We start from the raw sequence: 55829 nt of genomic DNA, 5'->3' as shown, positions 1-55829 counted from the left end.
TTGCTAACCAAGGCGAAACCGCTAAAAGGCGGCGTTCGAACGACGGGGGGATTTCAATGACGGTTCGTTGGGGTTTGAACGTTTTGGTCGGCGCCGTCTTGTGCACGGCCGCACCGCTTGCCGCCGATACGCAGGCCGGCGTCGATGCTTGGGAAGCCGGCGATTACGAGGCGGCCGTGCGCGAATGGGAAGGCCCTGCGGCGATGGGCGATCCCGATGCGATGTTCAATCTCGGCCAAGCCTATCGTATGGGCCGAGGGGTCGAGACCGATACGGTCAAGGCGGAAGAGTTGTATGCGGCCGCTGCCGCCAAGGGCAATCTGCGGGCAGCGGACAATTACGGGATCCTCATGTATCTGCGCGGCGAGCGGAAGGCAGCGTTCGGCCTTTTGCAAGGGGCGGCATCGCGCAACGATCCGCGCGCCTATTATCTGCTCGGCACGGCCTATTTCAACGGCGACGGCACCGAGCGCGACTGGCCGCGCGCCTATGGCTACATGACGCTCGCGAGTCGCGCGGGCCTGCCGCAAGCGAGCGATGCGCTGACGAACATGGAAGAAAACCTGCCACCGGAAGACAAGGTTTCCGGCCTCAAGCTGGTCCCGGCGCTGGCACAGGGCGGCGATATGGCGACGACGAACGTGGCGAGCGCCGAATCACCCGCGGTTCGGCAAATGCCCGAGGGAGGGTTGTCCTCCGAATGGAAGGTCCAACTCGGCGCCTTCGCGGTAAATGGCAACGTCGAGCGGATGTGGCGCAAGGTATCGGGCAGGCCCGAACTGGCCGGAAAGACGCGGCTGGACGAGCCCGCCGGAAAGCTCACCGTGCTTTATGCGACCGGGTTCGCGAACCTTGCGGAAGCCCGGCGCGCCTGTCGTTCGCTGAAGCGCGGCAAGGTCGAGTGTCTCGTGACACGTTAGCAAATGCCGAAGGGGGAAAAATGACGACCTATACGGACGAGGCGGCCGCTGCCGTCGATCAGCCCGAACCGGTGGCGGTGGCCGGCAATCGCATCGGAAGCCTCGATTTCATTCGCGGCATTGCGGTGATGGGAATCCTCGCCGCCAATATCGTCGCCTTCGGTCAGCCGTTCCAGGCCTATATGTTTCCCGGCGCGTTCACTACACCGCATGGCGAAGCGGAAAACTGGATGTGGGTCGCGCAATTCGTGGCGATCGACGGGAAGATGCGCGGGCTGTTCTCCCTCCTGTTCGGGGCGGGGCTGTACCTGTTCATGGAGAAAGCGTGGGAGCGCGGGGCGGGGCGGGGCCTTCAGGCGCGGCGGCTTCTGTTCCTAGGGATTTTCGGCCTGATCCACTTCTTCCTGATCTGGCGCGGGGATATCCTGTTTCTTTATGCCTGCGCCGGACTTGCCGCCCTGCTGTTCATCCGGCTGAGCGCCAAGCGGCAGATGGTTTTGGGGGTCGTTGGCTATATCGGGGGCGCCATCCTGTACGGCATTTTCACGATCCCTTTGCAGTTCGTGGCCGACACGCCGCAGGACGATGCGCCTGCGGCGGTGGTCGAAATGCGCGAGGGGCTGGAGAAGGGCAAGCGGGTGGACCTCGCCGATGCGGCCGTGGAGGATCGACTGCACGAGACCGGCTCCTATGCCGACATCGTCTCCCACCGCGCAAGCGAACACTGGGATGATCTGGCCGCAACGCTGTTCCTGTTCGCCTTTGAGACGCTGCCGCTCATGCTGATCGGCATGGCGCTATACCGGTTCGGCCTGTTCGACGGGCGTATGGATCGGCGCAAGGTCTTGCTATGGGGATGGGCCGGACTGATCGTCGGTGGCGCGCTGACCCTGTGGATCGCGATTGCGACGAAGAATGCCGGGCTTACCTATTACGGAACATTGGCCGCGTTCTCCGGCTGGTCGCCCATTCCGCGGCTTCTGATGACGCTGGGTTTAGCCGCACTGCTCGCGCTGTGGGGTGCGCGGGCGAGCGGCTGGCTGGCGGAGCGCGTTTCGGCTGCGGGCCGCGCTGCGTTCACCAATTATCTCGGTACTTCGGTCGTGATGATGCTGGTGTTCGACGGCTGGGCCGGCGGCCTGTTCGGGGACCTGACGCGGGGACAGCTCTATCTCGTCGTGCTCGCGGCATGGGCGCTGATGCTCGCGTGGTCGAATTCGTGGCTGGCGCGCTATCGCTACGGGCCGCTCGAATGGCTGTGGCGCTGCCTTACCTATGGCAAGCGGTTCGCGCTGCGGCGCTAGGTCCGCTCGCGCCGCCGCTTCATGCGCTCGCGATTACGCAAGGCGGCGGTGCGGGTTTCGAACACGAAGGAAGTCAGACCGCCGATCAGAAAGATCATGGTGAGCATCCACATGCTCGCCACCAGCGTACCCAGCGGAAAGTAGACGAAGGCGCTGACGAACAGCAGCATGATCACGATGCTGATGGTCAAGGCCGCCGCTGTGCTGAGCATGACCGCGCGCTGCGCATGGACGCGGCGTTTCTCGAGCGCGGGCAGGTCCTGCGTCAATTCGCCGGCTTCGCCCGCCTCGTCGGCGATCAGGATGCGGTCGATCCGGTTGGCGACCCAGATCAAGCGATTGGTCATCACGTTCATCACCGCCCCGATCCCGGCCAGAAGGAAAGCCGGTGCAAGGCTCAGCTGCACGACATGCTGCACCCGCACGGTGGAGCTCGTGCGCTCGATCAGATCGAAGCCGAGGGAAGCGGAAAGAAGGAGTTCGAGCGGCGGCATCAGTCGGTCTTGTACGGGTTCTTCGGCGATTTCAGCACCACGCGGATCGGCACATGCTGGAAGCCGAGAGAAGCGCGGATGCCGTTGACGAGATAGCGTTCGTAGCTTTTTGGCAGCGCGTCGAGCTTGGTGCCGAACACCACGAAGCGCGGCGGGCGGGTGCTGGCCTGCGTAATATAGCGCAGCTTGATCCGGCGGCCCTTGGGCGCGGGCGGCGGATTGGCCATCAGGGCATCGTCGAACCAGCGGTTGAGCGCGGAGGTCGAGACGCGTTTCGACCATTCCTCGCGCAGGTCGAACGCGGCGCCGAGCATCTGGTCGAGCCCCTTGCCGGTCTTCGCGGATACGGCGAACAACGGCACGCCGCGAAGCTGCGCCAGCCCTTCGCCGAGCGCGGCCTTGATGCCGTTGAACAGGGACGAAGCTTCCTCTGCCACGTCCCACTTGTTGATCGCGATCATCAGCGCGCGCCCTTCTTCGAGGACGATATTGGCGATTTTCAAATCCTGCGATTCGAGGCCGCGCGTCGCATCGAGCAGGAGGACGACCACTTCCGCGAAATCGATCGCACGGCGCGCATCGGCGACAGAAAGCTTCTCCAGCTTTTCGACCACCAGCGCGCGTTTGCGCATCCCGGCGGTATCGACGAGATGGATGTCGCGCCGCTCGCCTGATCTAGGATCGGTCCATGTCCAATCGACGGCGATCGAATCGCGCGTAATGCCGGCTTCGGGGCCGGTGAGGAGGCGATCTTCGCCGAGGAGCCGGTTTATGAGGGTGGATTTGCCCGCATTGGGTCGTCCGACGATGGCGAGCTTGAGCGGACCGCGCGAAGCTTCGTCTTCTTCCTCGCTATCTTCGACAGGCGTGTCGAGACGGTCGCCGCCCTCGGCCTTTTCGCCGATAATCGGCCATAAGCCGCCGAACAGATCCGCAATCCCTTCGCCGTGCTCCGCCGAAATGCCGAGCGGTTCGCCGAAGCCCAGACTGTAGCTTTCGAAGATGCCCGCTTCGCCCGCCTTGCCTTCCGCCTTGTTGGCGACGAGCACCACCGGCACCGGCTGCGTATGAAGCCAGCGCCCGATCTCCTCGTCCATCGGCGTGAGGCCCGCACGCGCGTCGATGACGAACATCGCCGCATCCGCGCCTTCCAGGCTCACCTCGGTCTGCTGCCGCATCCGGCCGGGGAGGGTTTCGGCGTCCTCGTCCTCCCATCCGGCGGTGTCGACCACGGTGAACTCGAGACCCGCGATCTCCGCATCGCCGAGCCGCCGGTCGCGCGTGACGCCGGGCTGATCGTCGACCAGCGCGAGCTTCTTGCCCACCAGCCTGTTGAACAGCGTGGACTTGCCCACATTCGGGCGGCCGATGATGATGACCTTGGGTTTTTCGGGAGCGCTCATAGCAACAGCGCAAGTGGCCCGTCCTTCGGGCCTTGGCAAGGATTAGCGGTCAGTCCGCCTTCGCGACTGGCGCGTCCTCGCCCAGATCCTCGTACCATGCCTCGACCGGACCATTGAGTTTGAGCGTGAGCGGATTGCCTTTTCGGTCGACCGATTTGCCCGCCTGAACGCGCACCCAGCCTTCGTCGATGTCGTATTCCTCGATATCGGTGCGCTGCCGGTCCTTGAACCGGATGCCGACGCCACGCTTCAGGACTTCGACGTCGAAATGCGCGCTCTTCGGGTTGACCGAGAGATGGCGGGGCGGGGTGTCGGGCTTGGTATCGTCGCTCATGGCCGCGCGCGATAATGCGGGCGCGGCCAAGCGGCAAGATCAAACGGTTCGATCAATCCGGAGGAGGGTGCGTCTCGGGAATGCCGCGATCCGGATTGTCGGTATCGGGTTGCGGCGGTTCGAATCCCGGCGGGTCTTGCACCGGGGTTTCGGCGGGTGAGGGATCGGACGGCATTTCCTGCGGTGCGCCGGGTTCGATCGTATCGGGGGTGGGGTCGGGTTGGGTCGCCATGTCGTGATCCTTTCAATCTGGCGGCAGCATGGTCGCTGCATCCAGCGCCTGCTCGCCCTCGCCATCCTCGCCGCCTTCCACCGAGGCGCGCATGGCCTTCTCCGACTCGATATCGATCTCGTCGGGTTCGGTCTTGTCGGCAAGCACGTCGCCTTCGCGCTCGCCTTCGGCTTCCATTTCCGCCGCGGTCTTGGGTTTGACCTTGGGATCGATGGTCGGCGGGGTGGCGGGGGGTACCTTTGGGGTCTCGTAATCAGTCATGGTATACGCGATCCTTTCGTGATGAGAACGACCGGTGAACCGGCCGCGTTCCCCGATTGCGGCGCAGCGCTTGCCCTTTTCAGCGCATAAGACTAGAGGCACGCGCCTACACGCGCGGCGCATCCCGCCGATGCGCAACTTCGTTCGGGCATGCGGGCGTGGCGGAATTGGTAGACGCGCTGGTTTTAGGTACCAGTATCGAAAGATGTGGGGGTTCGAGTCCCTTCGCCCGCACCAATCTCCGCCCCGGCGCAGGCCTTCGTGCCATTTGAAACAACCGACCTGTCCAAGAGAAGCCATTCATGCAGATCAAAGAAACGACCAATGACGGTTTGAAGCGCGCCTATGCGATCACCATCCCCGCCGACGAAATCGAGGGGCGGGTGACCAAGGAGATCAAGAAGATCGCGCCGCAGGTCCGCATGCCCGGCTTCCGCCCCGGCAAGGTGCCCGCCAATCTGGTGCGCAAGATGCACGGCGAGCAGATCCACGCGCAGGCGGTGAACGACGTGATCCGCGAATCGGTCGACAAGACGATCGCCGACAACGAGCTGCGCCCCGCGATGCAGCCGAAGGTCGAAATGGGCGACGGCTATGAAGAGGGCAAGGACGCGACCCTCACCATGGAACTCGAGGTGCTGCCGCAGGTCGAGGCACCCGATACCGACGGGCTGAAGATCGAACGCCTGACCGTTCCGGTGGACGAGGCGCAGGTGGACGAGACGCTCGAGCGCATCGCCGGCCAGAACAAGAGCTACAAGGATGCCGCCAAGACCCGCAAGGCGAAGGACGGCGACCAGCTGATCATCGATTTCGTTGGCCGCGTCGACGGAGAGGAATTTGAGGGCGGCAAGGCCGAAGGCGCGCCGCTGGTGCTCGGCTCCGGCCAGTTCATCCCCGGCTTCGAAGAGCAGCTGACCGGCGTGAAAACGGGCGAGGAAAAGACGATTACCGTCACCTTCCCGGAAAACTACCAGGCCGCGCATCTTGCCGGCAAGGACGCCGAATTCGACGTGACCGTGCAGCAGGTCAAGGTCGAGGACGAAACCAAGGTGGACGACGAGTTCGCCAAGAACATGGGCCTCGAAAACCTCGACAAGCTGAAGGAATTGATCCGCGGCCAGCTGGAACAGGAAACCGCCGGGCTCACCCGCACGCAGATGAAGCGCGCGCTGCTCGACCAGCTGGCCGCCGGCCACGATTTCGCCGTGCCGCAAGGCATGGTGGATGCCGAGTTCGACCAGATCTGGGCCCAGCTCCAGCAGGAAGCGGCACGTTCCGACGATGCCGACGCCATGTTGAAGGAGATGGAAGACGAGAAGGACGATTACCGGCGCATCGCCGAGCGCCGCGTGCGCCTCGGCCTGCTGCTGTCGGAAATCGGCCAGAAGAACAACGTCCAGGTCACCTCGCAGGAAATGAGCATGCTCATCCAGCAGGCGGCGCAGCAATATCGCGACGAGGACCGGCAGAAGTTCATCCAGTACATCCAGCAGGAACCGATGGCTGCCGCGCAGCTTCGCGCCCCGCTGTATGAAGACAAGGTGGTCGACTTCCTGTTCGACAAGGCCGAAATCACCGACCGCGAAGTGACGCGCGAGGAACTCGAAGCCGCGATCGAAGCGGACGAGGACGCCGAGCAGAAGCCGGCGGAAAAGAAGAAGGCCGCCCCGAAGAAGAAGGCGCCGGCCAAAAAGGCCGCCGCCAAGTCCGACGATGCGGACGGCGACGCCGCCGAGAAGAAGCCTGCCGCCAAGAAGGCGCCGGCGAAGAAGGCTGCAGACGAGGACGACAAGAAACCGGCAGCCAAAAAAGCCCCTGCCAAGAAGCCGGCGGCGAAGAAGGCCGATGCCGACGACAAGGCGCCCGCCAAGAAACCTGCCGCAAAGAAGGCTCCGGCCAAGAAGAAGGCTGCCCCGAAGAAGTCGGACGGCTGATCGGGCTCACGGCAAAGCGACATAGAAAGGGCGGCCGGGATCATCCCGCCGCCCTTTTTCTATGCGCGAAACGGTTTAGCGCGCTTTCACCGTGTCGGCTTCGTCGACTTCAACTGTTTCGGTGTCTTCCTCTTCCTCTTCGTCCTTCCCTGGTATTTCAGCATTCTCGCCGAGATGAACATGGAAGCCGCGCCGTTCGACGGCGGCGATGAAGGGCCCGGCGACGATGCCGTGCACGATGATCGAGGCGAGAATGGTGAAACTGGCGACCGCCCATAATTCAGGCATCTGCAGGAAGTTGCCGTTGTTCTGGCCGTAAGACAGGTAATAGATCGAGCCCATTCCGCGCACGCCCAGAAACGCGATTGCCAGCTTGCCGGGGAAACGCAGCTTGGAAAGGCTTTCCGATAAGAGCCCGGCCAACGGACGGATCAGGAAGATAAGGGCAAGGCCCACCAGCACGTCGTTCCAATCGAGAGCATCGAGCACGCCGCTCGCCAGCATGGCGCCGAAGCCGAACAGGACGGCGACCAGCACAATCTGCTCGATCTGGTCGATGAAATGATGGCTGATCTTGTGATAGCGGCTGCGGTTCTCGCTTTGGCGGGCGGTCACCGCGCCGACGAATACGGCAAGGAAGCCGTAACCCTCGATCACTTCGGCCAGACCGTAGGCCAGCAGCAAGGTGCCGAGCACGATGAGGCCCTCGCTGGTCGAATATTCCGGGCGGCTCGGTTCGTCTTCGCTGTCTTCGTCGATCTCCGTGAGCGGCGCATCGGCCTCGCGCTCGAACACGTACCACGCACCGATGCGCCCCACCGCCCATCCGACCGCGATGCCGATGGCGATACGATAGACGAAATCGAATGCGAACCATTCGAGGGTCCAGCCCCCCAAAGCCGTCATGCCGACCGCGGCTATGGCGAGATAGGTAAAGGGGAAGGCGAGTCCATCGTTCAGCCCCGCCTCGACCGTGAGGCTGAAGCGCACGTCATGGCGCTTGTTCTGTCCGGGCGGGCCGACCTGCACGCTGCGGGCAAGAACCGGGTCCGTCGGTGCCATTGCGGCGCCCAGCAAGATGGCGCTGGCAGGGGCGAGGCCGAGCGCCCACCAGCCGAGGAACGCGACTGCCGCGATGGTGATCGGCATGGCGATCGCCAGCAAGGGCCAGATCTGTCGCCAGTTCTTCCAGCTCACGGGCCGGTCGATCGCGATCCCCGCCGCCATGAGCGACGCGATCACGATGAACTCGGTTACATATTCGAGGGTCAGCGCATCGAACCCGTCGGAAGCGGGATTGAACGAAGGCAGGTCCAGCGGGAGCGACCACACCGCATACCCGATCGCGACATAAAGGATCGGAAGGGAGAGCCAGAACCGCGCGAGGAGTCGTTCGAGCGAGACGGCAAGCATCAGTCCCGCGCCGAACAGCACGAACATCAGAATACGCGGGTCGAGGTCCAGCATCGCCCGTCAGTCCGGCTGCGCGGAGGCAGGGGTCCAGCGCTCGAAGCTTGGTACAGGCAGGGCTGCACTGCGCGCGTTCTCGTAAGCTTGGCCAACTTTCAGCACCGCGAAATCGTCGAACCTCGCGCCGAAGAAACTGATCCCCACCGGCAGACCTTCCACGGCGCCCATCGGCACGGTCAGGTGCGGGTAGCCGGCAATTGCGGCGGGCGAGCCGAAGCCGATCGAGCCATTGTAGTTGTCGCCATTGACGAGATCGCTGGTCCATGACGGCCCGCGCGTGGGCGCGACGAGAAAGGCGACGTCATTGTCCGCCAGCAACATGTCGAGCGTTTCCTCGCCCGCGATCCGCACGGCGTTGGCGCGGGCGGTTTCATAGGCGTCGCGGTCGGTCGTCGCCTCCGCCTGCTCGAACAGGTCCTGATCGAACCAGCGCATTTCCGTGTCCGCATTCGCTTCGTTGAACGCGATGAGGTCGGCGAGGCTGCGCGGCATGGTCTCGCCGGGAAGGCTGGCGAGATACTTCCCCATCTCTTCGCGCAATTCGAACATCAGGACGGCGAAGCTGTCGGCATACATCTGCTCGTTCGGCTCGAACTCGATATCGACCAGCACGGCGCCCGCCTTTTCGAGGTCGGCAAGGGCGGTCTCGAACACGGCGCGCACATCGTCGCGGTCCCCGATCTGGTTGCGCATCACGCCGATCCGGACACCTTGAAGCGAGAAATCGGCGAGGCCGGTGTGATAGTCCGCGCGGCGGTCAATACCCACGGTCGCGCGGTCCGCGGCATCCTCTCCCGCCATCGCGCTCAACAACATGGCGGCGTCCGCCACGCTGCGCGTCATGGGGCCCGCGGTGTCCTGCGTGCTGGAAATCGGCACGACATGCGTGCGGCTGACAAGGCCGACGCTAGGTTTGAAGCCGACCACGCCGTTGATACTGGCGGGGCAGGTGATCGAGCCATTGGTCTCGGTCCCGATTGCACCCCAGGCGAAGCCCGCCGCAACCGCCGCGCCGCTGCCCGAGGACGAACCGCAGCTGTTCCGGTCGATGGCGAAGGGATTGCGGGTCAGCCCGCCGACCGCGCTCCAGCCGCTGGTCGAATTGTCGTCACGGATATTGGCCCATTCGGACAGGTTGGTCTTGCCGAGCACCACGCCGCCTGCCGCACGAAGATTGGCGATCAGCGGCGCATCGCGGCCGGTGCGATTATCGGCGAGGGCAAGACTGCCGGCCGTGGTCGGCCATTCGCGCGTTTCAATATTATCCTTCACCAGCACCGTGCGCCCGGCGAGCAGGCTGTCCGGCGAAACCGCCGCGGCTTTCGCGGCTGCCCCGGCATCGTAGGCGATCACGGCATTGAGCATCGGGCCTGCATCGTCGAGCTCCGCAATCCGCTGAACCCGCTCGGCCGCATCGTCGGGCGAAGCCTCCTGCGCGGTTAGGGGGGAGGCCAGGACAAGGAGCGCGGTGGCGCTGAGCAAACGAAAAAGCATGCCGCCGGTTTGGCAGATCGCCCCGAACTTGCAAGCGGGCCTAGAAGTCGCCTGTGATCGTGACGCGAAAAGTCGGGCCGATCCGGCGGTCGGTCTGCTCTACGAACAGGATTTCGCCATCGGGCCGCGAACCGTCGAACACCGTCCGCTCGAACCGGTTGCGCGCGCCGAGAATATTCCCCACGGCGCCGCGCACGGTCAGGCCGAACACATCCTTGTTCTCCACGAACAGGTCGAGGAAGGTCGGGCCTTCCCAATCCCGCCCGAATTCGTAGCGGCGGGAATAGCCTGCCGGATTGAACGTAAAGAGCGATGCGCCGTAGGCCCAGTCGCTGCGCGGGATGTCCTGCCTGAAATCGCCCTCGAGCTGGTCGATCAGGTCGTAGGAGAATGGCCGCGTCCCGCCGACGAAGGGGTCGGTCACGGTCATCCAGCGCTTTATCCCTGTGAAATCGAGCCGCGCACCGCGCCAGCCCACGGGATCGAAGTTGATCGTGCCGGACAGTTCGAGGTGGGTACGCTCCGCGCTGCCGATATTGCCGCGCGCTTCGCCGCCATCGGGCAGCGGAAACCAGTCGATGAAATCCTCGAACCAGCCTTGCCGTGCCTGGAAACGCAGCGAGCCCCATGCGCCGAGCGTCTTGTTCGCTTCGAGCTCGATGTCCCAGCTTTGATAAGGGACCAACGCATTGTTGCCGCCGTTCTGGTTGTCGTTACCGAGTGAAACGCTGGCGAGGAAATCGCCGAAGGACAGCTGGCTCACCCGGCGGGCAAGCGTCAGCGAGACGTCCAGATCTGCGCGTGGCTTCCATGTCATCGCGAGCGAGCCCTTAGGCCGCGTGAAACTGCGCGAATTGGCGGCGGAACCTGACTGTGTGAGCGTCGAGAATTCCGCCGCGCCGATCGCCTGGAGTGACAGGGTGTTCGACAGTTTTTTCGACACGCTGAGCGAGGTTTCGTAGCGGTCTTCCTTCACCCCGCCCGTGCCGGCCGGGAAATCGATTTCCTCGAACTCGCCGCCAGAACCCAGCAGGAACAGCGACGAGACCCGGTCGAGCCGGTTGTACGCCGCCTCGCCCGACAGCTGCCAGTCCGCCTTCCACATCGCCCAGCCGTATTCGGCGCGCGCGATCCGTTCGCCGATACCGTTGGTTTGCAGGAAGCGCGAGCCGACGGGCGGGGCCTCGCTGCCGAAGGAATCGATCAGGTCGTTGGAGAAGTTGTCGCGTTCGAAGCGTTCCAGTCCGATCAGCTTAAGCTTGCCTGGCCCCAGCGGGAATTCGAAATCCCCGCCGATCTCGTATTCCGGTCCGTCTTCGCGCGAGACGTTGTCGCGAACGCGCACCGGACCGAGGAGGGGGCGCCCGGTTTCCGGATCGGTGCGATAGTAGAAGTCCTCGCCATAGCTCAGGTTGAGATTGGCGATCGTGCGCGGTCCGAAGGTGTAGGTGAAATTTGTGGCCAGCTTGGGATTGTCGAACGCACCCGAGAAGCTTGTGTACTGTTCCTCGATGACGGCGCCGTCCGCCCCGTAGAGGATGGTCGGCCCGTCGGCGCCGAACCGCTCGTTATTGTTGGACAGGGCGACCTTGTAATCAAGCTTGCCGCTCTTGCCGGATAGCGAAATCTCGCCGCCATAGAGCTGCGGTTCGGTGTTGTAGGCGCGAAAGCCGGCGACATAGCGGAACTGGCCCGATGCGCCTGAACTTTCGACGATGACGTTGGCAACGAGGCCGGTCAAACCGGGAATGTCCAGCGTATTGCCGTCGACGAGTTCGATGCGCACGACATCGCTTGAGGGTATACGGGCGAGCTGGTCGCGCACGCCGTCGGACTTGCTGGAAAACCGCTGTCCGTTGACGATGACGTTCTGGTTCGCCTGACCGAGCCCGCGCTGTCCGTTATCGTCGCCGCCGGTGATCGCGAAGCCCGGAATACGCGCCACCATGTCGAGCGCGTTGCGCGGCGCGAAGCGTTCGAAGAAGGCGGGTTCGTAGATGCGACGAGTGTCCGAAGCGTCCTGTTGCTGGACGGGCGGCAAATCGGCTTCCTCCGGACTGTCTTGCGCCAGCGCCGCCGCCGGATGCGAACAGGCGATGAGCGCCATCAGCGCCGTGCCCCGCTTCGATATCGCCCGCATCGTCTCGTCCCTGTTCGTTGTGTATTGCTTGCATAATGCACCTGTCCGCCGCCGCGGGAACGTGCCGTTCGACCAACGGCATGGAAATCCGACAAACGCCACGGGGCCTGCAAAACGAATGCGCCGCGGCGATTGCCCCCTTGAACTGGCGCGCGCCTATCGCGAAATAGGCGCCGATCCATTCGACGAGAGGACTTTCATGATCAACCCGTTCGCTTCCGACGCTTCCACGCAGGACCCGTACATCCGCGATCCGTTCACCGGCGCGCTGGTGCCGACCGTGGTGGAACAATCCAGCCGGGGCGAGCGCGCGTTCGATATCTTCAGCCGCCTGCTGCGCGAACGCATCGTGTTCGTGACGGGGCAGGTGGAAGACACGATGGCTTCGCTGATCGTGGCGCAGCTGTTGTTCCTCGAAAGCGAGAACCCGTCGAAGCCTATCAGCATGTATATCAATTCGCCCGGCGGCGTGGTGACGGCTGGCATGGCGATTCACGATACCATGCAGTACATCAAGCCGCGCGTTTCCACCGTTTGCATCGGGCAGGCTGCTTCGATGGGCAGCTTCCTCTTGGCGGCGGGCGAACCCGGCATGCGCATCGCGCTGCCGAATGCGCGTATCATGGTCCACCAGCCTTCGGGCGGCGCGCGCGGCATGGCGTCCGATATCGAGATCCAGGCGCGCGAGATCCTGCGCATCCGCAAGCGGATGAACGATCTCTATGTGCAATATACCGGCCAGAGCCTTTCCGACATCGAGAAGGCGATGGACCGCGACACCTTCCTCGAAGCCGACGAAGCGATGAAGTTCGGCATCGTCGACAAGGTGTTCGAAGCGCGTCCCGATACCGAGGGCGACGACAAGCCGACCCCCGAGGCCGACAAGGGATCGGGCGGCGCGCCGGAATAGGCGTTCGCCCGAACCACCGTACAATACCGTCGTAGGGATTGAGCAACCTTGCCGCTTCAGCTTGTGGCAAGGGGATTGCTCTACCTATGATGTTGAACCATTCCCCCCGCGCCGTATGCTTGGCGAATCTATGAAGCGGCTGGGACTGGCAGGGCAAAGCAGGATATGACGAAATTGACCGGAACCGATAGCAAGTCCACGCTGTATTGCAGCTTCTGCGGCAAGTCGCAGCACGAGGTTCGCAAACTGATCGCCGGGCCGACGGTGTTCATCTGCGACGAATGCGTCGAGCTGTGCAACGATATCATCCGCGAAGAGACCAAGGCAGGTATTGCCGGGCGCAAGGAAGGCGACGTTCCGCCGCCGTCCGAAATCTTCCGGACGCTGAACGATTACGTGATCGGGCAGGACCGCGCCAAGCGCGTGCTCTCGGTCGCGGTGCATAATCATTACAAGCGCCTCAAGCATGCCGGGAAATCCGGCGACGTCGAACTGGCGAAATCGAACATCCTGCTCGTCGGCCCCACGGGCTGCGGCAAGACGCTGCTGGCGCAGACACTGGCGCGCACTTTCGACGTGCCGTTCACCATGGCCGATGCCACCACGCTGACCGAAGCGGGTTATGTGGGCGAGGATGTTGAGAACATCATCCTCAAGCTGCTCCAAGCGTCGGACTACAACGTCGAAAAGGCGCAGCACGGCATCGTCTATATCGACGAGATCGACAAGATTACCCGTAAGGCGGAAAACCCCTCGATCACGCGCGACGTGAGCGGCGAGGGCGTGCAGCAGGCACTGCTCAAGCTGATGGAAGGCACCACCGCCTCCGTTCCGCCTCAGGGCGGGCGCAAGCATCCGCAGCAGGAATTCCTGCAGGTCGACACGACGAACATCCTGTTCATTTGCGGCGGTGCGTTTGCAGGTCTCGAAAAGATCATCGCGGACCGTTTGCAGAAGCGCAGCATCGGCTTCGGCGCGCATGTCGCCGATCCGGACAAGCGCCGTGTGGGTGAATTGCTCGAAAAGGGCGAGCCGGAAGATTTGCTGAAGTTCGGGCTGATCCCCGAATTCGTTGGCCGTCTGCCGGTCATCGCCACCCTGCGCGATCTCGATATCGACGCGCTGGTGACGATCCTGACCGAGCCGAAGAACGCGCTGATCAAGCAGTACGCCAAGCTGTTCGAACTGGAAGACGTCGAACTGACCTTCAATAACGAGGCCCTGTGCACGATCGCGGAAAAGGCCATCGAACGAAAGACCGGTGCGCGCGGATTGCGTTCGATCGTCGAGGGCATCCTGCTCGATACTATGTTCGACCTGCCCGATCTCGACGGCGTGACCGAAATTGTGATCGACAAGGACGTTGTCGAAGGCCGCAAGGAGCCGATCCAGGTTCACGGCAAGAAGGACGAGAAGGAAGAGGCGGCCTGACGAAGACCCACTTCCTCTTCGTTTGCGGCAAGAACCGCTGGCGAAGTCCGACAGCAGAAACGCTTTTCGCCGGCCGGGAGGATATCGATGTCCTTTCGGCCGGAACTGCGTCGGACGCCGACGTTCCGCTGGACTCCGAAATGATCGACTGGGCGGACCGGATTTTCACGATGGAAGCGCGGCACAGGCGCGTGATCCGCCAGCGCTTCCGCGAGCGGATCGACGGGAAACCGATCGTGAACCTCGCGATACCGGACCGTTATCGTTACATGGACCCGGCGCTGGTCGCGCTTATCGCGAAGAAGATGGCCCCGCATCTGGCGTGACTGCCTTGCCGCCCGCCTCGAGAAGCCGCGTAACCGTGACGGCGCGATAGCCGCGCTTTGCCAATCCTTCCAGGATAAGCGGCAAAGCATCCCGCGCATTCCGGTTGTGCGAATTCATCGCATGGATGAGTACGATGGAGCCCGGACGTATCTCGCGCAGTATGTTCGCGGCGTAGTCCTCGGCGCTATCTTTCGAACCGTCGGGTTCCGCGACATCATACATCACTGTGTGCAGCCCGGCTTCCGACACGGCACGGGAAAGCCCGATCAACCGAATGCCATAAGGCGGGCGAAAATAGCGGGGCGTCACACCCAGCGAGCGCAAAGCCGCATTCGTGCGCTCGACCTCTTCACGATAGAACGCCTGCGGGCGGCCGACATTGGGCACATGGCTATAACTGTGATTGCCGATTTCGTGCCCGGCGGAAACCAGCTGGCGTACGGCTTCCGGGTTCCGCTCGATGGCGTTTCCGATCAGGAAGAACGTCGCTTTCGCATCGTGCCGTGCCAAAGCCTGCATGACCGCATCGACGCCGCGATCCGTCGGACCGTCGTCGAATGTCAGCGCGACGAGCCTTTCATCCGTTTGCACCCGGCAGGTCACCTCGCCGACAAGCTGGAAGCACTTCGCGCGCGACAATTGGAACAGCCCTATCGCCGCCACGCCGGCTATCAAGAACGCGATCGCCGCGATCTTCGCCGAACGGCCGAACCTCAGCATCCTGCCGCGCAGTCTCCGCGCGCTAGCTCTATTTGCACCGTGACGTGGCCGATCCGGTGATGGTGCTTCAGTTCCTCCGCGATATCGCCCAAAAAGGCGTCGCCTGGATGGCCACCAGGCATGACGAGATGGGCGGTCAGTGCCGTCTCGGTCGTGCTCATCGGCCAGATATGCAGGTCGTGCACCGCCGCCACGCCCGGCAATCCGGCGAGAAAGCCGCGCACCTTCGCTTCCGAAATACCCTTCGGCACGGCGAGCATGCTCATCGCTACGCTGTCTTTCAACAGGCCCCACGTACCCCATGCGATGACCGCCACGATGACGAGGCTGACCGCAGGGTCGATCCATGCGGCACCCGTCCAGATGATCAGCAGGCCCGCCACCACCACGCCGAGGCTTACCAGCGCGTCCGCCGCCATGTGCAGGAACGCGCCGCGTATGTTGATATCGTGCTGCCCGCGCATGAACATCGCCGCGGTGCCGGCATTGATGAGGATGCCGATGCCCGCAACGATTGCCATCGTCTCGCCCTGCACCGCCGCAGGCTGCGCCATCCGGTGCAGCGTTTCATAAAGGATCGCGCCGATTGCGACGAGCAGCAGCCCCGCATTGGCGAGTGCGGCGAGGATGGTCGAGCTTTTGAGGCCGTAGGTAAAGCGGCCGCTTGCAGGCCGTTTCGCCGCCACGCTGGCACCCCAAGCCAGCAGCAGCGCCAGCACGTCGGACAAATTGTGCCCCGCATCGGCGATCAGGGCCATCGAGCCGGAGATCCAGCCATAGGCCGCCTCGATCGCGACGAATGCGGTGTTGAGGATGATGCCGATCAGGAAGGCGCGGCCGAAATCCGCCGGTGCATGGGCATGGCCCCCGCCGCCGTGATCGTGCGAATGCCCGTTAGCTGTATGAGTATGCCCTGCGCCCATGAGGCTCAGTCGTAGACGCAGGTGTCCAGTCCGTCACGCCCCACCACGCCGATACGTGCCGAAATGGTATTGCCGTAGCGGGCCAGCCAGCCGCCCGGGTTCTTGACCGAGCGTTCCTTCGGCAAGGGGAGGGCCGCCGCCATCCGCGCCGCCTGAAGTCGCGACAGCGAGCCTGCGGAGATATTGAAATAGCGCCGCGCCCCCGCTTCGACACCATAGGTGCCGATGCCGGTTTCCGCGACGTTGAGATAGACTTCCATAATCCGCCGCTTGCCCCAGATCTGCTCGATCAGGAAGGTAAACCACGCCTCCAACCCCTTGCGGAAATAGCCGCCGCCTTGCCACAGAAACACGTTCTTAGCGGTTTGTTGACTGATCGTGGAGCCGCCGCGAATGCGCCCGCCCTCGGCATTGCGGCGTATGGCGTTCTCGATCGCCTCGCGGTCGAACCCGTCATGGGTGCAGAACTTCCCGTCCTCGGCAGCAATAACCGCGGCGACCATGCTACGGTCGATATTCGAGAGCGACGTCCAGTCCTTGGTAATGCCGTTCTCGTCCATCAGCATGGTCGCGGTGACCGGGACGGGCACGAACTTGAACAGGACCACCAGCAGCAGACTGAGCACAATGAAGCCGCCTACAAGGTACAGGAGGAAGCGAGTGAGCCAGCGCATCGCAATCGGATAAGGCGCACCGCCGCCGCGTGCAACCGGGTGCGGGCTGTGGATACATCCCCGCACCCGCCTCGTTCTCGAAGCAAACCGAAAGGACATGCGATGAAAAACACCGGCAATACCATTCTCGTCACCGGCGGCAGTTCCGGCATCGGCCGCGAATATGCGAAACGATGGCACGATGCAGGCAACACCGTAATCGTGGCGGCGCGCTCAGAAGACGGCTTGCGCGAAACGGCGGAAGGCCGCGAAAACCTGCACTGGCTCGAACTCGACGTGGCAGACGAAGCGAGCATCGATCAATTCGCGCAGACCGTGCGCGAGCGGTTCCCCGACGTGAACGTGTTGGTCAACAATGCCGGCATCATGCCGTTCGAAAACATATCCGGCAGTCGCGACCTGTCCGATGCGGAGAAGGTGGTCGCGATCAACCTGCTGGGTCCGATCCGGCTGACGAATGCGTTGATCGATCATCTGAAATCGAAGGACGATGCCGCAATCGTCAATGTCAGCTCAGGTCTGGCCTTTGTGCCCCTGCCGAAAGCACCGACCTATTCCGCGACCAAGGCGGCGCTCCATTCCTACACGATGACGCTTCGCAAGGTGCTCGAAGGCAAGGTCGAGGTAATCGAGATCGTCCCGCCGGGCGTGCAGACCGATCTTACCCCCGGACAGGCGAACAACGACCAATACATGCCGCTGGACGATTTCATCGACGAGTCGTTCGGCCTCCTCCAGCAGACGCCGACGCCTCGGGAAGTGTGCGTCGAGCAGGTGAAGGCGTTCCGGCACGCAGAGGAAAACGGCAAGACCGCGGAGTTGATCGACATGCTGGCCGATCGATAGCTGGCTGATGCGAAAAAGGCCGCGCATCGTTTGTGATGCGCGGCCTTCGATTTGTTATCCTCGGAGAAGCTTATGCAGCGCCCGCCAGCAGCTTTTCGCTGGCGATCGCCTTCATCGCTTTCTGCACCTTCTCGAATGCACGCACCTCGATCTGGCGGATGCGTTCGCGGCTGACATCGTAGACCTGGCTGAGTTCTTCCAGCGTCTGCGGGTTGTCGGTCAGGCGGCGCTCGGTGAAGATATGCTTTTCGCGGTCGTTGAGGTTGTCCATCGCCTCGATCAGCATGTCGTGGCGGACTTCCTTTTCCTGCGCGTCGGCAACGGTTTCGTCCTGCAGCGGGCGATCGTCGGTCAGCCAGTCCTGCCACTGGCCGCTGCCGTCTTCGCCATTGCGCATCGGCACGTTGAGTGATCCGTCACCGCCCATCAGCATCCGGCGGTTCATGTTGACCACCTCCTGCTCGGGCACGCCGAGATCGGTTGCGATCTTCTTCACATCGTCGGGATGGAGATCGGTGTCCTCGTAGGCATCGAGGTTCTTCTTCATGCGGCGCAGATTGAAGAACAGCTTCTTCTGCGCGGCGGTGGTGCCCATCTTCACGAGGCTCCACGAACGCAGGATGTATTCCTGGATGCTCGCCTTGATCCACCACATTGCATAGGTTGCCAGGCGGAAGCCGCGATCGGCCTCGAACTTCTTGACGCCCTGCATCAGGCCGACATTGCCTTCGGAAATAAGGTCGCTGACGGGCAGGCCATATCCGCGATAGCCCATCGCGATCTTGGACACGAGCCGCAGGTGCGAGGTGACGAGCTGCGCCGCAGCTTCGGAATCCTCGTGTTCCTCGTACCGCTTCGCGAGCATGTATTCCTGCTCGGGTGTGAGAATCGGAAACTTCTTGATTTCGGAGAGATAGCGGTTGAGGCTCTGCTCACCGCCGAGCGTCGGAACGCTCAAGGATTTGGAATTGCTCACGTTACCCTAACCTTTCTGTCGTCGACCGCGGTTGCCGGACCCCTGCTGGGCATCCGGTCTTCGGGCCACTGCATCTATATACACGGAAGCGACCGAAATTTGCACTGCGTTTCGTCGATTTCAACGAGCGATTTCGTCGATCAGTTCCCGCATATCGGAGGGCATTTCAGCCCGGAAATCCAAGCTTTCACCGCTGATAGGATGGCTGAATCCGAGCCGCGTCGCATGCAGAGCCTGACGCGCGAAACCGAGGTGCTCAAGAACCGGTTTCAGCGCTTTCGGCGTGCGTCCGTAGACTGGATCTCCGAGTAGCGGATTGCCGATTGACTGGCAGTGAACACGCACCTGATGCGTGCGCCCCGTTTCGAGCCGGCATTCGATCAGCGCCGCGTGGGCGAAGGTGCGGTCCGTACGGTAATGCGTGACCGCATGCTTACCGCGTTTCGCGCCGGGGGGCAGCACCGCCATCTTCTTGCGATCTTTGTCCGAGCGGCCGATGCGGCCCCCGATCATGCCGTCGCGCGGATTGGGATGCCCTGCACAAATAGCCTGATAGCGGCGGATGATCGAATGGTCGGCGAACTGGCGGGCGAGCCCCTCATGCGCCGCGTCGGACTTGGCGACGACCAGCAGGCCGGAGGTGTCCTTGTCGATCCGGTGGACGATGCCGGGCCGCTCGACACCGTTGATGCCGGAAAGCTGCCCCCGGCAGTGGTGGAGCAGGGCGTTGACCAGCGTCCCGTCGCGATTTCCCGCGGCCGGATGCACAACCATGCCGGCGGGCTTGTTTACGACGATCAGGTCCGCATCCTCGAACACGATATCGAGCGGAATGGCCTGCGCTTCGGTTTCGAGCGGTTCGGGGGCGGGGAGGGCTATGCGATAGGGGGTGCCGGCCTCGACCTTCGCGGAGGGCGAGGTGGCAAGCTTTCCGGCGATCTCGACATGGCCCTGCGCGATCAGCGTCTTGATACGTTCGCGCGACAGATCGGTGCCTTGGGCGAGCGCCTTGTCGAGGCGGTCCGAGGTTTCGGTTCGGCCTTCGAGGATCGTGTCGTCTCCTACCACTATATGCCTCGCGCCTGTCGAAGTGCTCTGCTTATCGTCTCAAAGAGATTATCTGTCGGCTCCGTGGTTAACCGGACGTCGCGACGAAGCATCATGTAAGTCCAGAACGGCATGCCCAGCCTAAAAAGGAAAAGCAGCCCTTCGACAAGTTAAAGGCGAACGGATAACCTTGGGGTGTGCTGGCGATTACAGAAAAAATCCTGAGCGCTATGCTCCACGAAGCAAACCGCGTTCATCCCAACGAATGCTGCGGCATCCTTGTGGGCGAGCCCGGCCGCATCACCGGCGCCATACCGGCCGGTAACGTTCATCCCTTGCCCCAAACGCAGTTCGAGATCGACCCACAAGCGCTGATCGACGCGCACCGGGCCGCGCGCGGCGGCGGGCCGCAGGTCGTGGGATATTACCATTCCCACCCCAACGGCCTCGCCCGGCCATCCGCCACCGACGCACAGCGCGCGGCGGACGATAGGGCGGTGTGGGCCATAATCGCGGCGGGGCGGGTCACGTTCTGGCGGGCGGGGGCTGGCGCATTCAGCGCGCTTCCCTATGAGGTCGCCCCTCGCTAGAAGCCCGCTTACGCACCAATCCAACGGACCACCGATGAACGACAAAAATTCGATCGACCTTGCCGCCATGCTGTGTTCGCGCCTGTGCCACGATATGCTGAGCCCGGTGGGCGCCCTCAGCAACGGGCTGGAACTGCTGGCGCTGGAAACCGACGACGAAATGCGCGAGAACGTGATGGGCCTCCTCGAACAGAGCGCGCGCACCAGCACCAGCAAGCTCAAATTCTTCCGCCTCGCCTTCGGTGCGGCGGGCGGGTTCGGCGACCGGGTGGATATGGCCGAACCCAAGTCGCTGATCGAAGCGCTCCTGGTCGACAAGGGCAACATCACGGTCAACTGGGCGCTCGATGTCGCCAATCTCGGCAAGCCGGCGGTGAAGGTGCTGCTGAACTTCGCACAGATTGCGATCGATGCTCTGGTGCGCGGCGGGACGCTCGATGTCGGCGCCGAAATCCGCGACGGGAATTGCGAAATCGTGGTGCGCGCAGCCGGCCCCAAGATCGGGTTCGACGATACGATCGGCAAGGCGCTCGACGGCAGCCTCGATCCGGCCGAGCTTTCGAGCCGGACGGCGGCGGCGCACATGATCGCGCTGCTCGCCGAACAGCATGGCGGCGGCCTCCAATTCGCCCGCGACGAAGGAACGCTGGTGCTCGGCGCGTTCATGCCCGAAAGCGAAGGGCTGATCGGTTGAGCGATTTCGGCACGCCCGGCGAGCGGCTTCCCTTAAGCAAGGACGAGCTGGTCGACCGCGAGGTCCTCTCGCCCAATCACGACGAACGCACCCTGCCGATCTCGATGGTCGTCATCCATTACACCGAAATGGAGGACAAGGGCTTCGCGATCGAACGGTTGTGCGATCCGGACGCCAAGGTCTCCGCGCATTACCTGATCGGCGAGCAGGGCGAGGTCGTCCGGCTGGTTCCGGAAGAAAAACGTGCCTGGCATGCGGGCGTCTCGTACTGGCGCGGCCATCGCGATGTGAATTCCGCCAGCGTCGGCATCGAGCTCGACCATCCGGGCCATAAATACGGCTATCGCGACTTCAACGAGGCGCAGTTCGAGGCGCTGGTGCCGTTGGTCTCGCGGATCGTGAAGCGCTACGATATCCCGCGCGCCAACGTGGTCGGCCATTCGGACGTCGCGCCGGGTCGCAAGATCGATCCGGGCGAACTGTTCCCGTGGGGCCGCCTCGCCGAATACGGCCTGTGCCTGCCGCGTCCGGAAAAGCTGGAGCGCGGCGATCCGTTCGACAACGACGCCTCGTTCTACCTCGCGCTCGAACGGTTCGGCTACGACATTTCGGACGGCCATAAGGCGGTCGAAGCCTTCCAGCGCCGCTGGCGGCCCGAAACGATCAACGGCACGATCGACGGCGAAGTGCGCGCGATCCTGTTCCAGCTCTTGCTGGACCGGGACCGGGGCCGGACGCGGTAGGCCGTATAGGATGCGCTTAGCGGCCTGACCAATTCGGGCTATTCGCCGATCACCATCTTCGACACCGGCGGCGTAATGCGCCGCAAGACCAGCCGGACGGCGTCGCTGGAGGTCAACTACAGCTGATCTAGCCTATGAAATTATCCGAAGACGCCGCCGGTCCGGAGTGGATCGGCGGGGTTTTTGTATTGGGATACGCTATTTGATCCAAGGGACGCCGGTCTAATGCGATGTCCGCTAACGACCCCATAGCGGGTATCAGGTGCTTCCCTCCTTCGCGCCGAAAGCGGACGAATGGGTTACGGTTGACAGTTGGCTTCGCTATTAGCCCGAAATGAAAATTGCGGTCCTTTCAGATATTCACGGCAACATATCAGCGCTCGATGCAGTGATCGCTCACGCGAACCGCCAGTCGGTGGATCAAATCGTCAATCTTGGAGACATTTGCTCGGGTGCTCTTTGGCCGGAGAAAACGGCTGATCGTCTCATGAAATTGGATTTTCCAACCATACGCGGAAACCACGAGAGGCAGGTCTTGAACGGGACACCCGACCAGATGGGTTTGTCGGACAGGCACGCCAGATTGACACTGCGCGAAGACCAGTTGGCTTGGTTTGCAGCCTTACCTGAAACGCTGCGCCTCTCGGATGACGTGCTGTTGGTTCATGGGACGCCAGACAGCGATCTGATCTATTTTCTAGAAACGGTGACCGAGCAGGGGGTCCGTCCGGCCACGTTAGACGAAGTGGCAGAGAGAGCAGGTACGACCGATGCTTCGCTCATTCTGTGCGGTCATACCCATGTTCCAAGAGCTGTCAGACTTACTGACGGACGCTTGATCGTGAACCCGGGGAGCGTCGGCTTGCCAGCCTATGACGACGACCATCCATTCCCTCACGTTATTCAGAACGGAGCGCCGCACGCCCGGTACGCGATCGTTACCAAGGAGAATGGTGAGTGGGAAGCGAGTTTTCACATGGTCGCCTATGATTGGGAAAAGGCAGCGCGGGAAGCGGAGGCTCACAAGCGCCTTGATTGGGCGAAAGCACTGCGCACGGGAATGGTTTGACTAGCAGCGTCTGGTTCCGATTGAACGGGAGTAGAAACTGGACAGTCCACTTTGCACCCCATTTTCTGCCATTCGAGCGCAGCGCGTTCCATCGCTCGGTTTCCTACCCCCTGCCGATCATGCATTCCGGCTTGCGTGTTCCATGCATCCACTCGCCCTCTCCCGTTGAACTTCAAGCGCCCGCAACCCGCCTGCCATTTTGTCCGCCTGAACCGTGTTCCATGTGTTCCATCGGGTTGGACACCCGCAGTCGAAACCCTCGAACGGTCCAACATTCCATTGGCGGGTTCCGGCTTGGCGAATGGCCGCAAGTCGCCTATCCAAGACAATGCCAGGGGGCCGGGCAGCCGCGTGCTTTTGCGCGAGGAAAGTCCGGGCTCCACGAAACGAGGGTGGCGGGTAACGCCCGCCCGGCGCAAGTCGAGGGAAAGTGCCACAGAGAGCATACCGCCGATGGCTCCAGTCCTTTTGGGACAGGAGATCAGGCAAGGGTGAAAGGGTGCGGTAAGAGCGCACCGGGGCTTCGGTAACGCGGCCCGCATGGCAAACCCCACCCGGAGCAAGGCCGAATAGGGACGGCGCGCCGGAAACGGCAGGGGCGTTTCGCCTCCGATCGTCCGGGTTGGCTGCTCGAGCTGCGGAGCAATCCGCGGCCCAGACGAATGGCTGCCGCCGCGGCGCTGATGTGTTCATATCGGCCGCGGAACAGAACCCGGCTTACAGGCCCCCTGGCATTTCGGGTCTTTCGACCAACGACACTGGACTTCGGACAGGCGAAGGCGGAAGACGGCATGGTTTATCGAGAGAGGACTCCATGATCCGCACAAGCTTCTACGCCTCCACCGCCATCCTTCTGGCCTCCGCCCTGTCGTCCGCCCCCGCCAGGGCCGACGAAGGCATGTGGACCTTCGACAATTTTCCCGCCGAACGTATGCAGGAAACCTACGGCTGGGCGCCCGATCAGGCATGGCTCGACAAGGTACAGGCCGCCGCGGTGCGACTCACCGGTGGCTGTTCCGCCAGTTTCGTTTCGGGCGACGGCCTGATCCTCACCAACCATCACTGCGTCGCGAGCTGCCTGTTCGACAATTCCGATGCCGGGGCGGACTATCTCGATGCAGGCTTCGTCGCCGCCAACCGGAGCGACGAATTGACCTGCCCCGGTCAGCAGGCCGAAGTGGTGACGCAAATCTCGGATGTGACGGATCAGGTGAAGGCCTCGTTCGGCACGCTCACCGGCGAAGCGCTGACCAAGGCGCGCGATGCCCGGATTGCGGAGATCGAGACGGAAAGCTGCCCCGATACCGAAAAGTATCGCTGTCAGGTCGTCACCCTGTTCGGCGGCGGGCAGTACAAGCTTTACACCTATCGCAAATATTCCGACGTCCGTCTCGCCTGGGCACCGGAAGACCGGGCGGCGACGTTCGGTGGCGATCCCGACAATTTCAATTTCCCGCGCTATTCGCTCGATGCGAGCTTCCTGCGCGCCTACGAGAACGGCGAACCGGTCGATACGCCGAACCACCTGCAATGGAACCCACGCGCGCCGGAAGAGGGCGAAGTGACTTTCGTGGTCGGTAATCCGGGCTCGACCAGCCGGCTCTACACGCAGAGCCAGCTTGCCTTCGAGCGCGAGGTACGGCTCCCGATCACGCTGGCGACGACGTCGGAGCTGCGCGGACGCCTGATCCGCGCGATGGACGAGAGCCCGGAAAAGGCGCGCGAAGGGCTCGATACGCTGAACGGGATCGAGAACAGCCTGAAGGTCTATATCGGCCGCACCAAGGCGCTGAACGATCCGCAATTCACGGCCACGCTGGCCGAACAGGAAGCCGAGCTGCGCCGCCGCAGCGCGGGCAATAGCGCGATCGGCGATCCGTGGACGGAGGTGGAAGGCGCGGTCGATGCCTATCGTACGCTGTATCTGCCCGCCCGCTTCACTTCGCCCTCGGGCTCGCTTTACGGCTATGCTCGTGCCTTGGTGTTCGCAGCGCAGGAGCGCGAAAAGCCGAATGCGCAGCGTCTGCCGGGCTATACCGACAGCGCCCTGCCGCTGACGCGCAAGCGCCTGCTCGACGAGCGGCCGGTCTATCCGTGGCTCGACGAGATGACGATGGAATGGAGCCTGTCGAAAGCGCGTGAATATCTCGGCGTGGACGATCCCGATACGCGCCTGTTGCTTGGGCAGGAAAGCCCGGAACAGCTGGCCGAGCGGCTGGTCGAAGGTACGCGGCTCGCCGATGCCGCCTATCGCACGCAGTTGTGGGAAGGCGGCATGGCGGCAATCGAGGCGTCGGACGACCCGATGATCCAGTATGCGCTCAAACTGGCCGAACGGCAGCGCGAACTGGATGCGGCGATCGATGAGGCTTATTCCGGGCCGCTCACCGCCGCCGGCGCGAAGCTCGCCGATGCGCGGTTCGCCGCCTACGGCGACAGTCTCTATCCCGATGCGACCTTCACCCTGCGCATCAGCTACGGCCAAGTGAAGGGCTGGGAAGAGCGCGGCAACCAGGTGCCGATCAGCACCACGATGGGCGGCACGTTCGAGCGGGCGACCGGCAATGCGCCGTTCGACGTCGCACCGGCCTTTGCCGAAAACCGCGCCGATATCAACATGGCGACGACCTACGATTTCGTGACGACGAACGATATCATCGGCGGCAATTCGGGATCGCCGGTGATTGATCGGGCGGGCACCGTGATCGGCGCCGCGTTCGACGGCAACATTCACTCGCTCGGCGGGAATTACGGATACGATCCGAACCTCAACCGCACCGTCGCCGTATCGACCGATGCGGTGCAGGAAGCGCTGAAGACGATCTATCCCGCTCCTGCGCTCGTCGCCGAACTGTCGGCCAAGTAAGCGTATTCGGGCCGCGCGGCATAGGATTGCCGCGCGGCCTGTTTCGGAAGGTTAGGGGCGGCCTACGCTGTCATAAGTGAAGCCCATCGCGCGCATGTCGTCGGCGCGGTAGATGTTGCGAAGGTCGACCAGCACAGGCGTCTTCAGCAAGGTCTTTACGCGGTTGAGATCGAGCGCGCGGAAAGCGTCCCATTCGGTCACGATCGCGACCGCGTCGGCATTCTCGATCGCTTCGTAAGGGTCTGCCGCCATCGTGACCTCCGGCATCATCGGCTTGGCAATTTCCATGCCTTCGGGATCGTAAGCGACCACCTCGACGCCGCAATCGGTCAGGGTCTGCGCCACGGCGATAGCAGGCGAATCGCGCATGTCGTCGGTATCGGGCTTGAACGTCAGGCCGAGCAAAGCGACCTTCTTGCCGCGTGCCTCATCGTGTCCACCCAAGGCTTCCAGCACCTTGCGGCCCATCGCGCGCTTACGGCCCTCATTGACCTTAACCACCGCCTCGATGATGCGCGTCGGACTGTCGTAATCCTCGGCCGTCTTGAGCAGCGCCAGCGTGTCTTTCGGGAAGCAGGAGCCGCCATAGCCCGGCCCGGCGTGGAGGAACTTCGGACCGATACGATTATCCATTCCGATGCCGCGCGACACGTCCTGCACGTTTGCGCCAACCTTCTCGCACAGATCGGCGATCTCGTTAATGAAGGTAATCTTAGTCGCGAGGAACGCATTGGCCGCGTATTTAATGAGTTCGCTGGTTCGGCGATTGACGAAGAGGATCGGCGATTCGTTGAGGAAGAGCGGACGGTAGACTTCGCGCATCACGTCGCGGCCGAACTCGTCCTCGGCACCGATCACGATTCGGTCGGGCCGCTTGAAGTCCCCGATCGCGGCGCCCTCGCGCAGGAATTCGGGATTGGAAACGACCGAAACCTTATGGCTGGTGCCGCTTTCCGACAGGATGCGCTGCACCTCGTCGCCGGTGCCGACAGGCACGGTGGACTTGGTGACGACGACCGCATCGTTGGCGAGGTTCTGCCCGACCTCTTCTGCTACCGCATAGACGAAGGAGAGGTCCGCATGCCCATCGCCGCGCCGGCTTGGAGTGCCGACGGCGATGAAGATCGCATCGGCATCGGCGATGCCTTCCTTGAGGCTGGTGGTGAAGGTGAGGCGGCCCGCCTTCACGTTCGAATCGACCAGTTCGGCAAGGCCGGGCTCGTAAATCGGCATCACGCCATCGTGCAGCCGGTCGATCTTGGACTGATCCTTGTCGATGCAGCACACGTCGTGGCCGAAATCGGCAAAGCACGCGCCCGACACGAGCCCGACATAGCCCGAGCCTACCATTGCGATTTTCATACGATATCGCCCTTTTCGATTTCGATTGTGCCATCGTCCTGTGCGACGGCCTGAATGCGGCGACGCCCTTCGCCTTCCAGAACGAGAGCTGTCAAGCGCCCGGTACGGAACGCGCCGGTATCTATCCCGATTCGGTGCGGTGTCGTCTCGATGTCTTGAAAGATGGTGTGCCCGTGCACGACCACATGGCTGAAGGGTTCTTCATGCCGGAGAAACCGCTCGCGGATCCACAGCATGTCGGCACGTTTCTGGTCCTCCAGGCTATGGGCCGGGTTGAGGCCGGCATGAACGAAGACATAGTCGCCCGCTGCCACATACTCCTCGAATGCGGCGAGAAAGTCGCGGTCTTCCTGTGGGACTTGCTGCCGGATCTCGGCCTGTAATTCTTCCAGGCGCATCCGTGTGTAGTCGGCCTCAGACACACCGTAACTCAGGATCGTCTCGCGGCCACCATGCTTCAGGAAATGGCGCAGCGTTTCGATGTTATCGAAACTCTCGAGAAACATTTCCTCGTGGTTGCCTGCAAGGTAGCGCACCGTCCGCTGCGATCCCCACTCTCGGGCGTGAGCGACAACAGTTGCGCTGTCCGGTCCCCGATCGATCAGGTCGCCAAGCAAGACCACACTCGTATTGGTTGGGGTGTTCGCGCGATCGTCGTCTTCTATGGCTCGGGTCAATGCTGCGAACAGATCCGCGCGGCCATGGACGTCACCTACGATATACCAGCGCTCGCCGTCCGGTACGGCCGCCACCCGCTTTTCGGTGGCGTTGCGGGTCAGGATGCGGCGCAGGGTCTGGAACATAGGGGCTGTGATACATGCTCGAATGTTGGAGTAGGTATCGCCCGATCTATCAGCAAGCGCTGAGCACACGGTGAATGCTTCGCAGTTGCACAATAGCCACGCTTCATGCTGCAATAGCGAAAAGCTTTCGCACGAACATTGCGCACTCGTCCGGATTAAGGCAACTTCCTGTCGAATTTCGCAGTGAGACCTCGAGTAAAAATAACGAGGCCGGTGAAATACGCAGGCGGAACGAAGCAACGCAACGAACCAAGGGAGTTCGATTATGCTTACGTTCTTTCGCGGAGCGACTTCGCTCTGTCTCGCGGCTTCGGCCATCGCAATCGCCACGCCGGGCTTCGCCCAGACGAACAACGATCCGATTGTCGATGAAACCGATCCGGTTGAAGCGGGTGAAATCACCATTTCGGGTAGCGTCGCCCTCGTCTCGGATTACCGCTTCCGCGGTGTTTCGCAGACTGATGAAGAGTTGGCGGTGCAGGGCGGTGTATCCGTTGGCCACAGTTCCGGTGCCTATGTCGGCGCCTGGGCATCGAACCTTGCGGGGTGGGGCACCTTCGGGGGCTCGAACACCGAACTCGATATCTACGGGGGATACGCCGTCGAACTCGATGCGGCTACGATCGACGTCGGGGTCACATGGTACATGTATCCGGGCGGCGCGGACACGACCGATTTCTTCGAACCTTATGTGAAGCTTTCGACGACCTACGGTCCGGTCGAAGCGCTGGTCGGCGTGGCTTACGCTCCCAAGCAGGAGGCGCTCGGAAAAGTCTTCCTGACCGGCGCGGATGCAGCCGCCGGCGTGCCGAACGATCCGGGCGACAAGGAAGACAACCTGTATCTCTGGGCCGATCTCAGCGCCGGCGTCCCCGATACCGGACTGACGGTTAAGGGGCATCTCGGCTATTCGGATGGCAATTCGGGTCTCGGACCCAATGGCACCAGCATTGCGCCGACCGGCACCTATTTCGATTGGCTGATCGGAGCGGATTATGCGGTAGGGCCGCTGACGCTTGGCGTCGCTTATGTCGATACCGACATCTCGCGTTCGGAATCGGCGTACCTTCTGCCGAATTTCCAGAACACGAAGGACGGTTCATCGATCGCATCCAGCCAAGTTGTGTTTTCACTTTCAGCAGGCTTCTGATCATCCTTGAGCGGTGCCGCCATTGTTGGCGGCACTTCCTCTTCATGAGTATGTAATATTCACGGGTGGCGTCGGGCGGCCACGCTCCTATCTTGGCTGCCACGCAGCAAGAGTTCGCAGATTGCCATGACCCGATTTCTACATACCATGATCCGCGTGGCCGACATCGGCGCCACAATTCGCTTTTTCGAACTGATCGGCCTCGAGGAAGTCCGCCGGAAGGAAAGCGAAAAGGGGCGTTTCACGCTCGTCTTCCTCGCAGCGCCGGGGCAGGAAGGGATAGCCGAGGTCGAACTGACCTATAACTGGCCGCCAGAAGACGGAAGCGAGCCCGAAACCTATGAGGGCGGACGCAATTTCGGCCATCTCGCCTATCGCGTGGACGACGTTTACGCGACTTGCCAGCGACTGATGGACGCCGGGCATACCATCAATCGACCGCCGCGCGACGGGCACATGGCGTTCGTACGCTCGCCCGACGGTATCTCCGTCGAAATCCTCCAGGACGGCTATCTCGAACCTGCGGAACCCTGGGCCAGCATGCCCAATACCGGCAGCTGGTAACCCGGAACCGGCGATCTCACGCCGTATAGGGGGAGCGAACGTCGTCCGGGTGGTCGGTAGTCAGGCGAAGAATAACGAAGCCAACAACGGCGGAGACAACCGACCCCATCAGAATGCCGATCTTCGCTTCCTCGATCAGCAAGTCGATGCCCGCGAAGGCCAGCCCGCTGATGAACAGCGACATCGTGAAGCCGATCCCGCATAGAATCGAAACGCCCCAGATTTCCGGCCATGATGCGCCTTCGGGCTTGTTCGCGAAGCCGACCTTGTTCGCCGCCCAGATGGCGGAGAGGATACCGATCTGCTTGCCGAAGAACAGACCCGCGGCAATCGCCAGCGGGAGCGGTGCGAACACGCCTGCCCAACCGAGATCGCCGATTTCCACGCCTGCATTGGCGAAACCGAAGATCGGTACGATGAGGTAGGCACTCCATGGTGCAAGACCGTGTTCGAGATGTTCGAGCATCGTATCATCGTCTTTCCCGCGCATGGGGATCGTCAAAGCCGCGACCACGCCGGCGATTGTGGCGTGTACGCCCGAATTCAGCACGAAAAACCATAGGACGAGCGCGAGCAGGATGAAGGGCCAGTACGCGGAAACCCGCATCCGGTTGAGGGCGAACATCGCGCCTACCGTGGCGATGGCGGCGGCCAGCCAGATCATTTTGATATTCGCGGTGTAAAACAGCGCGATCACCAGGACTGCGCCGATATCGTCCACAATTGCCACCGTCAGCAGAAAGAGCCGCAGCGAAGCGGGGACGCGATTGCCGAGCAGGCCGAGGACGCCCATGGCAAAAGCGATATCGGTCGCGGCCGGGATTGCCCAGCCGCGCGTCAGTTCGGCTGCGCCTTCGCCGTTCACGACGCCCAAGAAGACCAGCGCCGGAACGCCCATGCCGGCCATAGCAGCCAGCACCGGCATCTTGCGCTGATCGACGGTCGATAGCTGCCCCTCGACCCATTCGCGCTTCACTTCGAGGCCGACGACGAAGAAGAATATCGCCATCAGCCCGTCGTTTATCCAGAGATGCAGCGTGTTCAGCTTGAACAGGTTCGCATTGAACAGGTAGCCGTGAAAGAGGTGGTGATAATCCTCTCCGAAGGGGGAATTGGCCGCCAGCATCGCCGCGATGGCGACGAAGATAAGCAGAATACCGGCCGAAGCGTCGCTTACGAACAACGCGCGCACAGGCGCGAACACGAGACGGAGAGTGGAGGGCTTTTCGGACATAATTGCGCGCTCTGTCGAGCAATATTCACCCTCTTTCAAGACTGGTGTGACAGGGGAGGGATTGAAGGGGGCGATATTTGTACGAATCAGGCTTTACGGCAGAGCAATGGATGGCGCTCGCGCAGCATGAATTGCTGTTGTTTGCGGCGGCGTTTTTCGCTCTCGGCCTGCTCGACGAACTCGCAGTCGACATGCTGTATCTCTGGCTGAAGGTCACTGGGCGGGCTCGCACGGGCACCGTACCCGCCGAGATGGAGGTCGCGACGGACCTGTCCGGACCCGCCGCCGTGTTCATCCCCGCCTGGCAGGAAGACGCCGTGATCGGGCTGACGCTTGCCCACGCGGTCTCGTCATGGCGGCACGATGATCTGGCGATCTTTGTCGGCTGCTACCGCAACGATCCCGCTACTCTCGCGAAAGTGGAAGAATGCGCCGCAAAAGACGGCCGGATCGTACCCGTGATCGTCGATGCCGATGGTCCCACGAGCAAGGCGCATTGCCTGAACGTCCTGTGGAGCGCGCTTCGCGAGCGTGAGACCGCGACGGGTCGCCCAGCCCATATGGTCGTGCTGCACGATGCCGAGGACATGGTTGATCCGGCGGAGCTTACGGTCCTCGACAGGGCGGTTCGTGACGCCGATTTCGTCCAATTGCCGGTATTGGCCCTCCCGCTGGCATCGGCTCGTTGGATCGGCGGCCATTATTCCGACGAGTTCGCCGAATCGCATGCCAAGACAATGGTGGTGCGCAATGCGATCGGCGCGAGCGTGCCCGGGGCGGGGGTCGGGTCTGCCATCGGCCGCGCGGCGCTCGAAAGGCTCGCCGATACAAATGGCGGCGCTCCGTTCGCAGAAGATTCGCTGACAGAAGATTACGAACTTGGCCAGCGGATAGCCGCCCAGGGCGGCACCGGCCGGTTCCTCAGAGTTCGCACCGAGAGCGGCAGGCTGGTCGCGACGCGCGCCTACTTTCCCGAACGGCTCGATGCGGCCGTGCGGCAAAAGACGCGATGGACCCACGGGATCGCCCTGCAAGGCTGGGACCGGCTCGGCTGGCAAGGTAGGCTCGTATCGCGCTGGATGATGCTGCGCGATCGCAAGGGGCCGCTAGCTGCTGCGTTGCTCGCGCTCGGCTACGTCTTGGTCGGAACGACGATCATCGCGCAGACACTGGCGTATTTCGATGTGCTTCCGCCTTTGCAACTGACGCCTGTCCTCAAGTTCCTGCTTCTGGCAAACCTCGCCGGGCTGCTCTGGCGCTGTATTTTGCGCGGAGTTTTCACGGCGAACGAATATGGTTGGCGCGAGGGTTTTCGGGCGATCCCCCGCGTTGTTTTGACCAATATGATCGCGATCATAAGCGGTTGGCGTGCGATGCGGGCCTATATGGCCGCGCTCGGCGGCGCGCCTATAGTCTGGGAGAAAACCGAGCACGCAGCCCATCCAACGCAAGATGCGAAGCTTTCGGTTCGATGAGGCCGAAACTGCAATCCGCCCGTCGCGGCCAGCCGCTCACCTTTCTAGCCCTGATCGTGACGGTCTGGGTCGCCGGACGCCTGCTCCTGTGGGAAAGCCCATGGCCGCTCGAGTTTGCGCAGGATGCCTTGTTAGCTCCCGCAGTGGCTGCGAAAAGCGCGAGCGATAGCGTAACAGCCGTACCCGCTGTGGTGCGCATCGCGGAGACGCCTTTGAGGTATCCTGGTCTACCCGCCCGTTATCGATCTCGCAAAACAGGATCAACGACCACGGATCGCGCCGTCGAAGCGCCGATCCGCCGTTCACCAATTCCCTCATTCACGAACCTCGCACCCACGGGCCCGGCAGCTGCGCCCTATCCTGTGAGCGTTGGTAGCGACATCGAACGACGGGCCGCCAAGCGACCCGAGCTAAGGTTTTCGCGCTGGCGGGCCGATGCGTGGCTTTTCTTTCGCGAAGGAAGCAATGCTGTCGCATCCGCAACGCCGCGGCCGTCCTATGGAGCGAGCCAGGCCAGCGTTATCTTGTCCTATCGACTGGCACCGTCCTCGCGCTTCGAGCCCGACATCTATGTGCGCGTTTCAAAAGCGCTCATGGAGGGCGGCGAAATCGAAGCGGCAACCGGTATCAAGGTGAAACCGATCGCCGCCCTGCCGCTGCGAGTTCATGCCGAAGCCCGCGTGACCCGGTTCGCGGACCAAACCGAAATCCGTCCGAGCATCTATGCGACGGCGGGAATCGACGAACAGGACGTCGTCGCCGGCGTCGCGGTACGCGCCTATGCGCAGGCCGGATATGTCGGCGGGCGTTTTTCGACCGGCTTTGCCGACGGCATGGCCGTGGCGGACCGGGAAATCGCGGAGTTCGACATGGCGAAGGTGCGCGTGGGAGCAGGCGCATGGGCCGGAGTTCAGAAGGGCGCGAGCCGTGTCGACGTGGGGCCAAGCGCCAGCGTCGCGATCGACGTCGCTGGGGCTGACATCCGGTTATCAGCCGATTACCGCGTTCGCGTGGCGGGCGACGCAATACCGAACGATGGCCTCGCAATTACCGTGACGACCGGTTTTTAACGCCAAGCCACTTCATTCGTCGACCGGCTTTGGATAGGGCTGCGCGATGGACGTCTACCTGCCTATCGCCAATCTCTCGGTGAACGGTCTTTTCATCGTGACGCTAGGCGCACTCACGGGCGTCCTGTCGGGCTTGTTCGGGGTCGGCGGCGGCTTCCTGACGACGCCGCTTCTGATCTTCTACGGCATCCCGCCCACTGTCGCCGCCGCCTCCGCCTCCACGCAGGTGACGGGCGCTAGCGTTTCGGGCGTGTTTGCGCATGGGAAGCGCGGCGGGGTGGATTACCGGATGGGCGCAGTCCTCGTTGCGGGCGGCATCGTGGGCGCGGGTCTCGGTTCTCTCCTTTTCCGTTTCTTCCGCGCGATCGGACAGATCGATGTGGTGATCAACGCCCTCTATGTCGTGCTGCTTGGTTCGATCGGCATCCTGATGGCGAAAGAAGGGTGGCAGACCCTGCGCGGGTCCAAGACCACCGAGGCGGCGCGGCGGCGCCACCACCCGATGGTCGCGGCGCTACCCTTCCGCTATCGTTTCTACCGCTCCGGCCTCTACATCTCCCCGCTCGCGCCGTTGCTCGTTGGCGTCGTGGTCGGTATCTTGACCATGCTGATGGGCGTGGGCGGCGGCTTCATCCTCGTGCCCGCCATGCTCTACATCCTGGGCATGAGCGCCAACGTCGTCGTCGGCACCAGCCTGTTCAACATCCTGTTCGTCACCATCGCAACCACGATGATGCATTCGCTGACCACGCGGGCTGTCGATATCGTGCTGGTCGGCCTTTTGTTGCTCGGGTCTGTTTCCGGCGCTCAGATCGGCTCGCAATGGGCGGTGAAGGCGAAGCCCGAATATCTGCGCCTAATCCTCGCGGCGATCGTGCTGGTGATCGCTTTCCGCATGGTCCTCGGCCTGTTCTACCAGCCCGACGAAATATACACGCTCGCACCGCTGTGAGGGCGCTGCTTGTCCTGCTCGCTGCCTTCGCCCTGATGGGCCAGCGCGATCCCGTGCTGGTCCCGGAAATCTCCCAGCACGAGGTTCAGGTGAGGCAGGGCTTCACCGGAACCGAACTGCTGCTCTACGGCGCGGTCCTCGATCCGGACGGGCAGGCCGCGAGAGACTATGCGATCGTCGTCGTCCTGAAAGGACCGAGCGAGCCGATCCGCTTGCGCGAGAAAGAGCGCTTCGCAGGTGTCTGGATCAATGCGGAAAGCAGTGATTTCCGATCCGTGCCAAGTTTTTTCGCGGTTGCCGCATCCGAGCCGGTCGAGAACATCGTCGATGAGCGGACCGCCGCGATCTTCGAGTTCGGGACCGACTATATCCAGCTTTCGCCAACGGGCGCGATCGATTCAGACGCCTTATCGCGCTTTGCCGCCGGGCTCGTCGATCTCAAGGAGCGGCAGGGCCTGTACAAGCAGGACTTTCAGGGCGTCACGATTTCCGAGGGCGTGCTGTATCAGGCGCGTATCTCGTTGCCGTCCAATGTGACGACCGGAATGTACACGGCCGAAACCTTCGCGGTTTCGCGCGGCCGGGTCGTGGCTTCGGCCACGACCGAGGTCGACGTTCGCAAGGTTGGCTTCGAGCGTTTCGTCGAAAGCAGCTCGCAGGAATACGGGCTCGCCTATGGGCTCGTGGCCGTAATCCTGTCGGTCGGTATGGGCTGGGGCGCAGGGCGGTTATTTGCACGGCTCTAGCAGCCTGGCGCTCCATCGTTACCCGATCTTAACTGTGTGAGGGCATCACCCTGGTCAGGGCGCGCGCATTAGCGCCGCGTAGACACAGGGCACTCCCGATGAACGACATGCGTAGCGGCAGCTTCCGTACCTTCGATCCGGCGCAGGAACTGGGCGCGGAACCGCCGCAGCCGCGCAGCAATACGCTTCGCGATCGTATTCGCCGGGCGGAAGGCCAGCCGGTCCAGTCGCGTTCCGGCTACGTGCATCGGCCGCAGGAGCAGGCTGAGCCGGAGCCGGTGGCAAAATTCCCGGCAGCCGAGCCGCAAGCCGCTCAGCGTCCTTCCGAACCTCGGCTGGGCCAAGCGCCGCCGCGCCCGTCCGATCTCGCTCCGAAGCCCGAGCCGGTCGAGGACGAAGAGCCGGTCTACGATAGCGACGAGGTCAGCGAGAACGTCTCGCTGCCCATCGGTGTGGTGCTTGAAATCGCAGGGTCGGGATCGATGATCGCGATCGACCTCCAGCGGCTTTCCGAATGCGCGGAGGACGAGGATCCTTCGGTGGCGATGGCGGGACAGGTCGGCAGCCAGATCAAGATCCGCGTCGGCAACTCGTGGCTCGTCGCCAGTGTCCGCAACCAGAGACAGGATCGCAAGGCCGGGTCCATCCTCGCCAATATCGACTTCCTGGGCGAGGGCGTGGAAGAAAAGCTTACCGGCAGGCTGCACGGCTTCCGCCGCGGCGTTACCCGCTATCCCGTGCCGGGCGCGATGGTCTATCCCGCAAGCACGCAGGACCTGCGGCAGATCTATGCCAGCGACGGGCGCAGCGCGGTGACGATCGGCCGGGTCTATCCGACCAAGGACATTCGCGCCGGCTTGTATGTCGATGCCATGCTCGGCAAGCACTTCGCCCTGCTCGGTTCGACCGGTACGGGCAAGTCGACCAGCGCGGCCTTGATCTTGCACCGCATTTGCGAAGCGGCGCCGGAAGGTCACATCGTGATGATCGACCCGCATGGCGAATATTCGGCTGCCTTCACGCAGACGGGTGTGATCCTCGACGTCTCGAATCTGCAGATGCCCTACTGGCTGATGAATTTCGAGGAGCATTGCGAAGTCCTGCTAACCAGCAATGGGAACGAGCGGCAGATCGATGCGGATATCCTCGCCAAATGCCTGCTGAAGGCGCGGCAAAAGAGCCGTCTCGCAGAGGGTATGGGCAAGATCACCGTAGACTCGCCGATCCCCTATCTCCTGTCGGACCTCTCGAACGCACTCAAGGACGCGATGGGCACGCTGGACAAGGCGACGACGTCCGCACCCTATATGCGCATTTCCAGCAAGCTTGAGGAACTGAAGACCGATCCGCGCTACCAGTTCATGTTTTCGGGTATGCTGGTGGGCGATACGATGAAGGAATTCATCGCCAAGGTCTTCCGCATGCCTGCCAACGGCAAGCCGATTTCGATCATCGACGTGTCTGGCGTGCCGTCCGACATCACCTCGACCGTAGTGGCCGTGCTCAGCCGGTTGGTGTTCGATTTCGCGATCTGGGGACGCGAGGAAAAGACCAATCCGATCCTCCTGGTCTGCGAAGAGGCGCACCGCTATGTGCCGAGCGAGAAGAACGCCGACGGGAATTCGGTCGGCACGATCCTCTCGCGCATCGCCAAGGAGGGCCGTAAATACGGGATCAGCCTCGGCCTTATCACGCAGCGTCCGTCGGACCTTGCCGAAGGCGTGCTGTCGCAGTGCGGCACGATCATCTCGATGCGCCTAAACAACGACCGCGACCAGGAATTCGTGCGTGCGGCCATGCCCGAAGGCGCGCGCGGTTTCCTCGATGCGATCCCGGCGCTGCGCAACCGCGAATGCATCATCTGCGGCGAGGGTGTCGCGATCCCGATCCGGGTGAGCTTCGACAATCTCGAAGAGATCAAGCGGCCCGCTTCGGAAGATCCGAGCTTCGTCGAATTGTGGAGCCAGTCCGGCGGCGAAGAGGACCTCGTCGAGCGCACCGTCACCCGCTGGCGCTCGCAGGGATAGTTTTCTCAAGCAAAAGCGAGACGCAGCCACGGATGTAGCTGCGTAAGACACATCATGTCCCGCGCGTGTCGCCGAACAGGTGGATGTGGAGGCGGTCGCTTAGCCGGAGTCCATGTTCGACGCAGAGCGGGGCAAGCCATTTTTCGCGGGCGCGCAGCGTGTCGCTGTCCGTGCCTTCGGGCATGAGGAAAATGCGCTCGTGCTGGATGGAATGGCGGGCAGCAAGCGCCAGAACCTCTTCGATGTCCGAGGGCTGGGCGATCACGAACTTGAACCACGCGCGAGTGTCGTTCGCATAGGCGTCCAGCCGTTCGGGCAGGAGGGCGAGGTTCGCCACATTGCCGCTATGGGCAAGCTTCGGGCTGACATTGAACTGGGCAATGCGTGCATCGAGCGCAGGCAAGGCTTTGGTCGTGCCGTTGGTCTCGACCTCGACGGCAACGTGAGGTAGCGCGTCCAGCATCCGGGCGAGGGCGGGGGCCTGCAACAGCGGTTCGCCCCCGGTTACGACGAGACGCGTTTGGCCGAGCGCGGCGATCCGTTCCGCGACGTCCGTTTCGTTTAGCGAGAGCTGGTTGGCCTTGCGCGCGAAAGTCTTTCCATCCCGATGCGGACGCTGGTCGCCTTCGAAATGCCAGGTGTAGGCCGTGTCGCACCACACGCAGGCAAGATTGCAGCGCGACAGGCGCAGGAATGCCACCGGCATCCCGGCGCTCGGCCCCTCGCCTTGGACCGATGCGAAGATTTCCGGGCCGCCGGTATCGTCTGTCGCTAGAATGAGGGCCACTTCGTCCCAGTCTATCCAAGTCTCGCCAAAGCCGCTCGGAGCCGGTCGATCTCGCTTGCATGGAACGCCGCATCGGCTTTCGCCTTCTCCACCGCTTCGGGCGCTGCGCGTTCGACGAAGTTGGGGTTGCCGAGCCGCTTGTCGAGGCTGCCGAACTCCTTTTCGCTCGCCTCCAGCGCCTTTGCCAGCCGCGCCTTTTCGGCTTCGATGTCGACGATCCCTTCGAGCGGGATGACGATGGCATCGCTACCTGCGCCGACCTGCATTGCCGGCCCGGCGGGGGCCTCACCGATATGCACCGGGGTGAGCCGCGCGAGTCGTTCGACCGCGGCGTTGGCACGTTCCAGTACGCCTGCCGCGACCGGAGAGGGGTTCGCGATCCAAGCTTCCAGCTTCGCGCCGGGCGGAATGCCGAGTTCGTTCTTCGCACCGCGCATAGCAGTGGTGAGCGCGATGACCCAGTCGATCGCCGCCACCGCATCCTCGCTGATATCGGCTCGCGGGTTCGGCCACTTGGCGGTGATTACCGGATAGTCGCCGCGCGCGCCCTGCGCCTGCCACAGCTCCTCGGTCACGAAGGGCATGAAAGGGTGCAGCATTACGAGAATTTGGTCGAGCGCCCAACCGGCGACCGCGCGGGTTTCGACGGCGGGCGCACTGTCAGGATCACCCTGGAAGACCGGCTTGATCAGTTCGAGATACCAGTCGCAGAACCGGTCCCACACGAAATGGTAAATCGTGTTGGCGGCTGCATCGAAGCGTAGGTCGGCCAGCGCCTTGTCCAGCGCCTCGACCGTCTGCTGCACCTCCCCGATGATCCACTGGTTCGCCGCAAGGCGCGCGGATGGAGCGGCAATCGTGTCGCTCGCGCCGATGCCGTTCGCCTGGCAGAAGCGGGTCGCGTTCCACAGCTTGGTGGCGAAGTTGCGGTAACCCTCGACCCGCTTTTCATCCATTTTGATGTCGCGCCCCTGGCTTTCCATTGCGGCCATGAAGAAGCGCAGGGCATCGGCGCCGTAGCGATCGATGAGGCCGAGCGGATCGACCACATTGCCCTTTGACTTCGACATCTTCGCCCCGTCCGCCGCACGTACGAGGCCATGAAGGTACAGGCGAGGCCATGGGTTCTGACCGGTGAGGTGGCGGCCCATCATCATCATGCGGGCATCCCAGAAGAACAGGATGTCGAAGCCGGAGATCAGGAGGTTATTGGGGTAGTGCCTTTCGACCAGCGCGGTTTCTTCTGGCCAGCCGAGCGTGGCGAAGGGCCAGAGCGCGGACGAGAACCAAGTGTCGAGAACGTCATCGTCGCGGGTCAGGGTAACGCCGGCGCCCGCCCAGGCCTGCGCCTCGGCTTCGGTTTCGGCGACGAATACCGCCCCGTCCGGACCATACCACGCCGGTATCCGATGCCCCCACCACAATTGTCGCGAGACACACCACGGCTGGATATTCTCCATCCAGTTGAAGAATGTCTTCTCCCAAGTCTTCGGGACGATCTCGACTTCGCCGGACTTCACCGCCTCAATCGGGTCGACCGCAAGTTTCGCGGCATCGACATACCATTGGTCGGTCAGCCATGGTTCGATCACCACGCCGCCGCGGTCGCCGAAGGGGGTCGCGATGGTACGCGGTTCGGCGTCGAGTTCCTGTTCCTCGCCCTTCTTGGTCTTGGCGATGTGCGGGATGAGGTAGCCCTGCTCCTTCAGCCGTTGCACCACGAGTTCGCGCGCACCGTCCTTGCCATCGCGGGCGAAGCGGTGGAGGCCGAGGAACTCATTCGGCACCTTTCCGTCGGCGGTCTGCGTGACATTAGCATCGCCGTCGAGCATGTTGAGCATATCGCCGGGCTCGATTCCGGCGCGCTTGCCGACCTCGAAATCGTTAAAGTCGTGCCCCGGCGTAATCTTCACCGCGCCACTGCCGAGTTCCGGATCGGCATGTTCGTCCGCCACGATCGGCACGCGCCGCCCGGTAATGGGCAGGACGACATGCTTGCCGACGACGCTGGCATACCGCTCGTCGGTCGGGTGCACGGCCACTGCCATATCGGCCAGCATCGTCTCGGGCCGGGTAGTGGCGACCTCGATGTAGTCCTGCCCGTTCTCGAGCGTCACGCCGCCCTCCAGCGGATAGCGGAAATGCCAGAAATGACCCTTCACGTCCTGCGTCTCGACTTCGAGATCGCTGATCGCGGTCTTGAGTTTCGGATCCCAGTTCACCAGCCGCTTGTCGCGGTAGATCAGCCCGTCATTGTAAAGATCAACGAAGGTCTTGAGCACCGCGCGGCTGAAATGCTCGTCCATCGTAAACTGTTCGCGGCTCCAGTCCATCGAGCAGCCGAGACGGCGGAGCTGACGGGTGATCGTGCCGCCGCTTTCGTCCTTCCATTCCCAGACCTTGCTGACGAAGTCTTCGCGCGAGTAGTTCGTGCGCTTGTCCTGCTTCGCCTCGAGCTGGCGCTCCACCACCATCTGCGTCGCGATGCCGGCATGGTCGGTGCCGACTACCCACAGCGCGTCCTTGCCGCGCAGCCGCTCGTACCGGATCACGATGTCCTGCAACGTATTGTCGAGCGCGTGACCGATGTGGAGGCTGCCGGTCACGTTCGGCGGCGGATTGACGATGGTGTAGGCTTCCGAGTCTGGCCGTTCGGGTCGAAACAGGCCGTTCTCCTCCCAGTGCGCATACCAGCGCGCCTCGATTTCGGCAGGGTCGAAGGTCTTGGGAAGCTCTGTACTCATGGCCGTAGCCCATGCCAGCGCCCCTGTTGCGATGCAACGCAAACGCGCCTCTGCGCTTGCCGCCGCGCCGAAATCGCCGCATAGGCGCAGGAAGATGGACGGTCTGGCGCAATTCGAGGTGGACGAAGGGGCGGACGGGGGCGCAACGCTGGCGCTCTCCGGGCCATATCTTATCTCGACGATTGGCGGGGTGGACGAAGATTTGCGCGGCTTGGATCGCGAATTCAGTAAAGTCGATCTTTCCGAAGTCAGCGAAATCGATACCGTGGGCGCATGGGTCGCGTGCAGCCTGGCGACCGAGCATAACGCTGAAATCGTAGGCGCAAGCGATCGGGCGCAGCGGCTGATGAAGGCGCTCGAAGGTTCGCACGAAGGCGAGGCTGTATCCGCGCCCCGCGCGCAATTGTTGCAGCGCGTACCCGAAGCGATCGGCGAGAAAGTCTATAACGGCCGCCGCGGCTTCATGGGCGTGCTGGGTTTCCTCGGTGCGCTGCTGGTGGCGGCGGGCAATGTCATTCGCCATCCCAGCCGGTTCCGTTCGCTTGCGCTGGTCCGGCAGATGGAACTGGTCGGAGTATCCGCCCTGCCAATCGTCGGCTTGATGAGCTTCCTCATCGGCGTCGTCATCGCGCAGCAGGGCGCGGTGCAGCTTGCGCAGTTCGGGGCGGAGACGCTGACGGTGAACCTCGTCGGCCGGATTACCTTGCGCGAACTCGGCGTGCTGATGACCGCGATCATGGTGGCGGGCCGTTCGGGCAGCGCCTTTGCCGCGCAGCTCGGCACGATGAAGCTGACCGAGGAAGTCGACGCCATGCGCACGATCGGCATTTCGCCGATGGAAGCGCTGGTCATCCCGCGCATCCTTGCTGCGATCATCATGATGCCGCTGCTGGGGTTCTACGCTTGCGCGACAGCGATTATCGGCGGAGCGGTGATCGGCGACGTCATGCTCGGCATCCCGTTCTGGACTTTCCTGTTCCGCATCCAGGAAGTCGTCCCGACCTACGATTTATGGGTAGGCCTAATAAAGGCGCCCGTCTTCGGCCTGATCGTTTCGCTCGCCGGTTGCTATCATGGCATGAAGGTCGAGAACGACTCCGAGCAGGTGGGCCTGCGCACCACGATGGCTGTGGTGACCGGCATTTTCGCCGTCATCGTGCTCGATGCGTTCTTCGCCGTCTTCTTCACCAAGGTCGGGTGGGCCTGATGGCGGACGATCTCCCCCCTCCCGAGCGGCACGAACGGTTTCGCGGCGAATATCCGATCGTCGTCGAGGGCCTGGTCAACAAGTTCGGCGAACAGACCATTCACGACCAGCTCGATCTCAAGGTCAAGCGCGGGGAAATCCTTGGCGTGGTCGGCGGATCGGGCACGGGCAAATCGGTTCTGATGCGTTCGATCATCGGGCTTCAAATACCGAGCGCCGGCGAGATAAAGGTGTTCGGACGATCCATCACCGAAGCCGAGCCAGACGAGGTTCTGGGCGTGCGCGATCGGTGGGGTGTTTTGTTTCAGGGCGGCGCGTTGTTCTCCACTCTTACGGTGGGCGAGAATGTCGAAGTGCCGCTCAACCAGTTCTATCCGGAAATTAGCGAGCATCTGCGGCACGAGATCGCGCGCTACAAGGTGGTCCTCTCCGGCCTGCCGGAAAACGCGGTCAGCAAATATCCGAGCGAGCTTTCGGGGGGCATGAAAAAGCGCGCCGGTCTTGCGCGCGCTCTGGCACTCGACCCCGAACTGCTCTTCCTCGACGAGCCGACAGCCGGCCTCGACCCGATCGGCGCGGCGGCGTTCGACCGGTTGACGCTGGAATTGAAGGAAACGCTCGGTCTGACCGTGTTCCTCATCACCCACGATCTCGATACGCTGCACGAAATTTGCGATCGGGTGGCGGTGCTTGCGGACAAGAAGGTGATCGCGGTCGATACCGTGCCCAACCTCATGGAACTCGACCATCCTTGGATACAGGAATACTTCAACGGCCCGCGCGGCCGCGCAGCGCTGACGGCGCAGGCGCTCGACGAACTCAGGCAGCACATGGACCGACCGATCGCGGCGCACGCGGTCAAAGCGTTGGACAAAGCGGATGCTGCGAAGGATAAGGCTAAGTAATGGAAACGCGGGCAAATCATGTGTGGGTGGGGGCCGTCACGCTGTTGATCCTAGCAGGGCTGGCGCTGTTCATCGTCTGGCTGGCACGGCTAGGCGAAGGCCACCAAAAGGAATACGACATCTTTTTCGGCCAGTCCGTCTCGGGCCTCGCCAATGGCAGCCAAGTGTCCTTCGCCGGCGTTCCGGTCGGGCAAGTCTCCCAGATCGCGCTGTGGGACAAGGATCCCGAATTCGTTCGCGTCCGCATCAAGGTGAAGGAAGAAGTGCCTATCCTCGTCGGTACCACGGCGACGATCCAGGGCAGCTTCACCGGCGTTTCGACCATCATGCTCGACGGTGCGCGCAGCGGCGCCCCGGCCATCACCTGCGAGACCACGGCCTGCACCGAAGGCGTACCGATCATCCCGCCGCAGGATGGCGGCTTCAACGCTATTCTGGCCAACGCGCCTCTGCTGCTCGAGCGGCTGGCAACCCTGACCGAGCGGCTGACCCAACTCTTGAGCGACGAGAACCAGGGCGAGATCGCCGGAATTCTCGCCAACACAAACGAGATAACCCGCGGTTTTGCGCAGGCCGCCCCGCAGGTCGAACGCACGATGGCGGAATTGCAGGTTACCTTGCGAGAGTCAGCCGAAGCGCTCGACGAGTTCGAGAAGGTCACCGCCTCGACCGACCGGTTGATCAATTCCGAAGGCGAGCAGATTGCAAAGCAGCTTCGCTCAACGCTCGAGTCCGCAAGCGGTGCTGCGGAAGCACTTAAGGTTACGCTCGAAGATGCGCGTCCGGCAACCAAGCAGCTGACCGAAAGCACGCTGCCCGCCGCCGAAGCGACACTGCGCGATCTGCGCGCGACCAGCAAGGCGCTACGCGGCGTCACCGAAAAGATCGACGAAAAGGGCGCCGGCGCATTGCTTTCGAGCCAGCCCATGCCCGATTACGAGCCCGACAATTGAGAGATTTCGCGATGCGCAAGTTCAAGACCCTCGCCGCGTTCGCCCCAGCACTGCTGCTCGCAGGTTGTATCAGCTTCGGGCCGGAAACGCCCGATAGCCTCCTGACCCTCACGCCGACCGCCACCGCCCCGGCAGGCAGTGGCGCATCCAGCAATGCAGGCCAGTCGATCGTGCTCAGCGAATTCGAAGCGCCTGCCGCGCTCGACGTGACGCGGGTGCCAGTGCAGATCGACGATACCAGCATCGCCTATTTGCAGGATGCAACCTGGGTCGAGAAACCTGCGCGCCTGTTTCGTCGGTTGATCGGCGAAACGCTGCGCACGCGCACTAATCGCATCATCGTGGACGGCGACGATCCGGGCGCCCTCGCGGAGACGCGGTTGAACGGCACGGTCCGCCAGTTTGGATATGATGCGCGCAACTCCTCGGTCGTGGTCGTGTTCGACGGCGTCCTTCCGGGCGCGGGCAGTTCGGTACGCACGCGCCGCTTCGAAGCGGTCATCTCCGGCGTTGCGCCCGAAGCGGCCGCGGTCGGCCCGGCGCTGAACCAGGCGGCAAATCAGGTCGCGCTCGAAGTGGCGGAGTGGATCGGTTAGAGGGCACGACAGGCAGCCTGCGGCCGGGGGTTCGATACGCTCTGCGCTGCTTTTTGCGATAATCGTCTGCTTGGGAGTTGCCGCCTCCCATTATTTCCGTGCAGTCCACATCGACGGAACGCCGATAAGGGCCGCCCTCGCCGAGAGGCTGGCTTCCGATGCGGACGCACCTTCATCGGGTCCACAAGACGCTTCGGTATCGTTGATCGTCTTCACCGATTATCGCTGTCCCGCCTGTCGCAGAGCGCATCCCGCGATGCTCGAAGCGGTCGCAAAAGACGGGGACACGCGGATCGTCTATCGCGATCTTCCGATCTTCGGTCCACCATCGGAAGATGCCGCCCGTATCGCCATCGCAGCGAACGAACAGGGACTGTACACCGCCGTGCATGACGCCTTCATGCGGGAGCGGCGCCCGCTTACGCCCGCGGTCATGGCGGAGGTCGTCACGGGCCTCGGGGGCAACTGGCAGTCGCTGATGAAAACTATCGAAGCCGGCGGTCCGACGCAGCGCCTCGTCGCAAATCGGCGCGATGCGATGGCACTCGGTATCGTCGGTACGCCGACCTACGTGAGCGGACGCTTCAAATACACCGGTGCCCTCACTGAAACGCAATTCGAAAAGGCAATCGACAAGGCCCGCCAGAATTGAACCAGGCAGACCGGAACAGGATCGTCGCCTTCTACGTTATTAACTTGAGGCAATGTTGCCGATGAAACTGGAGAAAAACGATGGGCGAACTTACCGACAAGGCAAAGGGTGTTGCCAATGAAGTCGCCGGCAAGGCGAAGCAGCAGTCCGACAACCCCGAGACCCGCGCCGAAGGTCATGCGCAAGAACGCAAGGGCGAAGCCCAGAACCTCAAGGGCGAAGTCGAAGGCAAGATGGGCAACAAGGTCTGACCGACCCCTGAAATTTACGAAAAAGGGCCGATTTATCGGCCCTTTTTCTTATCCGGGTTTCACGCTCCGGGCGAAGGCAATGGCATTCAGGAACGCCTTTCTCCGCCCCTCGCGCCGAGCGGCTGCTTCCTCGTCCTTGCCCCACCGTTCCGCCTGCCAATCCTCTTCGAGGTTTGCAGCATTCCACAGGGCATCTGCGTCGGCGCCTGGCTCGAGCGCGGCGAGGCCGATGCAGAGCGATGCGCTGAGCGAGACCAGCTGCTCCAGCGCGGCGAGCTTAAAGGGATCGAGCCGTTCGAGATGGTTGCGCAATGTGGCCAGAGTTTCGCCAGCCTGTGCGCGGTGCAGGATGCCGCTGACGCGGTGGAAGCGGACGCCCTCGCGTGCCTCGGTCTCGGCGAGAAGGGGCTCCCACACTTCCTGCTGCCGCCGATAGAGAGGGTCTTCGGGATCGGCGCGGTAACACAGCGTGTCGGTTTCCGCATAGCCGAGCAGCTTATCGACGATGACGTCCGGCTCCTTGCGCACCACGTCGATCGCATAGTCGGCCATGTCGCGAAACCGGAATGCGGAAGGGTCGATCTCGTCGTCCTGTCCGCGCCATTCGGCTGCGAGCAACTCGGCAAGCTCGACAGAGGGCGCGAGCTGCGGTCTGCCACCTTGGGTCTTGAGCGGACGGTCGTCGAGATGGACGATCCAGCCGCCGGCGGCTTCCTGCGCCGCAACTTGCGCGTAAAATCGCTTCATCCCTTGGCCTTCCAGTGCTTCGCCATCAGAACGGGCAGGAAGAAGAAAGCGACCGCCCCACCGATCAGCAGCACCGCGCCCTGCGCCTGATTGAGGTTCAGCGTTCCGGCGATCGCCATTGCGCCTGCCAGGGCCAAACCGAGGCCAGCGAGCCGCAAGCCCTGCAAAATCCAGAAGCGCCGCATTGCTGTGCGTTCGTCAGACGGCATTGCTAATCATCTGTTCGAGTTCCGCCATATCGTTCGCTACGGCCTCCGCGCCCGCCTCCAGCAATTCGGCGGGTTCATGATAGCCCCATGCGACGCCGAAAGCGCGCACGCCCGCGGCGGCGGCCATTTCCATGTCGAACGTTGTGTCGCCGATCATGACCGTGGATCCCGTATCGGCTCCGGCGTCGGTCATTGCCTGTTCGAGCATGGCAGGATGAGGTTTTGAAGGATGGCGGTCGGCCGTCTGCAACGTGACGAACCGGTCAAGTAGGCCATGCCGTTCGAGGCAAGAGAAGAGCCCGCGATCACTCTTGCCGGTCGCCACGCCCAATTGCCATCCGGCCTGCGACAGGCGTTCGATCAACGCGACAATCCCGTCATACAGCGGTTCTTCCAGAACGCCGCTTGTCCGGCGATCGCGAAATCCGGTCTTGTAATGCTCGAGCAAAGCGCCGTGCTTCGCCTCGTATCCAGGTGCGAGCAAACGGAGCGCCTGCGGAAGGCTGAGGCCGACGATCCTGCGCACTTGGTTGCGGTCGGGCAGCGGGAGATCGGCCTTGGCGAAGGCATCGGCCATCGTGTCGCAAATCGCCGCCTGTCCATCCACCAGCGTACCGTCGCAATCGAATACGGCCAGCCGGTTCACTTGCCTCGACCCTTCGGCTTGCCTCCCGCGCCGCCGCCGCGCCCACGGCGGGGGCCGCGCTGCGATTTGCGATAGGTCTTGGCATGCTGGCGGGCCTGCTGCTTCTTTTCCTCGCGCGATTTGGGCGGTGGATCGTCGCGGATCGGCGTCGCATCGCTGGCGGCTTCGTCGAACCCCAGCTGTTCCATCGACGCGGCGAAATGTTCGGGGAGGTCGGCCACGGCATCGAGCTTACCGCCATCCGGGCTGTCGATGATCAGGCGGCGGGCGTGGAGATGCATCTTGCGGCTGATCGAGCCGGTGAGGAAAGCGTCCTTCCCGCCATACTTGCCATCGCCCACAATCGGATGGCCCATCGCCGCGCAATGGACGCGGAGCTGGTGAGTGCGCCCCGTCATCGGCTGCAATTCCAGCCACGAGACCTTCTTGCCCGCGCTCTCGACCACGCGGTATTTGGTTTTCGCAGGCTGCCCGCCTTCATGGTCGACATGCATTTTCTCGCCGCCGCTGCCGGGTTGCTTTGCCAGCGGGGCGTCGATGGTGCCTTCGCGGATGTCCGGCACGCCGATGACCAGCGCCCAGTAGATCTTCTTGGCGCTGCGGCCGGAAAAACGCTTGGAGAAGAACGCAGCGCTGCCCGGCGTACGGGCAATGAGAAGGATGCCCGACGTATCCTTGTCCAGCCGGTGGACGAGGCGGGGGCGGGGATCGTCCTCCCCCGGCGTGAAGGCATCGAGCAGGCCGTCGACATGGCTCGTCGTATTGGTGCCGCCCTGCGTCGCGAGACCGGGCGGCTTGTTAAGCACGATGGCGGAGGGCGTTTGCTGCACCACCATCCCCTCGGCCTGCTCTACCTCCGCCTGAGTGAGCGGGCGCTTGGTCTTCGGCTTGCGATCGGGCGTATCGCCGCCAGGCGGGACGCGAAGCTGCTGGCCTTGCTCCAGCCGATCGTCAGGCTTGGCGCGCTTGCCATCGACCCGGATCTGGCCGGTGCGCGCCCATTTGCTGACCGTACCGAAGCCGACCTGCGGCAGGTGACGCTTGAACCAGCGGTCGAGCCGGATGCCGTCGTCGTCGGGCGCGATCGTGAACTGACGGACTTCGTCGGACGTCTTCATGCCGTCATCCGCATGACTGCAAGGCCGAACATCAGGCCCGAAATGCCGAGCGCGAAGGACAGGAAAGCATAAAGGCCCGCGATCGTATACTGTCCGCGCTCGATCAGCAGGACTAGTTCTAGGCTGAAGGCCGAGAAGGTAGTGAAGCCGCCCAGCAGCCCGACGCCGAGGAGCAGGCGCAGCTGTTCGGCGGCGCCTGACCCCTGGCGAACGAGCCAGCCGGCGAGGATTCCCATTAGCAGGCTTCCAACGGCATTGACCGCCAGAGTCGCCCACGGGAATGTCATTACGGTCTGCGGCCCGAGCCACTGCGTCATCACGCGGCCCGTCTGGTAACGCAGGGCAGCGCCGGCCGCGCCGCCGAAAGCGACGTTGAGCGTGGCGGCAAAGGGGGATAAATCGGCCATCGCCGGCTCCCTAGCGCGGCTGGCGCATGGTGGGAAGCGCTGCAAATGCTTGCATTGGAGCGGGCTTGGCGATATGTGCCCCTCCGTTCGAGCCGATCCGGAACGGATTCGGCGCGTTACGCGTTTCGTTTTCGAACCCTAATTATTTCAGGAGGCAAACCCCGCACTGGCGGGCTCTGGCCCGTTTGACGAGGTTTTGTAAGTTTATGCAGATTACCGTTCGCGATAACAATGTCGATCAAGCTCTCCGCGCACTCAAGAAGAAGCTGCAGCGCGAGGGCGTCTATCGCGAAATGAAGCTGCGCCGCCATTACGAAAAGCCGAGCGAGAAGCGCGCCCGTGAAAAGGCCGCCGCCGTGCGCCGCGCCCGTAAGCTGGAGCGCAAACGGATGGAACGCGACGGCGTCAAGTAAGCCCGCTCTTGCGAGCTACGACAGCCTAGGCCATGAGGGCGCGGAGATTTCCGCGCCCTTTGCGTATGAGGACGAACTGCACCCATGACCGAGATCACCCGTGTTCCCCTCCGACCCATTGCCAAGGGCTCGCTGACCAAGCTGTGGCTCGGCATCGTCGTGCTCGTCCTGATTGCCGCAGGCGTGGCCTATGCCGCCATGCCCAAGGGGCTGGATATCGAGACGATTACCGCAGGTACCGGGCCAACACCGGAAGAAGGCCAGGTCGTGTTCGTGGACTATGTCGGCACCCTACCGGATGGCGAAGAATTCGACCGCTCGCAGCAATTGCCGTTCCCGGCAGGCGTCCTTCCCGAAGGCACGCCAATGCTTCTCGAGCGTGGCCAGGTGATCGACGGGTTCGTCGAAGGGCTGACGCAAATGCAGGAAGGGGGCACCTACCGCCTCTTCATTCCCGCGGAACAGGCCTATGGCGCCGAACCGCCCCCCGGATCGCCGATTGCGCCCAATACCGATCTGACCTTCGAGATCACCCTGAACGCGATCATGTCGCGCGAAGAGGCGGAGCAGCGCTTCCGCGCTTTGCAACAGATGATGGGCAGCCAGATGGGCCCGCCCCCTGCCGAAGGCGCGGGTCAGTAAGACGCGACTTAGTAAAGCAGCACGGCCTGCTTTTGCTTGAAGCGGCAAGGCCGCCTCGCTAACGCGCGAGGCCATGTCCGTTACTCGAGAAGAAGTCGCGAAGATCGCCTCGCTCGCGCGCATCCGCATGGAAGCGGGCGAGCTGGAGCGTATGGTCCCCGAACTCAACAACATCCTCGACTGGGTGGAGCAGCTGAGCGAGGTCGATACCTCGGGCGTCGAGCCGATGACCGCTGTCATCCCCAATACCCTACGCCTGCGCGACGACGTGGTTGATGCCGACCCCAAAACGGCCGGCGGCCGGCGGGACGATGTGCTGGCCAATGCCCCCGCTGCCGAGCACGGCTTCTTCGGCGTGCCGAAGGTGATCGAGTGACTTCTCGCACAACGTCCCAACCGTTCGGGCTGAGCGCGTCGAAGCCCTGTTTTTCATCTTTTGAGCCTGCGCATGTAAAAGAAGGGCAGCCCTTCGACAGGCTCAGGGCGAACGGATCTTCTACGTGACTGAATTGACCAATCTCGGCGTAAAGGCCATCCGCGACGGCGTCGCCGCTGGCGAGTTCACCGCGCGCGAAGTGGCCGAGGCATTCAACGCCGCCGTCGCCGCGGCCGCCGAACTCAACGCGTTCATCGTCACCACGCCCGATCATGCTTTGGCCGCCGCCGATGCGGTGGACGCGAAGCGCGCGAAGGGCGAACAGCTCGGCAAGATGGCCGGCGTGCCGATCGGCATGAAGGACCTGTTCGCCACCAAGGGCGTGCAGACGACCGCGGCGAGCCACATCCTCGAAGGTTTCTTGCCCCAATACGAAAGCACCGTTTCGCAGAACCTGTGGGACGCGGGCTGCGGCATGCTGGGCAAGCTCAATCTCGACCAGTTCGCCATGGGTTCTTCCAACGAGACGAGCTATTTCGGCAATGTCTCCTCGCCGTGGAAGAAAGAGGGCACCAATGCCGCGATGAGCCCCGGCGGCTCGTCGGGCGGATCGTCCTCCGCCGTCGCTGCTCGCATCGCGCCGGCCGCAACCGGCACGGACACGGGCGGCTCCATCCGCCAGCCTGCCGCCTTCACCGGTATCACAGGCATCAAGCCGACCTATGGCCGCTGCTCGCGCTGGGGCGTCGTCGCCTTCGCCAGCAGCCTCGACCAGGCCGGGCCGATGGCGCGCAACGTTGAAGACTGCGCGATCATGCTCGGCGCGATGGCCGGCTTCGATCCGAAGGATGCGACCAGCCTGCAGATGGACGTGCCCGATTGGGAAACCGCGCTGAGCGCGGACCTCAAGGGCAAGCGCATCGGCATTCCGCGCGAATACCGCATGGATGGGACCGACGCCGAAATCCTCGAAAGCTGGGAACAGGGCAAGGCCTGGCTGCGCGATGCGGGCGCCGAGATCGTCGACGTGTCGCTGCCGCATACCAAATACGCCTTGCCCGCCTACTACATCATCGCCCCTGCCGAAGCTTCGTCCAATCTCGCGCGCTACGACGGCGTGCGCTACGGCCTGCGCGACCTTCCCGAAGGCGCGAACCTGCAGGACATGTACGCCGCCACCCGCGCGGCCGGCTTCGGCGACGAGGTGAAGCGCCGCGTGCTGATCGGCACCTATGTGCTCAGCGCCGGATTCTACGATGCCTATTACACGCAGGCGCAGAAAATTCGCGCGCTTGTGGCGCAGGATTTCGAACGGGCATGGGGGGCATGCGACCTGATCCTCGCCCCCACCACGCCCACGGCCAGCTTCCCGCTCGGCTCGCTCAACGAAGACCCGCTGACGATGTATCTAAACGACGTCTTCGCCGTCCCCGCCAGCCTCGCCGGCCTACCCGCGATGAGCGTACCGGCAGGCCTCAACAAGGACGGCCTGCCGCTCGGCCTGCAACTAATCGGTAAGCCTTTCGACGAGCAAGGTGTGCTGGATGCCGGCCTGGCGATCGAGCAGCGTAGTGGGTTCGAGGCGATGCCGGAGAGATGGTGGTGAGTTTCGTCGTCCCGGCGGACGCTGGGATTGCTGTCCGCTAGTTGGACGTGACTAAGGAAGATCCCAGCTTTCGCTGGGAGGACGTGAGAACGGATATGAGTACTTACCACATCCAAGGCGCAACCGGCGAGTGGGAGGTCGTGATCGGCCTTGAGGTCCATGCGCAGGTTTCCAGCCAGGCTAAACTGTTCAGCGGGGCTGCCACCACGTTCGGGGCTGAGCCGAACAGCCAGGTCTCCCTCGTCGATGCGGCGATGCCGGGTATGTTGCCCGTGCCGAACCGGGAATGCATTCGGCAGGCAGTCCGCACCGGCATGGCGATCGAGGCCGAGATCAATGCGTGGTCGCGCTTCGACCGCAAGAACTACTTTTACGCCGATCTCCCGCAGGGCTACCAGATCAGCCAGCTTTACCATCCGCTTGTGGGCGAGGGGCAGTTGCTGATCGAGGCTGACGAGAAGGCCGGCATTCCCGAAAGCAAGGTCATCGGGATCGAGCGCATCCATGTGGAGCAGGATGCCGGCAAGCTGATGCACGACCAGCATCCCACCATGTCCTATGTCGACCTCAATCGCAGCGGAGTAGCGCTGATGGAGATCGTGTCGAAGCCCGACATGCGCAGCCCTGCCGAGGCCGGTGCCTATGTCCGCAAGCTGCGCAGCATTCTGCGCTATGTCGGCTCGTGCGACGGGAACATGGAGGAAGGCTCGATGCGGGCCGACGTCAACGTGAGTGTGCGCAAGCCCGGCGAACCGTTCGGCACGCGAACCGAAACTAAGAACGTGAACTCGGTGCGCTTCGTCATGCAGGTCATCGAATACGAAGCGAACCGACAGGTCGGCGTGCTGGAGGACGGCGGCACGGTCGATCAGGAAACGCGCCTGTTCGACCCCGGCACCGGGACCACCCGCACGATGCGCAGCAAGGAGGATGCGCATGATTATCGCTACTTCCCCGACCCGGACCTCCTGCCGCTGCAGCTGGACGAGGCGTTCCTCGACGAATGCCGTAGCTCTCTTCCCGAATTGCCGGATGCGAAGCGCGACCGGTACGAAACCGAACTCGGCCTCACGCCGTACAACGCCCGCGAGTTGACGGCCGAGGTGGAAACCTTCGGACGGTTCGAAACGCTGCTGTCGGCGAGCGCGGCCAAGATCGGCAAGGCGGAAGCGAAGGTCGCAACGCAGGTTGCGAATTGGGCGCTGTCGGTCGCGCCGGGCGTGATGAAATCGCTTGGCGACGAGGCCGATCCTTCGAATGCAACCGCAGAAGCGCAGGCCAGTATCCTGGCGATGCAGGACAAGGCCGAGATTTCGGGCGGCCAGGCGAAGGAGATCTACGAGATCGTCCTCAAGACCGGCCGCGATCCCGAAGAGATCGCCGAGGCCGAGGGGCTGAAGCAGGTCAGCGATACCGGCGCGATCGAGGCCAAGATCGACGAAATCCTCGCCGCCAATCCCGATAAGGTCGAAGAATATCGCGGCGGGAAGGACAAGCTGTTCGGCTTCTTCGTCGGCCAGACGATGAAAGCGATGCAGGGCAAGGGCAACCCGGCAGTGGTCAATCAGGTGCTGAAAGACAAGCTGGGCTGACCGACCCCGACCGTTGACCTCCATCGTCCTCGTCCAGCCGGAGATTCCCGGCAATACCGGCGCGGTCGGGCGGACCTGCGTCGCGCTCGATATGGAACTGGTGCTGATTCATCCGCTTGGTTTCGAGATATCGGACAAGCGGGTGAAGCGGTCCGGCCTCGATTACTGGCCGCATATCCGGCTCGTGCAATTCGAGAGCTGGGCGGATTTCCTGAGGGCGCGTCAGCCGCGTGCCGACCAGCTCTTCCTGTTCGAGGAATACGCGGCCCGCAGTTTCTACGAACCCGTATATCCGGACGATGCCTATCTCGTGTTTGGGCGCGAAACCAAGGGGATACCTGAAGAGATCGTCGCCGCCCATCGCGAGAGCCTCGTCGGCTTGCCGATGCGGTCGGACAAAGTGCGGTCCCTCAACCTTGCGAATACGGTTTCGGCGGCGGCTTATCAGGCGCTGCGTTCGCAATTCGTTCGAGCATGACAAAAGCAGCGAACTAGCTAGCTAAACTGACCAACTGAAGACGCGGCAAGTCGCAAAAATGCAAAACGCGGAACGGTTCGTTTACGCCTTGCAACTATTTCGGCCTAAGACATTATCGCGTCGGGATTGTTCCAGGGGGATCACCAATAATGGTATCAATGCGTTTACGCGCGGCACTCGGTGCTGCGCTTTCGATGAGTCTCGTCGCTACGGCTGTTCCGGCCCATGCCGGTTCGATGACTCGCGAGGGTTTCGCCTTCCCGGCGGATGGCGACATGAAAATCGTCGTTTTTCGGCCGGATGTGCATGTCGGCTCTCTTAAAGTCGGCGGAATGGACGAGCCGAATGCGGAGTGGACCGAGCAGGCCCGCGTCAATATCCAGAACCAGCTTCAGGCGCAGGCGGAGGCTCTCAATGCGCAGGTTTCCTTCATTGACGAGCTCGAAGGCGAGAATGCCGAACTGTTGACCGAATATCGCGGCCTGTTCGAAGCCGTTTCGGGCTCGGTATTCCAGCATGTGACACAGGGCGACTCGCTCGATACAAAAAAGGTCACGCAAACCTATGAGAGTGGCGGCAAACCGCGCACGCGCACCGTCAACACGCTCGACTGGACGCTCGGCCCGGGTGCCGCCCAATTGAAGGAAGCGACCGGAGCGGATTACGCTATGTTCGTGTTCACGCACGATTCCTATGGCGATGCCGGCCGCAAGGCTGCCCAAGCTGTCGGAATGTTGGGCTGCATAATTGGCGCCTGTGTGGTGGTGCAGGCTGGCGTTCATGTCGGCTATGCGGGCCTCGTCAATCTCGAAACCGGCAATATCGTTTGGTTCAACACGGACATGTCGATGGGCGGTGACCCACGCAAGGAAGACGGTGCGCAGAAGCGGGTCGGCCAGTTGATGGAAGGCTTCCCGATGCGCAACACCACCGTCGCCATCGCCGACTGATACAGCAGCTTCGCTGAGGAGACGGCGCCATGGTGCGGCGATTTTTGACGACGGCGGCAGTGGTCGGGCTGGTTTTGCAACCGGTCGGCCACGCCGCCGCGCGGGCGAGCTGGGCAGAAATGCCCGAAAGCTATCAGCCCGAAGACGATCTCGAACGCGGCCTATGGCTGCAGATGGACGAATACGAGCGGGGACTTAAGTCCTCGCGCACTGTCATCCACGACGAGGCCTTGAACGCCTACGTGCGCAGCGTTCTCTGCAAGACCGTGGGCGAAGCGGAGTGCGCCCCCATTCGGCTGTATGTAACGCATACGCCTCACTTCAACGCCTCGATGGCGCCGAACGGTATCATGCAGATCTGGTCCGGCCTGTTGCTGCGCACCCAGAATGAGGCCCAGCTCGCGGCCGTCCTCGGGCACGAGTTTGCGCATTTCGAGGATCGGCATAGCGTGAAACTGTTTCGCGATGCCAAGAGCAAGTCGAATGCCGCATCCTGGCTTGCCTTTACCGGCATCGGCCTCATCGCGTCCATCGGCCTGCTCGGTTCGATCTTCAAGTTCTCGCGCGATCAGGAGCGGCTGGCCGACAAGGGCGGTTTGCAGATGATGGCGCGCGCCGGATACGACACGCGCGAGGCCGCCGTATTGTGGGAGCAAATCCTCGACGAGGGCGATGCCACCCGTGTGGGGCGCGGTAAGAAGGTAAAAAAGCGTTCGACCAAAAGCGGTCTCTTCGCAAGTCATCCGGCGAGTGCTGAGCGCGTCGCCTATTTGCGCGAACAATCGCTAGAGCAGCCCGGAACTCCGCATCAAAACGGGGCGGACGCCTTCAAGGTCGCGATGCGCGCCTGGTGGCCGGTCTTCCTCGACGACCAGCTGAAAATGAATGATGACGGAGCCAGCGAATTCCTGCTGGATTCCATGGCGAAGGCAAACGGCTGGACCCCGTGGCTGAACTATGGACGCGCCGAATTGCAGCGCCGGAAGGGCACACCGGCCGATCTGGAACTGGCAGTGCGATATTATAGCGAAGCGATCGCCGACGGAGGCGACTTGCCTGAACTGTGGCGCGGTCGCGGGCTGGCCCTGCGAAAGCTGGACCGGGACGGCGAAGCAGCAGGCGATTTGCGGCGCTATCTGATGCAAGCGCCGGACGCTGCCGATCACGCGATGATTACGATGATTTTAGGAGGGATCGAATGAACAAGTTTATCGGAGCAAGCGCGGCTGCTGCGCTGTTCTTTTCCGCTGCCACTCCGGCTCTTGCTGGCTGGAAGCTCATCGACAACGGCGAGCCGGTAAAAGTCGCAAAGAGTGCGATGGTGGTCACTCCCGGCGAGGATTGGAACCGCTGGTCGGTCCG

General features: G+C 62.8%; 57 protein-coding genes, 1 tRNA gene and 1 other RNA gene (1 of these 59 cut by a window edge). 36 read left to right on the top strand and 23 right to left on the bottom strand.

Going from position 1 to position 55829, the window contains the following annotated elements; translation table 11 throughout:
• Positions 1 to 56: 56 nt before the first annotated feature.
• Positions 57 to 920, top strand: a complete 864-nt coding sequence (locus tag E3U23_RS02380) for an SPOR domain-containing protein (RefSeq protein ID WP_279349578.1) — start codon at positions 57 to 59, stop codon at positions 918 to 920.
• A 20-nt stretch (positions 921 to 940) separates the two neighbouring features.
• Positions 941 to 2224, top strand: coding sequence for a DUF418 domain-containing protein (locus E3U23_RS02375; protein ID WP_279349577.1), 1284 nt, complete (start codon positions 941 to 943; stop codon positions 2222 to 2224).
• Here E3U23_RS02375 and E3U23_RS02370 read toward each other — a convergent pair.
• Genes E3U23_RS02370 through E3U23_RS02350 form a run of 5 tightly spaced genes read right to left on the bottom strand, consistent with a single transcriptional unit; the run spans position 2221 to position 4948 of the window.
• Positions 2221 to 2718, bottom strand: coding sequence for a DUF2721 domain-containing protein (locus tag E3U23_RS02370; protein ID WP_279349576.1), 498 nt, complete (start codon positions 2716 to 2718; stop codon positions 2221 to 2223). The genes E3U23_RS02375 and E3U23_RS02370 overlap by 4 nt on opposite strands.
• A complete protein-coding gene (der, locus tag E3U23_RS02365; RefSeq protein WP_279349575.1) occupies positions 2718 to 4121 on the bottom strand; it encodes a ribosome biogenesis GTPase Der in 1404 nt (467 codons plus the stop codon). Before der ends, E3U23_RS02370 begins: the two co-directional genes overlap by 1 nt.
• A 49-nt stretch (positions 4122 to 4170) precedes the next feature.
• Complete coding sequence (locus E3U23_RS02360; protein WP_279349574.1) at positions 4171 to 4455, bottom strand: DUF3297 family protein; 285 nt, start codon at positions 4453 to 4455, stop codon at positions 4171 to 4173.
• 52 nt (positions 4456 to 4507) lie between these two features.
• The gene (locus tag E3U23_RS02355; protein ID WP_279349573.1) at positions 4508 to 4687 is read right to left on the bottom strand and encodes a hypothetical protein; all 180 of its coding nucleotides are present in this window, start codon (positions 4685 to 4687) and stop codon (positions 4508 to 4510) included.
• Positions 4688 to 4699: 12 nt separating this feature from the next.
• A complete protein-coding gene (locus tag E3U23_RS02350) occupies positions 4700 to 4948 on the bottom strand; it encodes a hypothetical protein (protein ID WP_279349571.1) in 249 nt (82 codons plus the stop codon).
• Positions 4949 to 5100: 152 nt separating this feature from the next.
• Here E3U23_RS02350 and E3U23_RS02345 point away from each other — a divergent pair.
• Positions 5101 to 5185: transfer RNA gene (locus E3U23_RS02345), tRNA-Leu, on the top strand.
• Positions 5186 to 5250: 65 nt separating this feature from the next.
• The gene (tig, locus tag E3U23_RS02340) at positions 5251 to 6885 is read left to right on the top strand and encodes a trigger factor (RefSeq protein ID WP_279349570.1); all 1635 of its coding nucleotides are present in this window, start codon (positions 5251 to 5253) and stop codon (positions 6883 to 6885) included.
• Positions 6886 to 6960: 75 nt separating this feature from the next.
• On the opposite strand, the gene E3U23_RS02335 is transcribed toward tig, so the two are convergent.
• Genes E3U23_RS02335 through E3U23_RS02325 form a run of 3 tightly spaced genes read right to left on the bottom strand, consistent with a single transcriptional unit; the run spans position 6961 to position 11989 of the window.
• Entirely contained in the window at positions 6961 to 8352 is a 1392-nt protein-coding gene (locus tag E3U23_RS02335) for a cation:proton antiporter (protein ID WP_279349569.1), read from the bottom strand.
• Positions 8353 to 8358: 6 nt separating this feature from the next.
• A complete protein-coding gene (locus E3U23_RS02330; RefSeq protein WP_279349568.1) occupies positions 8359 to 9849 on the bottom strand; it encodes an amidase in 1491 nt (496 codons plus the stop codon).
• Positions 9850 to 9889: 40 nt separating this feature from the next.
• On the bottom strand, positions 9890 to 11989 hold the full coding sequence (locus E3U23_RS02325) for a TonB-dependent receptor plug domain-containing protein (protein WP_279349567.1): 2100 nt from the start codon (positions 11987 to 11989) through the stop codon (positions 9890 to 9892).
• A 199-nt stretch (positions 11990 to 12188) separates the two neighbouring features.
• Here E3U23_RS02325 and E3U23_RS02320 point away from each other — a divergent pair, with 199 nt between their 5' ends.
• From E3U23_RS02320 to E3U23_RS02310, 3 genes are all read left to right on the top strand, one after another.
• Complete coding sequence (locus E3U23_RS02320) at positions 12189 to 12899, top strand: ATP-dependent Clp protease proteolytic subunit (RefSeq protein WP_279349690.1); 711 nt, start codon at positions 12189 to 12191, stop codon at positions 12897 to 12899.
• A gap of 165 nt (positions 12900 to 13064) precedes the next feature.
• Positions 13065 to 14330 (top strand): ATP-dependent Clp protease ATP-binding subunit ClpX, encoded by a 1266-nt coding sequence (gene clpX, locus E3U23_RS02315; protein ID WP_279349566.1) that lies wholly within the window; start codon positions 13065 to 13067, stop codon positions 14328 to 14330.
• A 140-nt stretch (positions 14331 to 14470) separates the two neighbouring features.
• On the top strand, positions 14471 to 14656 hold the full coding sequence (locus E3U23_RS02310; RefSeq protein ID WP_279349565.1) for a hypothetical protein: 186 nt from the start codon (positions 14471 to 14473) through the stop codon (positions 14654 to 14656).
• Here the strand turns inward: E3U23_RS02310 and E3U23_RS02305 are convergent.
• From E3U23_RS02305 to mtgA, 3 genes are read right to left on the bottom strand one after another with little or no spacing between them, the layout of a single operon-like run.
• A complete protein-coding gene (locus E3U23_RS02305; RefSeq protein WP_279349564.1) occupies positions 14622 to 15377 on the bottom strand; it encodes a polysaccharide deacetylase family protein in 756 nt (251 codons plus the stop codon). The two genes, E3U23_RS02310 and E3U23_RS02305, sit on opposite strands and share 35 nt — an antisense overlap.
• Positions 15371 to 16300 carry a cation diffusion facilitator family transporter gene (locus E3U23_RS02300; protein ID WP_279349563.1) on the bottom strand — a complete coding sequence of 310 codons (930 nt, stop codon included), beginning with the start codon at positions 16298 to 16300 and terminating at the stop codon, positions 15371 to 15373. The genes E3U23_RS02305 and E3U23_RS02300 overlap by 7 nt, the downstream gene beginning before the upstream one ends.
• A 5-nt stretch (positions 16301 to 16305) precedes the next feature.
• On the bottom strand, positions 16306 to 16974 hold the full coding sequence (gene mtgA / locus E3U23_RS02295; protein ID WP_279349562.1) for a monofunctional biosynthetic peptidoglycan transglycosylase: 669 nt from the start codon (positions 16972 to 16974) through the stop codon (positions 16306 to 16308).
• A 102-nt stretch (positions 16975 to 17076) separates the two neighbouring features.
• On the opposite strand from mtgA, the gene E3U23_RS02290 reads away from it, so the two are divergent.
• Positions 17077 to 17820, top strand: a complete 744-nt coding sequence (locus E3U23_RS02290) for an SDR family oxidoreductase (RefSeq protein ID WP_279349561.1) — start codon at positions 17077 to 17079, stop codon at positions 17818 to 17820.
• Between the two features lie 70 nt (positions 17821 to 17890).
• Here E3U23_RS02290 and rpoH read toward each other — a convergent pair whose 3' ends face one another.
• Positions 17891 to 18796 carry an RNA polymerase sigma factor RpoH gene (gene rpoH / locus E3U23_RS02285; protein WP_279349560.1) on the bottom strand — a complete coding sequence of 302 codons (906 nt, stop codon included), beginning with the start codon at positions 18794 to 18796 and terminating at the stop codon, positions 17891 to 17893.
• 120 nt (positions 18797 to 18916) lie between these two features.
• The gene (locus E3U23_RS02280; protein ID WP_279349559.1) at positions 18917 to 19864 is read right to left on the bottom strand and encodes an RluA family pseudouridine synthase; all 948 of its coding nucleotides are present in this window, start codon (positions 19862 to 19864) and stop codon (positions 18917 to 18919) included.
• Positions 19865 to 20040: 176 nt separating this feature from the next.
• On the opposite strand from E3U23_RS02280, the gene E3U23_RS02275 reads away from it, so the two are divergent.
• The 6 genes from E3U23_RS02275 to E3U23_RS02250 all read left to right on the top strand — a co-directional run bounded on the left by E3U23_RS02275 (position 20041) and on the right by E3U23_RS02250 (position 25805).
• The gene (locus E3U23_RS02275) at positions 20041 to 20433 is read left to right on the top strand and encodes a M67 family metallopeptidase (RefSeq protein WP_347710004.1); all 393 of its coding nucleotides are present in this window, start codon (positions 20041 to 20043) and stop codon (positions 20431 to 20433) included.
• A 34-nt stretch (positions 20434 to 20467) separates the two neighbouring features.
• Positions 20468 to 21127 (top strand): histidine phosphotransferase family protein, encoded by a 660-nt coding sequence (locus tag E3U23_RS02270; protein WP_279349558.1) that lies wholly within the window; start codon positions 20468 to 20470, stop codon positions 21125 to 21127.
• A gap of 104 nt (positions 21128 to 21231) precedes the next feature.
• A complete protein-coding gene (locus E3U23_RS02265; protein ID WP_279349688.1) occupies positions 21232 to 21870 on the top strand; it encodes an N-acetylmuramoyl-L-alanine amidase in 639 nt (212 codons plus the stop codon).
• Positions 21871 to 22204: 334 nt separating this feature from the next.
• Positions 22205 to 22939, top strand: a complete 735-nt coding sequence (locus E3U23_RS02260) for a metallophosphoesterase family protein (protein WP_279349557.1) — start codon at positions 22205 to 22207, stop codon at positions 22937 to 22939.
• Between the two features lie 331 nt (positions 22940 to 23270).
• Positions 23271 to 23675: RNase P RNA component class A (gene rnpB, locus E3U23_RS02255), an RNA gene on the top strand.
• Between the two features lie 78 nt (positions 23676 to 23753).
• Entirely contained in the window at positions 23754 to 25805 is a 2052-nt protein-coding gene (locus tag E3U23_RS02250; RefSeq protein ID WP_279349556.1) for a S46 family peptidase, read from the top strand.
• Between the two features lie 51 nt (positions 25806 to 25856).
• On the opposite strand, the gene E3U23_RS02245 is transcribed toward E3U23_RS02250, so the two are convergent.
• Positions 25857 to 27167, bottom strand: a complete 1311-nt coding sequence (locus tag E3U23_RS02245; protein ID WP_279349555.1) for a UDP-glucose dehydrogenase family protein — start codon at positions 27165 to 27167, stop codon at positions 25857 to 25859.
• Positions 27164 to 27970, bottom strand: coding sequence for a metallophosphoesterase family protein (locus E3U23_RS02240; protein ID WP_279349554.1), 807 nt, complete (start codon positions 27968 to 27970; stop codon positions 27164 to 27166). The genes E3U23_RS02245 and E3U23_RS02240 overlap by 4 nt, the downstream gene beginning before the upstream one ends.
• A 265-nt stretch (positions 27971 to 28235) precedes the next feature.
• Here E3U23_RS02240 and E3U23_RS02235 point away from each other — a divergent pair, with 265 nt between their 5' ends.
• Both E3U23_RS02235 and E3U23_RS02230 read left to right on the top strand, forming a co-directional pair.
• On the top strand, positions 28236 to 29120 hold the full coding sequence (locus tag E3U23_RS02235) for a TorF family putative porin (protein WP_279349553.1): 885 nt from the start codon (positions 28236 to 28238) through the stop codon (positions 29118 to 29120).
• 126 nt (positions 29121 to 29246) lie between these two features.
• A complete protein-coding gene (locus tag E3U23_RS02230) occupies positions 29247 to 29684 on the top strand; it encodes a VOC family protein (RefSeq protein WP_279349552.1) in 438 nt (145 codons plus the stop codon).
• Positions 29685 to 29700: 16 nt separating this feature from the next.
• On the opposite strand, the gene nhaA is transcribed toward E3U23_RS02230, so the two are convergent.
• Positions 29701 to 30918, bottom strand: coding sequence for a Na+/H+ antiporter NhaA (gene nhaA, locus E3U23_RS02225; RefSeq protein ID WP_279349551.1), 1218 nt, complete (start codon positions 30916 to 30918; stop codon positions 29701 to 29703).
• Between the two features lie 77 nt (positions 30919 to 30995).
• Here nhaA and E3U23_RS02220 point away from each other — a divergent pair, with 77 nt between their 5' ends.
• The 5 genes from E3U23_RS02220 to E3U23_RS02200 all read left to right on the top strand — a co-directional run bounded on the left by E3U23_RS02220 (position 30996) and on the right by E3U23_RS02200 (position 37188).
• Positions 30996 to 32393 (top strand): glycosyl transferase family protein, encoded by a 1398-nt coding sequence (locus E3U23_RS02220; RefSeq protein ID WP_279349550.1) that lies wholly within the window; start codon positions 30996 to 30998, stop codon positions 32391 to 32393.
• The gene (locus tag E3U23_RS02215; RefSeq protein ID WP_279349549.1) at positions 32390 to 33463 is read left to right on the top strand and encodes a hypothetical protein; all 1074 of its coding nucleotides are present in this window, start codon (positions 32390 to 32392) and stop codon (positions 33461 to 33463) included. The genes E3U23_RS02220 and E3U23_RS02215 overlap by 4 nt, the downstream gene beginning before the upstream one ends.
• A gap of 46 nt (positions 33464 to 33509) precedes the next feature.
• Positions 33510 to 34415, top strand: coding sequence for a sulfite exporter TauE/SafE family protein (locus E3U23_RS02210; protein ID WP_279349548.1), 906 nt, complete (start codon positions 33510 to 33512; stop codon positions 34413 to 34415).
• 35 nt (positions 34416 to 34450) lie between these two features.
• A complete protein-coding gene (locus E3U23_RS02205) occupies positions 34451 to 35161 on the top strand; it encodes a TIGR02186 family protein (RefSeq protein ID WP_279349687.1) in 711 nt (236 codons plus the stop codon).
• Positions 35162 to 35259: 98 nt separating this feature from the next.
• Positions 35260 to 37188 (top strand): ATP-binding protein, encoded by a 1929-nt coding sequence (locus E3U23_RS02200; protein ID WP_279349547.1) that lies wholly within the window; start codon positions 35260 to 35262, stop codon positions 37186 to 37188.
• 52 nt (positions 37189 to 37240) lie between these two features.
• Here E3U23_RS02200 and E3U23_RS02195 read toward each other — a convergent pair whose 3' ends face one another.
• Both E3U23_RS02195 and E3U23_RS02190 read right to left on the bottom strand, forming a co-directional pair.
• Positions 37241 to 37975, bottom strand: a complete 735-nt coding sequence (locus tag E3U23_RS02195; RefSeq protein WP_279349546.1) for a 7-carboxy-7-deazaguanine synthase QueE — start codon at positions 37973 to 37975, stop codon at positions 37241 to 37243.
• Positions 37976 to 37986: 11 nt separating this feature from the next.
• Positions 37987 to 40719: a valine--tRNA ligase gene (locus E3U23_RS02190; protein WP_279349544.1), complete on the bottom strand. Its 2733-nt coding sequence runs from the start codon at positions 40717 to 40719 to the stop codon at positions 37987 to 37989.
• A gap of 94 nt (positions 40720 to 40813) precedes the next feature.
• On the opposite strand from E3U23_RS02190, the gene E3U23_RS02185 reads away from it, so the two are divergent.
• The 6 genes from E3U23_RS02185 (at position 40814) to E3U23_RS02160 (ending at position 45283) form a co-directional block, all read left to right on the top strand.
• The gene (locus tag E3U23_RS02185; protein WP_279349686.1) at positions 40814 to 41926 is read left to right on the top strand and encodes an MlaE family ABC transporter permease; all 1113 of its coding nucleotides are present in this window, start codon (positions 40814 to 40816) and stop codon (positions 41924 to 41926) included.
• Positions 41926 to 42831: an ABC transporter ATP-binding protein gene (locus tag E3U23_RS02180; protein WP_279349543.1), complete on the top strand. Its 906-nt coding sequence runs from the start codon at positions 41926 to 41928 to the stop codon at positions 42829 to 42831. The genes E3U23_RS02185 and E3U23_RS02180 overlap by 1 nt, the downstream gene beginning before the upstream one ends.
• Positions 42831 to 43784 (top strand): MlaD family protein, encoded by a 954-nt coding sequence (locus tag E3U23_RS02175; protein ID WP_279349542.1) that lies wholly within the window; start codon positions 42831 to 42833, stop codon positions 43782 to 43784. The genes E3U23_RS02180 and E3U23_RS02175 overlap by 1 nt, the downstream gene beginning before the upstream one ends.
• Positions 43781 to 44380, top strand: coding sequence for an ABC-type transport auxiliary lipoprotein family protein (locus E3U23_RS02170; protein WP_279349541.1), 600 nt, complete (start codon positions 43781 to 43783; stop codon positions 44378 to 44380). Before E3U23_RS02175 ends, E3U23_RS02170 begins: the two co-directional genes overlap by 4 nt.
• A gap of 70 nt (positions 44381 to 44450) precedes the next feature.
• Positions 44451 to 45032, top strand: a complete 582-nt coding sequence (locus E3U23_RS02165; RefSeq protein ID WP_279349540.1) for a DsbA family protein — start codon at positions 44451 to 44453, stop codon at positions 45030 to 45032.
• A gap of 80 nt (positions 45033 to 45112) precedes the next feature.
• Positions 45113 to 45283 carry a CsbD family protein gene (locus E3U23_RS02160; RefSeq protein ID WP_279349539.1) on the top strand — a complete coding sequence of 57 codons (171 nt, stop codon included), beginning with the start codon at positions 45113 to 45115 and terminating at the stop codon, positions 45281 to 45283.
• A gap of 48 nt (positions 45284 to 45331) precedes the next feature.
• Here the strand turns inward: E3U23_RS02160 and E3U23_RS02155 are convergent, their stop codons facing one another.
• From E3U23_RS02155 to crcB, 5 genes are read right to left on the bottom strand one after another with little or no spacing between them, the layout of a single operon-like run.
• A complete protein-coding gene (locus E3U23_RS02155; protein WP_279349538.1) occupies positions 45332 to 46030 on the bottom strand; it encodes an ATP12 family chaperone protein in 699 nt (232 codons plus the stop codon).
• Complete coding sequence (locus E3U23_RS02150) at positions 46027 to 46239, bottom strand: hypothetical protein (protein ID WP_279349537.1); 213 nt, start codon at positions 46237 to 46239, stop codon at positions 46027 to 46029. Before E3U23_RS02150 ends, E3U23_RS02155 begins: the two co-directional genes overlap by 4 nt.
• Positions 46229 to 46885, bottom strand: coding sequence for an HAD-IA family hydrolase (locus E3U23_RS02145; protein ID WP_279349536.1), 657 nt, complete (start codon positions 46883 to 46885; stop codon positions 46229 to 46231). The genes E3U23_RS02150 and E3U23_RS02145 overlap by 11 nt, the downstream gene beginning before the upstream one ends.
• The gene (locus E3U23_RS02140; RefSeq protein WP_279349535.1) at positions 46882 to 48003 is read right to left on the bottom strand and encodes an RluA family pseudouridine synthase; all 1122 of its coding nucleotides are present in this window, start codon (positions 48001 to 48003) and stop codon (positions 46882 to 46884) included. The genes E3U23_RS02145 and E3U23_RS02140 overlap by 4 nt, the downstream gene beginning before the upstream one ends.
• Positions 48000 to 48410: a fluoride efflux transporter CrcB gene (gene crcB / locus E3U23_RS02135; protein ID WP_279349534.1), complete on the bottom strand. Its 411-nt coding sequence runs from the start codon at positions 48408 to 48410 to the stop codon at positions 48000 to 48002. Before crcB ends, E3U23_RS02140 begins: the two co-directional genes overlap by 4 nt.
• A 206-nt stretch (positions 48411 to 48616) precedes the next feature.
• Here crcB and rpsU point away from each other — a divergent pair, with 206 nt between their 5' ends.
• The 9 genes from rpsU to E3U23_RS02090 all read left to right on the top strand — a co-directional run.
• Entirely contained in the window at positions 48617 to 48823 is a 207-nt protein-coding gene (rpsU, locus tag E3U23_RS02130) for a 30S ribosomal protein S21 (protein WP_279349533.1), read from the top strand.
• A gap of 84 nt (positions 48824 to 48907) precedes the next feature.
• Entirely contained in the window at positions 48908 to 49465 is a 558-nt protein-coding gene (locus E3U23_RS02125; protein WP_279349532.1) for an FKBP-type peptidyl-prolyl cis-trans isomerase, read from the top strand.
• Between the two features lie 73 nt (positions 49466 to 49538).
• A complete protein-coding gene (gatC, locus tag E3U23_RS02120; RefSeq protein WP_279349531.1) occupies positions 49539 to 49841 on the top strand; it encodes an Asp-tRNA(Asn)/Glu-tRNA(Gln) amidotransferase subunit GatC in 303 nt (100 codons plus the stop codon).
• Between the two features lie 124 nt (positions 49842 to 49965).
• Positions 49966 to 51447, top strand: a complete 1482-nt coding sequence (gene gatA, locus E3U23_RS02115; RefSeq protein WP_279349530.1) for an Asp-tRNA(Asn)/Glu-tRNA(Gln) amidotransferase subunit GatA — start codon at positions 49966 to 49968, stop codon at positions 51445 to 51447.
• A 95-nt stretch (positions 51448 to 51542) separates the two neighbouring features.
• The gene (gene gatB, locus E3U23_RS02110; RefSeq protein ID WP_279349529.1) at positions 51543 to 53039 is read left to right on the top strand and encodes an Asp-tRNA(Asn)/Glu-tRNA(Gln) amidotransferase subunit GatB; all 1497 of its coding nucleotides are present in this window, start codon (positions 51543 to 51545) and stop codon (positions 53037 to 53039) included.
• Positions 53040 to 53052: 13 nt separating this feature from the next.
• Entirely contained in the window at positions 53053 to 53517 is a 465-nt protein-coding gene (locus E3U23_RS02105; protein WP_279349528.1) for a tRNA (cytidine(34)-2'-O)-methyltransferase, read from the top strand.
• 158 nt (positions 53518 to 53675) lie between these two features.
• A complete protein-coding gene (locus E3U23_RS02100) occupies positions 53676 to 54467 on the top strand; it encodes a hypothetical protein (RefSeq protein ID WP_279349526.1) in 792 nt (263 codons plus the stop codon).
• 29 nt (positions 54468 to 54496) lie between these two features.
• Complete coding sequence (locus tag E3U23_RS02095) at positions 54497 to 55669, top strand: M48 family metallopeptidase (RefSeq protein ID WP_279349525.1); 1173 nt, start codon at positions 54497 to 54499, stop codon at positions 55667 to 55669.
• Positions 55666 to 55829, top strand: the beginning of a protein-coding gene (locus E3U23_RS02090; RefSeq protein ID WP_279349524.1) for a hypothetical protein. The gene runs 433 nt beyond the window's last position; 164 of the gene's 597 nt are visible here — the first part of the coding sequence; its start codon is at positions 55666 to 55668; its stop codon lies off the right edge, out of view. The genes E3U23_RS02095 and E3U23_RS02090 overlap by 4 nt, the downstream gene beginning before the upstream one ends.

The sequence above is a fragment of the Erythrobacter litoralis genome (assembly GCF_029760855.1).
GTDB lineage: Bacteria > Pseudomonadota > Alphaproteobacteria > Sphingomonadales > Sphingomonadaceae > Qipengyuania > Qipengyuania litoralis_A.
Note: the sequence above shows the minus strand (reverse complement) of the source record. Positions and strands in the feature narration are given on the sequence as shown.

Bases quoted from the DNA above. Each gene is read 5' to 3' on its own strand.
- E3U23_RS02380 (WP_279349578.1), top strand. From the start codon at position 57: ATGACGGTTCGTTGGGGTTTGAACGTTTTGGTCGGCGCCGTCTTGTGC.
- E3U23_RS02375 (WP_279349577.1), top strand. From the start codon at position 941: ATGACGACCTATACGGACGAGGCGGCCGCTGCCGTCGATCAGCCCGAA.
- E3U23_RS02370 (WP_279349576.1), bottom strand. From the start codon at position 2,718: ATGCCGCCGCTCGAACTCCTTCTTTCCGCTTCCCTCGGCTTCGATCTG.
- der (WP_279349575.1), bottom strand. From the start codon at position 4,121: ATGAGCGCTCCCGAAAAACCCAAGGTCATCATCATCGGCCGCCCGAAT.
- E3U23_RS02360 (WP_279349574.1), bottom strand. From the start codon at position 4,455: ATGAGCGACGATACCAAGCCCGACACCCCGCCCCGCCATCTCTCGGTC.
- E3U23_RS02355 (WP_279349573.1), bottom strand. From the start codon at position 4,687: ATGGCGACCCAACCCGACCCCACCCCCGATACGATCGAACCCGGCGCA.
- E3U23_RS02350 (WP_279349571.1), bottom strand. From the start codon at position 4,948: ATGACTGATTACGAGACCCCAAAGGTACCCCCCGCCACCCCGCCGACC.
- tig (WP_279349570.1), top strand. From the start codon at position 5,251: ATGCAGATCAAAGAAACGACCAATGACGGTTTGAAGCGCGCCTATGCG.
- E3U23_RS02335 (WP_279349569.1), bottom strand. From the start codon at position 8,352: ATGCTGGACCTCGACCCGCGTATTCTGATGTTCGTGCTGTTCGGCGCG.
- E3U23_RS02330 (WP_279349568.1), bottom strand. From the start codon at position 9,849: ATGCTTTTTCGTTTGCTCAGCGCCACCGCGCTCCTTGTCCTGGCCTCC.
- E3U23_RS02325 (WP_279349567.1), bottom strand. From the start codon at position 11,989: ATGCGGGCGATATCGAAGCGGGGCACGGCGCTGATGGCGCTCATCGCC.
- E3U23_RS02320 (WP_279349690.1), top strand. From the start codon at position 12,189: ATGATCAACCCGTTCGCTTCCGACGCTTCCACGCAGGACCCGTACATC.
- clpX (WP_279349566.1), top strand. From the start codon at position 13,065: ATGACGAAATTGACCGGAACCGATAGCAAGTCCACGCTGTATTGCAGC.
- E3U23_RS02310 (WP_279349565.1), top strand. From the start codon at position 14,471: ATGATCGACTGGGCGGACCGGATTTTCACGATGGAAGCGCGGCACAGG.
- E3U23_RS02305 (WP_279349564.1), bottom strand. From the start codon at position 15,377: ATGCTGAGGTTCGGCCGTTCGGCGAAGATCGCGGCGATCGCGTTCTTG.
- E3U23_RS02300 (WP_279349563.1), bottom strand. From the start codon at position 16,300: ATGGGCGCAGGGCATACTCATACAGCTAACGGGCATTCGCACGATCAC.
- mtgA (WP_279349562.1), bottom strand. From the start codon at position 16,974: ATGCGCTGGCTCACTCGCTTCCTCCTGTACCTTGTAGGCGGCTTCATT.
- E3U23_RS02290 (WP_279349561.1), top strand. From the start codon at position 17,077: ATGAAAAACACCGGCAATACCATTCTCGTCACCGGCGGCAGTTCCGGC.
- E3U23_RS02270 (WP_279349558.1), top strand. From the start codon at position 20,468: ATGAACGACAAAAATTCGATCGACCTTGCCGCCATGCTGTGTTCGCGC.
- E3U23_RS02265 (WP_279349688.1), top strand. From the start codon at position 21,232: ATGGTCGTCATCCATTACACCGAAATGGAGGACAAGGGCTTCGCGATC.
- E3U23_RS02260 (WP_279349557.1), top strand. From the start codon at position 22,205: ATGAAAATTGCGGTCCTTTCAGATATTCACGGCAACATATCAGCGCTC.
- E3U23_RS02250 (WP_279349556.1), top strand. From the start codon at position 23,754: ATGATCCGCACAAGCTTCTACGCCTCCACCGCCATCCTTCTGGCCTCC.
- E3U23_RS02245 (WP_279349555.1), bottom strand. From the start codon at position 27,167: ATGAAAATCGCAATGGTAGGCTCGGGCTATGTCGGGCTCGTGTCGGGC.
- E3U23_RS02240 (WP_279349554.1), bottom strand. From the start codon at position 27,970: ATGTTCCAGACCCTGCGCCGCATCCTGACCCGCAACGCCACCGAAAAG.
- E3U23_RS02235 (WP_279349553.1), top strand. From the start codon at position 28,236: ATGCTTACGTTCTTTCGCGGAGCGACTTCGCTCTGTCTCGCGGCTTCG.
- E3U23_RS02230 (WP_279349552.1), top strand. From the start codon at position 29,247: ATGACCCGATTTCTACATACCATGATCCGCGTGGCCGACATCGGCGCC.
- nhaA (WP_279349551.1), bottom strand. From the start codon at position 30,918: ATGTCCGAAAAGCCCTCCACTCTCCGTCTCGTGTTCGCGCCTGTGCGC.
- E3U23_RS02215 (WP_279349549.1), top strand. From the start codon at position 32,390: ATGAGGCCGAAACTGCAATCCGCCCGTCGCGGCCAGCCGCTCACCTTT.
- E3U23_RS02210 (WP_279349548.1), top strand. From the start codon at position 33,510: ATGGACGTCTACCTGCCTATCGCCAATCTCTCGGTGAACGGTCTTTTC.
- E3U23_RS02205 (WP_279349687.1), top strand. From the start codon at position 34,451: ATGGGCCAGCGCGATCCCGTGCTGGTCCCGGAAATCTCCCAGCACGAG.
- E3U23_RS02200 (WP_279349547.1), top strand. From the start codon at position 35,260: ATGAACGACATGCGTAGCGGCAGCTTCCGTACCTTCGATCCGGCGCAG.
- E3U23_RS02190 (WP_279349544.1), bottom strand. From the start codon at position 40,719: ATGAGTACAGAGCTTCCCAAGACCTTCGACCCTGCCGAAATCGAGGCG.
- E3U23_RS02185 (WP_279349686.1), top strand. From the start codon at position 40,814: ATGGACGGTCTGGCGCAATTCGAGGTGGACGAAGGGGCGGACGGGGGC.
- E3U23_RS02180 (WP_279349543.1), top strand. From the start codon at position 41,926: ATGGCGGACGATCTCCCCCCTCCCGAGCGGCACGAACGGTTTCGCGGC.
- E3U23_RS02175 (WP_279349542.1), top strand. From the start codon at position 42,831: ATGGAAACGCGGGCAAATCATGTGTGGGTGGGGGCCGTCACGCTGTTG.
- E3U23_RS02160 (WP_279349539.1), top strand. From the start codon at position 45,113: ATGGGCGAACTTACCGACAAGGCAAAGGGTGTTGCCAATGAAGTCGCC.
- E3U23_RS02155 (WP_279349538.1), bottom strand. From the start codon at position 46,030: ATGAAGCGATTTTACGCGCAAGTTGCGGCGCAGGAAGCCGCCGGCGGC.
- E3U23_RS02150 (WP_279349537.1), bottom strand. From the start codon at position 46,239: ATGCCGTCTGACGAACGCACAGCAATGCGGCGCTTCTGGATTTTGCAG.
- E3U23_RS02140 (WP_279349535.1), bottom strand. From the start codon at position 48,003: ATGAAGACGTCCGACGAAGTCCGTCAGTTCACGATCGCGCCCGACGAC.
- crcB (WP_279349534.1), bottom strand. From the start codon at position 48,410: ATGGCCGATTTATCCCCCTTTGCCGCCACGCTCAACGTCGCTTTCGGC.
- rpsU (WP_279349533.1), top strand. From the start codon at position 48,617: ATGCAGATTACCGTTCGCGATAACAATGTCGATCAAGCTCTCCGCGCA.
- E3U23_RS02125 (WP_279349532.1), top strand. From the start codon at position 48,908: ATGACCGAGATCACCCGTGTTCCCCTCCGACCCATTGCCAAGGGCTCG.
- gatC (WP_279349531.1), top strand. From the start codon at position 49,539: ATGTCCGTTACTCGAGAAGAAGTCGCGAAGATCGCCTCGCTCGCGCGC.
- gatB (WP_279349529.1), top strand. From the start codon at position 51,543: ATGAGTACTTACCACATCCAAGGCGCAACCGGCGAGTGGGAGGTCGTG.
- E3U23_RS02100 (WP_279349526.1), top strand. From the start codon at position 53,676: ATGCGTTTACGCGCGGCACTCGGTGCTGCGCTTTCGATGAGTCTCGTC.
- E3U23_RS02095 (WP_279349525.1), top strand. From the start codon at position 54,497: ATGGTGCGGCGATTTTTGACGACGGCGGCAGTGGTCGGGCTGGTTTTG.